Here is a 56,348-nt window from a genome sequence, read left to right on the forward strand (position 1 = left end):
AATCTGATCAATACATTTATTGATCATGTTTTAATGAATGGAGATACATCATGCTAAGAAAAAACACCCCTTCGAGCATCATGAATAAAGAGGCAGACTGGTTAACTATAAATGAAGCTATAAAACTAGCTAGTAAGTCGAAAGGTAGAAAAATCAAAGCCAGTGATATCTATCGTCATGCATTAAGCAAAAATATTTATCTTTCAATTTATTTTCAATCTCCCATTTTTATACGAAAGATAAAAACAATAAAAAACAAACTAAAGTTAACTCCTCTTAATAACCCCTCCATGGCTAGACTTTGTTTTCTTGAAGGTCATTGTTTTTTAAATAATCGGAAGTGTATTCTCAGTACTAAAGGAAAGTATATTTGCTCAAGGCAACGGATTATAGATACAAGTCTAGATGGTTACGAATACATTTTAGCACAAAAATACCTAGCTCTGTCATTAAATATTCCATTACCAATAACTGGAGCAAATGATGTTAATTATGGCATCACGGTAAGATTAGCTGGGGAAATATACCAAATCTTTGAAAGAACAACCTGGTCGGAGAGAGTGAAATATCAACTCAGTAGGTTTCCTAGTACTTTATCGCACGAAATAACAAATCAACTAGCTTACGAAAAAACGGACAGATTTTCTTCAAAAGGATATTTCCCCCTTCATGACTTGCCAAAGGATGCTTGCTTTGTCATAAGGTATACTGAATTTGAAAAACTTATCGACCTATGCAATAAGAATGTAAAAGAGCCGACTTCCACAACTCGCATATCTACTCCACTATCTCGATTATTCTGGCTTGCCTGCAAAAATAATGAAACCATTCGCCCTTTAATTAAACAGCCATATAAGTTGTTGTCTATATTTGAACAGTGGGCTTCTAATGATGGAATCACGGATCGACTAAGTGGTGATACGCTTAAATCAGCACTGGAACGTGGTTCCCCTTCCTCTACATCTTTACCCGGCTAATCACATCTGTATCCATGGTGAGAAATAACCCGTATTAAGTACCTTCGAGTCCGTAATACGGGTTCATCAACTTTCCTTACGCTGTTCATTGTGTTTTTTTATCATCACCTGGCATACCCAGGTTTTTCAACCACAGGAGAATACAATGACAGCACATCAGTTATTACGTCTGAAACGGGTTGAGGAAAAAACGGGATTAAAACGTTCTCAGATCTATTTGTATATGAAAAATAACACTTTTCCCCGCTCAATTAAAATCGGTCCTGCAAGTGTAGCATGGCTTGAATCAGAAATTGATGAATGGATCGATTTGAAATTAACCGGACGGGAAGTCAGTTGATAACGTTCGTTTATTTTACTTATTATTTTTAGTATAGTATGGGGAGATAACAGAATGATCCCATCTATTAATTATACCATCCTGACCGATGCATTGCATGCGCTGAAAGAAGGCAACCTTCGTCACTGCGAAGCACTGGGATTCACTTTCGACGAAATGAGCGCCCTTAATCAGTTGTCACTTGATGAGCTGTTTATTGTCAGCCAATCATCAGCACCGTTTGTCGCGGTCAGCGTCCGCCATGACGTTTTGTGCCACCTCCTTGCGCTGTCCCGTCAGGAGGTTCAGCGCCAACAGCAGATTAACCGGGCGATCCTGCTGGGTGGTTCGATCGCATTACTCAACCAGTATTTTGGCCTCACTTCTAATGAAGTCTGCCTTCGCCGCCGGTTACTTGGCGTCAGTGTCCCCTATGGCCGGACGCCTGAACCGGATGAAGAGACGGATGCGGCTATCTGGCAGCAATGGCAACAGTGCCGGGTGGATAAGCTTGAATCGCCTGAGGCACTGACCGCCATGATGCAGGTCACTGAAAATCTGTTGCCGGACGCCGGAGGTCTGTCACTCACCACCGTCAGAAAGCGTATCGTACTTTGCGAACAGGAAGCCGCTGACAGGAGGACGTCACATGCCGGATGAGATCGACCGCGATCAGGAATTTAATCAACAGCGGCTGGAAGAGATGATTGAACAGAACCGTTTCAGACCAGCTGCAACCCCCTCACTCTTCCACTGTCGTTTCTGTGGTAAGCCCATCCCGGAGATACGGCGTCAGACACTACCAGGTGTGACAACCTGTATAGAATGCCAGGCGATCCTTGAACACCGCAAACGAGGGAAATAATCAGAAAGGGGTGTGGAGAAATGATTTTCTCTGCACGCCTTTATCTTTTCGGGTTAATAAAAATATATCTCAATAATTACATTTATTTATTATCTCTCTCGCTACCATTTTGACTTTTCCATTTTAATTCCCTGTCTGAAATTGCACCCTGAACACACCATTATTCAATGGTGAACCTAATGGGCGTTAATTCGTCCGGGCTGGTTATTGTTCTTTAAAAATACGGGTCGGGCTGTCACGCAACCATAATTCGGGGTGCCGCAGAATGTTCTCGCTGACCCGTTAAAACCGGAATGCAGAATCGGAATGTGATCGAAAAATTTTATTTCCCATTATTTTTATTAAAAGGGGACATCATGAGAAAACCCATCTACCACGTATTTGTCACCCAGGAAGGCCCGTCCGATATGCAGGGTGAGAAAAATACGTACTGGACAAAAGTCGGCGTCGCCTTTGCTCACCACGGTAAAGCTGGTCTGAATATTGTCCTGACGCCCGGTATTGCCGTCTCCGGCAAACTGGTCCTGCTGGAACCCCGCGAGGAAAACAGTCCGTCGCAGAGTACGGATCCTATCGAAGCCGCGCAGTAAACCCCTTAATTCTGCTCCCACAGTATGCAGCGTCAGCAGACCCTGCATACTGTCTGCTCCCTGAGGCCATCATGCTTTCCACCACTGCCTTTCTGGCGGCGGCTATGCAGTGCGCCGCCAGCATTCATCCGTCCACCGCACTCGACGTGGCACGGGTGGAATCCGGTTTTAACCCGTATGCCATCGCCGAGATAGTCCCCAGAGCCAGAAGAACCTCCGGTGACAATCCTGTTATCTCCCATCTTCCCGCCAGCCGGACCGATGCTGAGCGCATTATCCGACGTCTTGCCATACAGGACCAGCGTTATTCCGTCGGGCTGATGCAAATCACCAGCACCAATTTCCGTCACTACAGAGTGACGGCCATCGATCTGCTTGATCCCTGCACCAATCTGTCTGTTTTTGAACGCATTCTCAGCGACTGCTACCGGCGTGGCGGCACCCTGAAAAGGGCGCTGAGCTGCTATTACTCCGGCAATTTCCGTACCGGACAACAGCCGGAAGCGGCTTTTTCCGGGACCAGCTATGTGCAGCGGATGGGTTACGCTTCGACGTCTCCCCGATATGCCGTACCGGGCACCCGCGAGGATAGTTCCACAACCCCGCCGCCCCTGGAAACCATCCCTACCGATCCCCCGTCCCGCCTCCGCGTGATCTGGCCGGGGACCGTCGTGCGTGGCGTCCCCGCGAAACTCCGTCAGGACAACACCGCCATAGCACCGATCTCCGCGCCGTCAGTGCGCCGGAGTCTCTCCCAGTTAACCCGTGAGGAGGAAGAATAATGACACGTTTCCGCAAGCTAAAGGCGGCGGCCAGCCTCGTTTCTGCCGGTGTGCTGACGGCTTTTTCTGCCATCCCGGCGTTTGCCGACGGTTTTGAACGGGCAAACACCGTGATGGAGAAAGTCTCCACCGGCCTGCATGGGCTGGCGGCCATCACCATCACCGTGGCCGTGATCTGGGTGGGTTACAAGACGCTCTGGAAAGGCGAAAGCCTGTCCCAGTGCGCCTACATCATCATCGGCGGGATCCTGATTGGCGGGGGCAGTGAGATCGGCGCGCTGCTGATGAGCTGAGAGGTCACCTATGGCAAAGCTGCTCAAGGCAATGAAACGCCCGGCGGCACTGTGGGGGGTGCCGATGGTGCCCCTGCTGGGTGTCACGGGGTTCACCATCATCGTCGCTGTCTGGACTTCCGTCGCTTTCCTTGCCCTGCTCCCGGTTGAATTTCTGGTGATGAAGTCGCTTACCCGGAATGAACCCATGCGGTTCAGCCTGATTGCCGTCTGGCTCAGGGCAAGAGGAAAACCGGCAGCAAACCGTCTGTTTGGCGCAACCGCCTTTATGCCCGTGGAGCATGAGGCCGTTGATATCACGGAGTTTCTCAACGCCATGAAACTGAATCAGTGTGCCACGCTCAGAAAGTACCTTCCGTATTCATCGCATATTCATCAGCATGTTGTCCGCTCACCAGACAGTGACCTCTACTGTACCTGGGAACTGACGGGCACCCCGTTTGACTGCGAGTCAGAAGACTCGCTCAGTACCGACCGCAACCAGCTGCACGGACTCATCCGCTCATTCGAGGGAATGCCGGTTACCTTTTATATCCACAACGTGCGGGAGCCGTTCACGGACTCGCTGCACAAGGTGTCCGGCAACCCTTACGCCGATGAAATCAGCCGTCTCTATTATGCCTCACTGGCGGCTGACCCGTTTCGCCGCAACCGCTTGTTCCTGACCGTCTGTTACCGCCCGTTTGTCAGTCTGGAAAAGGCCGGACGCAGGCGCATGAATGACGGCCAGAAACTGAAAGAACTTGACGGCGCGCTGCGGGAAATGCTGGAAATTAAAGGCTCGCTCGATACCGCACTGTCACGCTACGCTGCCCGTCCTCTTGGTACCTTCACCGAAGGCAACGCGGTATTCTCCTCGCAGTTAGCCTTCTATGAGTACCTGTTGACGCACCAGTGGCGCAGGGTGCGCATCACCCGTGCCGCCGCGTATTCGGTGATGGGGTCGGCGGCGCTGTTCTTTTCGGCGGAGTCCGGGCAGATAAATCACGCCAGCGGCACGCACTATTTCCGGGGGCTGGAAGTGAAGGAGTTCCCGGAGGAGACGGCAACGGGGATGATGGACTCGCTGCTGTACGCCCCCTGCGATTATGTGATCACGCAGTCTTACACCTGCATGTCACGCGAGGAAGCCCGGAAGGCCATCAAACGTACCCGCCGTCTGTTAATGAGTTCGGATGATGATGCGGTATCCCAGCGGCTGGATCTGGATGTGGCGCTTGACCTGCTGACATCGGGGAAAATCGCCTTTGGCAGACACCATTTCTCCATCATGGTGTTTTCCCGCTCGCTGGACAGCCTGGTGGCCGATACCAGTGAAATCAGCAATGCCCTGAACAATCTCGGCATCACCCCGGTTCCGGCAGCGCTTTCACTGTCAGCGGCGTATATGGCGCAACTGCCCGGCAACTATCATCTGCGGCCACGCCTGGGCGAACTGAGCAGCCTGAACTTTGTGGAGCTGGCCGCGCTGCATAATTTCTACCCCGGCAAGCGCGATAACGCCCCCTGGGGAGATGCGATGGCCCTGCTGCGTACCCCGTCAGGGGATGGCTACTACCTGAACCTGCATAACACACTCGCCGACAAGGACGAGTTCAACGAGAAGAACCCGGCCAGCACCTGCATTCTCGGCACCAACGGTTCGGGGAAAACCATGCTGATGACGTTTCTTGAAAACATGCAGCAGAAATATGGCCGCGCGGACAGTTTTTCGCCCGACGCGAAAACGAAACGGCTGACCACCGTTTATCTGGACAAGGACCGGGGCGCGGAAATGAATATCCGGGCGCTGGGCGGCCGTTACTTCCGTATCACGCATGGCGATCCCACGGGGTGGAACCCGTTTTCGCTGTCGCCCACGAAACGCAATATCAGTTTCATCAGTCAGTTGATGAAACTGCTGTGCACGCGTAACGGCGCGACCATCACGCCCCGTGATGAGCGTCGCCTGAACGACGCCGTTAACGCCGTGATGAGCAACGAGCCGCAATACCGTGTCTGTGGTATTACGCGCCTGCTGGAGAATCTTCCTGAACCTGCCACTAAAGAAGCCCAGGAGAACGGTCTGAGCATTCGCCTGTCGCAGTGGGCGCAGGGCGGCGAATTCGGCTGGGTATTTGATAACGCCTCAGACACCTTCGATATCAGCCAGTGCGATAACTTTGGCATTGACGGCACGGAGTTTCTGGATGATGCGAACGTCTGTGCGCCGATCTCCTTTTACCTGCTGTACCGCATTACCAGTCTGCTCGACGGGCGACGGCTGGTCATCTTTATGGACGAGTTCTGGAAGTGGCTGCGGGACCCGATCTTTAAGGATTTCGCCTATAACCGACTGAAAACCATCCGTAAACTGAACGGGATGCTGGTTGTGGGCACCCAGTCACCGGCGGAGATCATCAGGGATGAGATCGCGCCCGCCGTCATTGAGCAGTGCGGCACGCAGATCCTGGCAGCCAACCCCAGCGCCGACCGGGCGCACTATGTTGACGGGATGAAGTTTGAGCCGGAAGTGTTCGACGTGGTGAAAAGTCTGGATCCGCAGGCCCGCCAGTATGTGGTCGTCAAAAATCAGTTCAGGCGTGGCGACACTAAGCGCTTTGCCGCCCGCGTGACGCTCGACCTCTCCGGTATTGGCCGATACACCCGGGTCATGAGCGGCAGCGCCGACAACCTCGAAATCTTCGACTCAATTTACCAGGAAGGGATGCAGCCACATGAATGGCTGGATTCCTACCTGGCTCAGGCACTCTGACCCCACAGGAGAACCATGATGAAAAGGCGTTTTCATGCCCTGATTTTCGCGTGCGTGATGGCCAGCCCGCTGGCGCACGCCGGTATTCCCGTTCTGGTGGATGCCGATCCGCTGCGTGAGGCCGAATGGCTGAAAGAAGCGCAGCGCTGGATGCTGACCGCGCAACATTATCAGAGCCAGATCCAGGCGTATAAAGACCAGTTGGCGACGGCCACCGGCGTCCGTGATATTGCTGATTTTGTGGATCAGGCGAAGAGTCTGAAATCGGATCTGGAGCAACTTCGCAGACCAGGGCAGACACTCAATGACCTGCTGCGGTCCGGCGGCACCGCCGGACAGTTTGATGCGCTGTATGCGAAGTACCGGGTCTTCGATACCTGTAACGCGGAACAGTCGGGAAGCTATGCCGATACCTGTAAACAACTGGTCATCAATAAGGCGATTCAGTTTGAGCAGACTGATGAGATCCAGGAGCAGGTCAGCCAGACGCTGGGCGAGATTAACGACCTCTCGAACCGTATCGCACTATCCAAAGACTCAAAGGAGTCTCAGGATCTTGCCAACAGTATTCAGCTAAAATCAGTGATGCTGAACACGCTCACTGACCAGTGGGAAATGAGCGTGAAGGCGGCAGAAAAGCGCGAAAAAGTACTGGAAGACGAGCGTGTTAAACAGTGGAATCAGCAGCAATTAGATGCTCCCACATTGAAATTTCATGAATAAATAAGGAATGGAAAGCAAATGAATAAAATCATCGTTATCTTAACCCTTTCATTTATTGCAATGATTTCCGGATGCGACGAGGAAGCCAAAACGACACAATGGTATCGTGATCATCCTGATGAATTAAATACGGTTTATGAAAAATGCCAGAAGACCGGCGATGCCTCAGAAAACTGTAAAAATGCCAACGAAGCGCATTATCAGATCCAGCAACTCAATGCTCCCACACTTAAATTCCATGAGTAGAGAGGTTCCCTATGGCTGATCTCGGTACATTTGAATTTATAGAGAAGCAGCTAATTGGTGGAATAACACAAACCACCAGTGGCCTGATGATGGAACATTCTGCAATGGTTATGGGGCTGGCGGCGACGTCAGCCACCCTCTATATCCTGTGGCGTGGATACCAGACCCTGGCGGGTAAGCTGTCCACACCGATGGAGGACGTCATGTGGGACCTCATGAAGATGGCGATCATTCTGTCTTTTGTGGCCAACGTCAGCGGTTATCTTGATAGCGTTATCGACGCCATCAATGGCTTAAAGGAGGGATTTTCCGGCGGCGATAATATCTGGCAGATGTTAGATACGCTATGGGATAAAGCGAAGGTATTAGGAAAAACGTTACACGATATGGATAATTCAACCTACATAAAAGATGAAGGCATGACCGCTCAGTTTTATGTCTGGCTTGGTGTATTTGTTTTAATGCTGGTTACGGCCTTTGTCTCAATGATCGCGGAGGTGATGATTTTACTGCTGAGTATTACTGCCCCCATATTCATATTCTGTCTGATATATGGATTTTTAAGACCTATGTTTAATAACTGGCTGCAAAATATTTTTGCGGCCATATTAACGGTTCTGTTTTCAGCTTTATCATTAAGAATGGTTATAAATTTTATGACCAAAATATTAACGCAATCACTGGCCGGAGCAGCACACGCCAACATTGTGGAGTTAAGCGCACAGGTCTGCCTGGCAGGCATCTGCGCGGCAATACTGGTGTATCTCTCCGCAAAACTGGCCGCCTCCCTGGCCGGGGCCAGTGCAACCGTATCCATGCAGGGGCTGGCAGCAGTGGGTATTGGCGCGGCGGCGTATGGTACCGGAAAACTGGCAGCAGGAGCCGGGAAGCAGACAACCCGCGCCATTCAGGACAACATTCAGGGCTGGAGAGATGCCAGTGCGGATAAACCCGGCAGCGGTCCGGGATACAGCGCGGCGAAAGCGCGTCAATACGCGATTGAGCAGATGATCGCCCGCAACGAAGCCCGGCGACTGGCACAAGCCAGAGACTCGGCGGTTCAGAAATTCCATCGTTAAACCTGTCATCCCTGTTCGAAATCTCCCCGTTACACCCCTGGTGAAAACATAGCCCTGTTTTCATTCCACTGATCTCACTGAGGAAATACCCCATGAAACGCTTGATTGCGCTGGCTTTGCTGTGCGCGCTTTCCGGCTGCGCACAGTCTCCCCGTCCCCCTGCCTTTGGCGGTCAGGGCGTCCCCGTGAACACCCCTCAGATTATGGCGGAGTTAAACAGTCATGAGTGAACAGACCCTCATTGCGGATTCCCGCACCTTTGAGCAGCAGATGATTGAGCGGGACAAACGCGCCACAAAAGCCGGGTTTGTGGTGGGCGGCGCGGGCCTGCTCACCGCCGTACTGGCGCTCATCGCCGTGGTGCTGATGCTACCCCTGAAACAAACGGTCGTGGAACTGTACACCGTGGATAATCATACCGGGCGGGTGGAGCACGTCACCCGCGCATCAAAAACCCGTCTGACGGCGGAAGCCGCTTATCAGAAGGCGATGACCGCCAGCTACGTCAGACTGCGTGAACGGTATGTCTATCCCTCCCTGCAGGACGATTACGCCACGGTCCAGATTTACAACAGCCCGCAGGTCAACGATGACTATCTGGCGCTGTATGCCGGTAAAGACGCCCCGGACAAGGTCTGGCTGAACGGGGCGCACACCGTGCGGATCGACATCCTGTCAAACCAGCTCACTGATGGCACTGACCCCGATAACGTCGCCACTCTCCGTTACAAAAAGACCATCCGCCGCCTCGCGGACAACAGCACCCGCACCGAATACTGGGATGCCCGCCTGACTTTCCACTCCGACCCCGACAGGGAGATGAGCGATACCGAGCGGGAGGTGAACCCGTTCGGGTTTACCGTGACCAGCTGGCAGGCAGACCGTGAAATCCAGGGAGGTGAATAATGAAAAGTCTCATCCTTTTCGCGCTCGTGCTGATATGCGGCACGGCATGGAGTGCCGCCATCCCGCAGGCGAGCCACTACGATGCCCGCGTTCAGCAGGTTGTCTATAACCCGCTGAACGTTACTGTCGTCAATACCCGACCCGGCTTCATGACCACGCTGGTCTTTGACAGCGACGAGGCGGTTATCAGCGCCAGACCCGGTTTTGAGGAGGCGTGGGAAGCCACGCCGGACGCCAACCGGGTCAATATCCGCCCGGTAGCGCTGGTTCAGGGCGCGCCCGGCGCGGACGGCAACACCACTCAGGTGGTCATCCCGCCCAACAGCCGGGACTGGCACACCAATCTGCTGGTCGTCACCACCCGGCGGCTGTACAACGTCGAGCTGAACGTCATCGATGATAAATCACCGCAGCAGCCCGCTTTTCAGGTGAGTTACCGCTATCCGGGCGAAGACCGGGAGAAGGTCAGCCGTGAGACAGCGGTCAGAGCGCAGAAACGGGAGCAAAAACAGCAGCAGAGTGACATTCAGCAGGCCCTGAATGCCGCGCAGACGCCGCGCAACTGGGACTACCTCCGCTATTCAGGGCGCGACAGCGCCCGGATTGTGCCGGATTTCGCGTATGACGATGGCCGCTTTACATTCGTGGGTTTCTCCCCGGCAAAATCCATTCCCTCTGTGACGAAAGCGCTGAACGGCCAGGAGCATGTGGTTAACAGCAGTGTCCGCAGGAAAGGTAACTTCACCGTCCTGGTCATTCAGGAGGTCACGCCCCGTCTGGTCCTGCGTTCCGGTCACGCCGTGGTCGGCCTGGAAAATCGCGGTTTCGGCAGGGTCCGGGCGGCTGATGGTGCCACCGTCTCCCCGCAGGTCGAACGGGTGGAAAAAACCGAAGCCCACTGATAACTGAGGAGACATGCAGATGAACAACGAACACCCGCATCCTGAACCTGATGAATCCCGGTCCTCATCCCGGTCCTCCCTGGCGCAACCGGATGACGATATTGCCGCGCTGGAGCGCGAGGCCCGTACCAGGCGGGAAGCGGCGCTTCTCACCGCACAGGAGGATGATGAGAACGATCCGGTACAACCCGCCGTCAACAGACTGAAAAAGCGCAGGCGCGGGAAAGCCACCGCGTTTCTGGCGATCGCCGCCGTTGCGCTGATTGCGCTGGCATGGGCGGGCAACTGGGTATACCGCAATATCCTCTGGCAACCCGGTGAAGAAAAGCGGCAGGATGCCGCGCCACAGCCGAACCGCAGCGATTACCGGCAGCGAACCGATCTGGGGACGCACGATACCGGCCCCGCAGCGCCGGAACCGGCGGACAACAGCCCGCGCAGTACGACGGTCACCGGGCTGGAGACGCCGCCTGAACTCGATAAAGCCCGTTTTCTGGTTCGCCGGGACAGCTCTGCCGCTGCGACCCGAAACCCGGTACGGACCCGGCAGCAGGAAATGACACAGTCAGTCGCTGCCGGGCAGTCGTCAGGGACGCCATCCCCTGGCACCGGTCAGCAGCCAGACATCCCGTCGTCACAGCCGGAACACTCCCCGTCGGCGGTCCGGCGTATTCCTTACAACCCGGATCTGTATGTGCCGGAAAACACCGCCATTCCCTGTTCACTGGATTATCGTTTTGTCTCGGACCGGGCGGGGAAAATCCGTTGCACGATCGCCGAAGATATCTGGAGCGCCAGCGGTAACACGAGGCTGATTGAAAAAGGGACCACCGCCACGGGCATTTACCAGACGGGTACGGAAACGGGAATGACGCACGGACAGGGCCGCGCCTTCCTCATCATCACGAAACTGCGTACCCGCCAGCCCCCTTATCTTGATATTCCGCTGGTTGATACCCGCGCTGCCGGAGAACTGGGCGAGGCGGGTGTTGACGGCTGGATCGATTCGCATTTCAGCGAGCGATTCGGGGGCGCATTACTGGTCGGTATGATCCCCGATGTTGCGGCATGGGCTTCCAACAGCGCGGGTCAGAAAGATCGTAATACCGACTACACCGAAAACAGCCGTCAGGCCATGGCAGATATGGCACGCACCACACTGGAAAACAGCATCAATATCCCGCCGACCGTGCACAAAAATCAGGGTGAGATCATCAACCTGGTCACCGGACAGGATATTGATTTTTCCGGCATCTATACACTGAGGATGAAAAATGACCGCTAAGAATATCTCCCTGGACCGCTATAAGCAGCGATTTTTTGGCGATTTTCTGGCGCTTCCCGGACTGACGGAGATCGCCGTCAATCGTCCAGGTGAGCTTTTCACCAAAATTAACGGCGTCTGGGAACAGCACGCCGTTCCGCTGGATTACGAGGGCTGCTACAACTTTGCCAGATGCCTGGCGAAGCATCACGGTGACAATATCGAAGATATCAAGCCGGGGCTGTCCGCCACGCTGGAATCCGGTGAACGCTGCCAGGTCATCGTGCCCCCGGCCTGCGAGCGTGACACGGTGTCCATCACGCTGCGTAAACCTTCACAGGTACAAATCCCGCATCAGGACTATATTGCCGCCGGGTTTTATAACCGGGTGACGGGCACGGAAAAAACGCAGACGCACGATGAGGAATTACTGACCTTATATCACGCAAAAGACATTCCGCGCTTTATGGAGAAGTGCGTGGAGTACGGTAAAACCCTCGCGGTGGCCGGGGAAACCAGTACCGGAAAAACCACTTATATGAAGATGCTGATAGGTTATATTCCCCGCAGCCTGCGTATCACGACCATTGAAGATAACCCGGAAATCACCTTCTTTATTCATAAAAACTACGTCCACCTTTTTTATCCATCGGAATCGGCAGATGAAAAAGGGTCAATTGTGACGCCCGCCAGCCTGCTGCGCTGGAATTACCGCATGAATCCCGACCGCATACTATTAACCGAAGTGCGCGGCGGCGAAGCCTGGGATTTTCTCAAAATAACCGGCTCCGGGCATGAAGGCAGCATGACCTCTGTTCATGCCGGTTCGGCAAGGGAAGCGGTGGACGGGTTTATTACCCGCTGTTATGAAAATCCGCAATGCGCCCGACTCCCTTACACCTTTATGTTGCGCAAGGTACTGGACAGTCTGGACGTTATCGTCAGCATTGATTTAGACGGTAATGTGCGCCGGATGAATGATATTTATTTCCGGCCACTGCACCGTAGCGCCTTTTTTGAGGAGATGAAAGCATGATGAAGGGTATCACTATGCTGCTATTTTCGCTGGTACTTTCCGGCTGTTCTTCACCCCCACAACCGGTTCCTGTTGAATGGGAGAAAGCGGGTCAGTCCGTCAATACCGGTTTACCACAATGGCGTGACAATCAGGTTATTATTCCGTCTCCTGTGGTTAACGATAAATGGTTATTATCCATTCACGCACGGAATTATAACGAAACACGCTGGACACCTGCCGTATTTTACGCGGTCGCCCACTCAGCGCGTATTGTTGTTGCCGCGCCATCAGGCGCAGATTTCTTTACGGCAAAAAACTGGCTGCGCCGGTATGGCGCAAAAGGTGTTATTGCATATCAGCCTGTCTCTGGCTGCCTGACATGCAGCGACACCCGCATTTATTTTTCGCATTAAACCCTCCCCCTCACATCCTGAAATTCATCTTACAGTAAGGTATCCATCATGAAATATTCCGCTATTGCGGCGGCAGTGCTGTGCATTGCTGCCGGGACGCCTGTTTATTCTTTCGCTGCTGACCCGTGCGAAGTGGTGCTGTGTATGTACGGTAAAGCAACCGGAAACAGTGGAGGAAACGAATGCCATTCTTCTGAACGAGCTTTCTTTAATATCGTTAAAAAGAATAAACACGGATTTTTACCCAATCATACGCTCAATGCCAGAAAAGCTTTCCTAGGGGAATGCGCCAGCGCTGATCCGGAAGCGGTGAATAAAATCCTGTCCCGATTTGGCAGAGTCAGAGGGTAATAAAACCCCGGCCATTATTTTAATAAATCCCCTGCATGGAGAAATAAAAATGAATAAAGAAGACCTGTTTATTGCCAATATTCACTCAACGCATCAGGACAGAATATCGGTCATATGTATCTACGACTATCTGTCGAAAGAAGCCCATCAGGGATGTGGACTTTATTATGAGATATATGAAAGCCGGTTTATCGGTTTATTACGACATCATCTTTCACTGCTTAATGAGCCGGACGCAGAGAAGCTCAGGCGATATGCCGAAAGTCAGGGAACGAAGGTCGATGATGAAACGTACCGTGCGGCATTAAACGCTGAACGGGAATGCCGGGCTGAAATAGCCCGCGAACAGATGTGAATCACAGACACTGATAATATATCGAACGACGCCACAGACTGACAGACGACGGGGTTTCATGCGTGCTTATTTCTGGCTTCAATTTCGGAGAAATTGTTAAGCCGTAAAATAAGTACGTGGCGCGCGGACAGAAAATTCAATTTCGCAGAAATTGCTAATTTTCAGGCACCGCGCCCACCTGCGAACATTCGCCCCCAGGCGAATTGAGCAGGCCGGGGGGAGCCGAATAAATTTCGCCGCCCCAGCGAGCGAAAAGCTGTCGCCCACGACAGCGGTTTATTTGGGGGGCTTGCCCCGCACACCGTCAAGCCAGGTCATATTTCCCGCCCCAGCGGGGAATATGACCGATCAGGCGCGACCAACCCCTTTAAAGCAGCGTTCCCGTTTTTTGGAGCCTGCGAGAAAAAACAGGCGAAACGCGCGTCTTAAAGGGGTTGGTCGCGCGTAGCGTGCGACGGTGTGCCGCCGTTGACCCTGGGGGTTTTGGCGCGGCGTCCAGCCACGACATTACCCCCATGCGACAGACAATAAGGGCGTCCAGCCCGCATGTACTGGCGCACACCGTTTCGTACCGGGAAGCATGCTTTCCGGCACATGGCCGCACAGCGGCCACCTTCTTTACCCCATACGCTCGCCCCGACTTTTCGCCCGACACCGTGGGGCGAACTGACGGGGCGATGTCATGGGGCGAATCGCTGACGAAGGAGGCTCGATGATTTTAAATAAGCTTGCCGCTTCACTGTCGCCGATAGTGAACGGGATGCTGGTGCTGCTCGCTTTTGTGCAACAGCAACAACTAATACTGGCGTTATTAGCGGGGCTGACGATGCCGTTTTTTGCATCAATGAAAAGCGATGAACGGCAGAAAGCTCCGCTCTGGAAAAAGCTGATTATTGCTTTTTCCCTGCTGTGTTTTCTCTCCGGCACACTGGCTCCGATAGTTATCGGATCCTTTCAGTGGCTGTATAAAATCAGACTCACCAGTGATAATTCAGCACTGGCGTGGTCAGTACGGATTGCTTTCACTGTAACCGGGATTATTTTTCATATTATGCTTCGCCGGGTATTCACGCCGGAACTGGACAAAATAAAGAAACGCCTTGTTAAAAAGACCACCCTTGAACGGGAATTACGTACTGATGTCCGCACCGTAAAATCCCTGCTACCGGAAACACTGCATTATGACCCGCTGCATTATATCGACCTGAGTAAAGGGCTATTTATCGGCATGGACAGGGAGAACGACCCAATGTATCTCCCGTTAAAAGACTGGCAGAAACAGCACGCGGATATTATCGGCACCACCGGAGCCGGTAAAGGGGTTGCCACCGGCATATTACTTTATCAAAGTATTCTGGCCGGTGAAGGTGTGTTTGTGATGGACCCAAAGGATGATGAATGGGCACCGCATCTTTACCGCAAAGCCTGCGAGGATGCAGGCAAACCCTTTGCCTTAATTGACCTGCGAAAACAGCAATACCAGTTAAACCTGATTGAAAACATTACTGCCGATGAACTGGAAGAATTGTTTGTCGCCGGTTTCAGCCTGGCGGAAAAAGGACAGGAATCGGATTTTTATCGCATTGATGACCGAAAAGCCGCGCGTATGGCCGCACAATTTGTCAGCGAAAATCCATCGACAACAATCCGGGATGTTTATAACGGTGATTACGTTCAGGGTATTGCCGAAAAAATCAAAGCGTTTTTCGGCAAGATTGAGGAACTGGCCTTACTCAATGCCATTAATTCACCGAAAGGCTTTTCACTTAAAAAAATGTTTGATGAAGGCGGCTGTTGTTATGTTATCGGCTCCATGCGAAACAGCAAAATTATTACAGCCCAGCGCATGCTACTGGTTCGCCTGTACCAGTTAGCAGAAAGGCGCGACCGTGTAACAGACGTACCGCGCCCCATTGCTATTTATCTTTCGGAACTGAAATACCATTTATCCAGGTCAGCACTGGAGGGATTAGGTGCGGCGCGGGATAAAGGCGTACATATTATTATGGACCACCAGTCCATTGCCGATTTAAAAGACTGCCCGGCAGATTTGAAAGGTGACGCCGTTGTCGGTGCGGTCGTTGAAAATGCAAAATTCAAACTGGTTTACCGGGTTATGGATCCGGATACAGCGGAATGGGTGGCGAGAATGTCAGGCACGATTCTGGTGGATGACGAACTCCGTAAAGCTAAGACGGATAATATGCTGACGGAAACCATCGACAGTGAGCGCACAATCCGCCAGGCCGAACGTTTCTTTATTGACAGCAATATGATCCTGAACCTGCCCGATTTTGTCAGCTTTATCTTTACGACAAAAACGCTTCCTTCTGCTTCACTGATCTCGCCGATAAAGGTCAGAAAGCGTCAGCTAAAAATCTTCTCGGTTTCCCCTGATATTGCCGCAGCGGCGGCACCGGTGAAAATCGCACTGGATTTTGGCGAGGATGATAAACCAGCCATACCGGATGTAATGACAACGCACCCGGCTCTTTTCTTCGACGAAAGTGAAGTCAAACCGGCAAAGCTAAAACCTGATGATGAAAAAGACCTGTCCCCGCTGGATTTTTAAGGAGCGGTTATGCTGATTTCGACATATCAAGAGCGCCAGACGCGCAACAGCGAGAAAATAAAACAACTGCTGAACTTCCTGAAAGAAGAGACCTACAGCGATTTTAAAACGCTGATGCTGTTATTTGGTTTCCGGGACCACAAATCGCTTTATTCGCTGCTGGCAAAAACGGAGCGAATGGGATTAATCCAGAAGCATATACTCGAATCACGGACAAGGAAGATTTCATTATGGGGGATCACCAGCGACGGGCTGGCGGTGGTGTTAACCCCGGATGATAAAATCTTTCCTGCTCGGTTTGAACCATCAAAAATCACCGGCTGGACGCTGGAGCACCATCTTGATAATCAGGCCGCCAGACTTATTCTGGAGAAGAAAGGTGCTTCGGGATGGATTAACGGCGACCGGGCCACCTTTCTCAGCCAGTATCAGGTAAAACATCGCCCGGACGGATTACTGACGCTGCCCGACGGTAACGTTATTGCCATTGAAACCGAACGTCGCCTGAAAACCCGAGCCCGCTACCAGTCGATTATTGCCAGCCACCTGCTGGCCCGTACCAGCCGGCACTGGATTTACGTTTTTTATGTTGTGCCGGATCCACAGAAGAAGCGTGCGCTTGAACTGCTGTTTGACAGCATCAGGCATGTCATCATCAACCATCAGCACGTCCCGCTGGAAGAACGCCACCGTCGGGTGTTTCGCATTTATACCTTTGATGAACTGAAATACCTGTCATTAGGCAGCTATACCTAAGCTTTTACTCAGGCCATCGTGATAGCATCACCGGCCTGGCGGCGATACCGCCAGGCCGGAATTTTTTTATTCCACTGCAAGGCGCAGACTGTTCGGTACTCGCTGTGCTGCGTTCCGCCTCAGTTTGCGCCTTGCAGCGTTGCCGGTTAAAAACCATGTAACCGCATTCCCTTACGGTTGTCTGATTCCGGTTTCAAAGTTTATCCATCAGGTAACGATGTGCTTTAGAGGCTGCGCTGGCCGCTTTGAAAATATAACGCTTGTCGTTTTTCAGCGCTTTCAGCCAGGAAGCAATATAGCTTTCATGCTGTACCTCTCCCTCAATCCCCAGATCCGCCATCAGAAAGGCACTTCCCAGCTCCGCCACCAGTTCTTCCTCTGCATAATCCGTACTGCCAAACTTCCCTTTCATTTCACGGTTCAGGCGTTTTTTGCCCCCGCTCCAGTGAACCAGCTCATGCAGGCCGGTAGCGTAGAAGTTAGCCGCATCCGAAAACAGATGGCGCTCCGGTAACCAGACGTCATCAGTTGATGGGATGAAAAAGGCGTTTTGTCCTTTCTCTATGATGTTCGCGCCGCTCTTCCTGAACAGATTTTCAGCCTGCGGAACCGGGTCAAAGGTTGCTTCCGGGCTGACTGTGTCAGTTATCAGGGGCAAACCGTCGATTTGCTGAACGTTAAACACGGTGAAAGTTTTCAGCATCGGGATATGCTCAATGTCTCCGGCGGCGTTTTCCTTCTCCATGGTGGTGTAAAAAATAGCTGTTGTACCATGCTCCCCCTTGCGAACCTGTCCACCTGCTACCTGTGCCTGTTTGTAGGTCATCCAGCGTGAATCGCTGAAACCCTGCTTAGATGCACTGCTCCACAGCAACATGATATTCATACCGCTGTAGGCTACGCCGGTGGCGTAATTCGATGGCAGACCAGACATGCCGGATACGCGTTGCCACGGGCAGGACCACGGTTTTACACCGCCTTCAAGTGCTGCAATGATGTTGTCGGTAACGGTCTGATAAATGTCGGTTCTGGTTTTAGAAAATTTCGTTTTTGAGGAGCCTGACGGGTCCAGCGGGGATACGCTGGTCGCCGCTGCGGCGTTAGGGGCGCTTGTCAGGGAGGTATGCAGGGAATTCGTCATGGTTTTTTCTCCGCCAGTGTGTGATTTTCGTCTTCGTATCGCCTGACGGTTCGCTTTCCCGGCATCGTTCTGTCCTGCAAGGGCGCAGAATGCGTGCCATTTACCCTTGCGGGACGGGTTGTGTTGGGAAACGATTAACCGGAAGCGAATACGGGGAACGGAAAGCACACAGGAGAAAAAAATTGCCCCTGCATAGCCGGGCGTAGCACCCCTTACTCCGCAGTGGTGAAAAGCAGATTTGGTGATGTTGAGCCGGAGACTGGCACTGACAGGAACTTCATGTAGGTGTTAGCATGCTTTCCTGCCGGACGAGACGGTCCTGCTAACTGGGGGCGGTTTGTTGTTAAATTGTCTCGTTCCGGCATCAATCACTACCTGTTCTGGGCTGTCTACGTATTGAACGCGGCATAGAGTCTATCTAACACCTCCCGGACCCGGGGTTAGAGATTTCTTGAAACAGGCCACAGCGCCTTAACCGGGGCAGCCGGGCGTAACGAGCGGCCCCAGCTTGCTACGCAGCTGTGACTATGGTTTTGGTAGTAACCAACATCGTCAGTTGTGCTTCTAGTACATATAAGAGGCGGTCTTACTAGCTAGCGACTCGCCCCCCCCACTTAAGTAATAAGTCTAAAGTTTCGTAATTATCTGATTGCCAGATTGACCAAACCCATAACATGAGTAACATTTGTAAATATTCATACAAGTGCAGTGCCTAGGCAACTGAGGGCGGTAGCGTGGGTCGAGGTCTCACTTTCTACATTGGAAGCCAATTGGCTATCACGTTCGAGCCTGTTCTTAGCAGCAAGAGATTGATACGTGCTATCCGGTTAGTCCAGACTATGGCTGGACCAAATTCTGGATTAGGTCCAATAAACTATATCAACTAGAAAAATATTTTTAATAGCATGAGGTTTTGTTTATGCACGTCATTTACGGAGAAACTATTAACGATGTAATAATGAAACTCTTGGAAAAAGTGCTTAATGAAGGAGTTCGTGTTTCGACAAGGAATGGGGATGCTATAACTATTTATGATGTTAGTATGATCTTGCGAAACCCTAGATCAAGACATTTAAGTTTAGCGGGTCGAAAAAACAACATATTCTCCACATTTGCTGAAGCCATATGGGTATTTGCAGGCGATAACCGAATTAAACCATATCTAACTTTTTTTTTACCAAGAGCGCCTAAATACTCAGATGATGGTGTCACTTGGCGAGCAGCTTATGGAGAAAGACTATACGCTCACGGGCAACTTGAAAATGTCGTGCAACAATTCAAAAACGAAGGAATATTTACAAGAAGAGCGGTCATTAGCCTATACATGCCTGACAGAGATACAAATGAAAGCCTCATAAAATTATACAACATAGAACATAGTGTCGATATACCTTGTAATAACTTAATTCATTTTTTTATCACTCCTGACAAAAATTTAAATATTAAAATAGTCCAAAGAAGTGGCGATCTAATATTTGGAGTAAGCAATATAAACATTTTCGAGTTTAGTTTACTTCAAGAAATAGTACTTTCAATGTTACAGAGGGAAGTTGATAGCGAGATTAAACTAGGATACTTACATCATTCAGTAACTAATCTTCATATATATGATGATAGAATAGAACAAGCCAATGAAATACACAAAAGAAAAGAAGAACAAATGACAGATTTGATAAACGATGATGAAATATCATTTCCTCCATCACTACCAAATATAAAATCATTATTCTGTGATATAGTCTCATTCCTTGAAAGAATAATAACAGAAAATGCATATAAAATAGACACAATAGAGAAGGAAACTGAAAAACTAAAAAAAATATTTATTGAACATTTTGTAGAAACTGAAAGAAATTTACTCTGGGGATATGCAGAAGCAGCTTTATCATATATTTTTCAGGAAAGGTTTAAACAACCAATAGTGTTAACAGCTAAGTTAAGCGATGATTTCAATCTAAGCGTAACTTCCAATCACTTCAATAATTCTAATAAGGAGCGCCTATGAAAATTGCATTCATGGGAATATCGGGTAGTGGAAAAGATTTCCTTGCTAATTATCTAATATCCAACTATGAATTTGTTAGATTATCATTTAGCGATCAACTCAAAAAATTGGCCAATCATATTTACCCTTGGATGGAAAAGGATTATAGCCCTGAAAAGAAAACGTTATCACTCAATATAACCTTACCTACAGGCGACTTTATCAACCATTCACCAAGAGATATATGGCTGAGCTTAGACAAACTAAGGGAAATTGAAGAAAAAATATTTATTAGAATGCTATCAGAAGAGTTGAAAGTTTTAGAGGAAAATGAAGGGACGAATAAAAACATAATAATTACTGACATAAGATCAAATGAAGAATTCGCATGGTGTAAGAACAATCAATTCACAATAGTTCATATAGAACGGGAAAATAATAATTATAAAAGATACGAAATTGACAAGTATGTAAATGAGAACAAAACAAAATCAGACTATCATTTTAACAATAGTGTGAACGGAATTGATAGTTTTAAAAACTTTTTCGAAAGGGTATTATTTAGTGAACAGTAAAAACGATCAACTTTTTTGTAATGTCAGAGAAATGAAAATTAAAACCGCTAAACCCATCTTAAATGAAGCTGTTATCAGGGAATGGTTTTATCATCAACGAGAGAGAACCTCTATATATTACAAGAAAGAGATACTTAACCTTCCGCCATATTGGACAGAAGACAAGATATTGAGAAACTATAAATTTGTAAATACTAAAAGAACATGGGACAAAGAAACCAAGTGGTTATTAACAAATATAACAAACAATGATAAATTGAGTTATGATAATAAAATACTCAATTCATTTCTATTTAGAGTGGTAAATAAAAGCGATACATTCAATGAAATTGATGCGCCCTTTGACTTCACAAATATGACGATTCGTGATATTAATGAAAAAATCAGGGAGAAGACTCTCAATATATCCATAAAAAAACCAGGCTATGTATTTTTTAGTGCAGCCTATATTTTAGGAGGTCCGAAGTTTAATTTCGGGAAATACTTAGAAAATATAGAGGGCACAACGGAAAATGACATGGTAATTAGAATGATCAAATTTGTTTATTATAACCAAGATAAAATCGTTAATGGTGTAAAATCATCAAGAAATCAGCTTGAAGTTTTTGAACATTTAAAATCATTTTCAGGGATTGGGAATTTTCTAGCATATCAAATTTTCATAGATCTGACATACTTAGCCAGTTTTCCGTTTACAGAGTTGAATTTTGTTATTTCAGGTCCTGGTTGTGAAAGAGGAATTAATTGGATTTTTTCTAATAGAGATGGAATGAATAGCGAAGAGTGTTTGTTCTGGTTCACTATTAACCAAAAAAACATCGCAGAAAAATATAATGAACACTGGAACATGGATGAAATATTCCATTTCCTGCCTAAAGAAGAAAGAGTTTACACCTTAATGGATATGGAAAATAGTGGTGCATGCGAGATAGATAAAAGATGCCGAACTAAATTTAACAATAAAAGACCGAAACAAAAGTATCATTATCAAAGTAATAATATAGAATTATTTTATAATTAGCAAATTACAAAGGATTTTAAAATGGTTAAAGAAATTAAGAAAAATGTTTTTGTTAGCCATCATCATAAAGATGACGCTAGTGTTGATGGGATTTCTCGTTTAGCTGCAGCAAAAGGTTATCATTTACGTAATAGTTCTATCAGAATGAAACCTGAAAACCAGCAACGAGTTGAGGAAAAAAAACTTAGTGATAGAACGATTGCACGTTTACTTAGAATGAAAATGAGGTGGGCTAGTCAAGTTATAGTTGTTATCGGGAAAGAAACGCATACCAGACCTTGGGTAAACTGGGAAATTCAAGTAGCTCATCAACTTGGAAAACCAATCATAGGTGTATATGAAAATGGTTTAAAAGGCGAAGTAAAACTACCAGAGAATCTCGAAAAGTATGCAACCTCTATAGTGGCCTGGAGAAGTGACGCCATTATCAACGCACTAGAAGGTAAAACTTCATTTGAAAAACCTGATGGTACGGATCGTGATAAAGTTCAAGGTGGGAATGTCGTATGCTAATTGAGCCTAACTCTCACCTTTATGTCTATGCAATAACGAGAGACTTTGGTTTTGCACCCAATCCATTTCATGGAAGTTGTACCTTGGCAACATGCAAACCTGGAATTAGAAAGTCTGCTAAAGTGGGTGATTGGATACTCGGAGTTGGTGGAGCTAATTTAAAATCAGCTAAAAAAAAATGTATCCTATTAATGAAAGTTTCAGAAAAAATTAGTTTCAATGCTTATTGGGAGGATACCAGGTTTTCTATCAAAAAGCCTGCTAGAAATGGTAGTCATGTACAAATTCTGGGCGATAATATCTACCATCAAAATGAAAAAAATGAATGGATACAAGAAGATTCTCATCATAGCAATCCTGATGGTTCATTTAACATGACAAATCTTGAACGAGATACTAGTTCTAATAACGTGTTGATTTCTGATCATTTTTATTATTTCGGTAATAAAGCGATTGAAGTAGACTTAGACTCTCTTGAATATCATAGAATTAGAAACTATAAAAAAATTCCTTTAAATTCTACAATACCAGCCATTAACCTTATAAAAAGAATTGAATTTGATTTTAGAAGTGATAAAAATTCAGTTATATCTGACCCATGCAATTTTTCTGATTTCTATAAACGTGTAGATCAGCGAACTGGAGAACTTTATTGATAGGTGCACATATTTTGTGTTCCATATATTTTTAGTCTATCATTTTTTCAACCATCGCTGTTACTCTCCCGGAGGGAGTCTAGACAAAAACTCATGAAATAGCTTGCTGTTATATTCTTTAGATAGGCGTTAAATAGTACCTCAGACATCATTAAATATTCTAAAAAAAATAAAGCCCAAAGCTTCCACCGTTATGCCCAGTAAAAAGACATTCGATTGAGTGTGGTGTATAAATCAGTAAGAGAAACGGTTTATTTATGTAAGTGATACCTGCCTGATTTAACAAATTGTTACATATAAAATTTATTAGCTCAAAATTGAACTGACTCTTTTCTCTGGCAGGTACAATCAAATCTGATCGTCAGTTTTAAGCTGTGAGTTCAACGTATCGATGCAATGCCATCCTTAATCAAGGGGGGTGTTACCATGAAACGAAGAACGTCTATTAACTACAAGCCAGAACAGAAAGCGATTATCTGGGACAGATATAAGCATGATGATTCCTTGTATGACATCGCCAGAATATTCGACAGATATCATTCTTCTATCATGCCCACTATGCACCAGACATTAAGAGGAAGTTTAAATGAGCAACCATAAGAAAAATATCGATACAGATTGGTATAATTTCCAAGAAGAGATTTGTGAACATTTTAAAAATTTAGGTGCCAACGCTAAGACGAATGTTACAGTAGAAGGTGTAAGAGGAATTTCGAATATAGATGTGGTAGTGGAATCCAAATATCTTGGGACTGATTTCAAATGGTTCGTAGAGGCTAAGTATTGGAATAGTAATGTCACAAAAGAAATTGTTCATGCTTTTTTTACAGTGCTTCAAAATACCGGTGCCGATAGAGGTTTCATTATTTCAAAAAAAGGTTTTCAATCAGGTGCAATAGAAGCCACGAAGCATACAAATATAAGTTTGTATACACTTGACGAATTTAAGAAAAAAACAAACCATCTTGTACAATCTAATATATTAAAATCTTTTTTGAATCGTGCTATTTTAACTAGCACTAGATACTGGGGGCATACAAAGAAAACAAGGATAAAATATGAACTTAGATATGAAATGTTTGATGATAGAGAAATCCTTTCATGCGCTGTAATTCTCATTATTGTTACCGACTTAATTATCGATGAAGAGATTACCTATCCATTTGATGTTTCTCACTACACAGGGAAACAAATAGATCCAATTAACAGTTTTCATGAGTTAATGCATTGGTTGAATTTAAGTTTGAATGAGTTAGATCGTAGAATACTAGATGCTGAAATAATGATGAAGGTCAACGGAGATTTCGATCCTATATATGAATATTACACACCTGACATCATTAGAATTTGCACTAAAGAAAGAATTGATAACTTTTTAGATTATAGTTTCTTTCCTGAAAAGGAAAGGAAAATCTTGATTGCACAAAAAAAAATGGCAGAAGACTACAGAAAAAGTCGGAAGATTAATTGAGGGTTTGATATATCCGAACAATAGTGCAAGCCGTTCTGATAGACACGTCCGCTCTCGGCACAGAACTGTCTGTAAGATTAGATTTAGCTCTGCGCCATTAGAGTTCCAAATTAAGTCTAAGCTGATACATAAAATGGACGATAGATTTTTTTCAGCCACGTTTTACTAATCGAAAAAGCCCTCTCAAAATCATAGCGATAGCCTGATCTACATGAGGAGTCTGTGCTAGCACAACATTTTCCAACTCAGTAAGTCCATTGTTCAGATCCTTGTAAGAAAAACCGGCAAATTCTTCCCGCCCTCTCCAGTTGCGTTGCTGCATTCCGTCAGATGCCACAATATTCAGAGACTCCGTGATATCTTTTGCACATCCACCAAAGCCTCCCATAATAAAAAGGGGTTGTTTAGCACGAAGTGATAATACAGCCTCTTCTGCTATACCGGGCATTGCCCCCTTATACTTATCAACCTGCCCGCCAAGAATAATACGGGCATGTGTGTCTTGTAACATAGCATGTCGCATTGCTGTCAAACCTATTGCCCAATCTTCATCAGAAGGAATAGTTGCTATGTGATGGGCTCGTTCTGCCATTGGCAACGGCTCGCCATCGCGATTGAACAAAACAAGTCTTGCCATTCCTTTCAGGTCCGCACTGAGCCTTTCCAAGTCACTGGCATCTTTTTGCATATGCACCGGCCATGCAAGATAGTTCAATATACTGGAACGTTCATCCCCCTCATCGGCATCTCTTCTATGGCGTGCTACTAACTCAAATAACAGTTCAGTAAAACCATTAGCACGTAGATCTCCGCCATAAACAATCCGGGCTCCCAAGGCTAATAAATGACGCGCAATTTCTGTCATCGCGTCATATAAATGCTGTTTACTTAACCCCAATACAGGCATATCTGGGCTATCTGATGTAGATATTGCAATAATATGCTGACTAAGCATTTCACGATAAGTCATGATGTTCCCTCTGCCAGCCATTCGGTAAAACTTCTAAGCCTGATACCGGGTTTAACTTCTTCAAATAATCGCTCTTCTTCTGAACTTAAGGGTGGGTCAGGATATACAATTGTAGGTTGCCCAATACCGGGGAACTTTAAACCAGCAAGTGAAATTAACTCCGGCGCACGTGGAACAAACTGCACTGCACTTTGTTTAGTATTAACCAATTGTATACGACAACGCCACAGAAAATCTTTCAGAACCTCATCAAGCAGGCGTGCAATAATGATATTAATTCGTTCAGCCTGCTGGGGATCCATTCTCACTATGGGGACATTTCCCATATAAGGAAATCCCCTTTCATCCAATTCGCTAATACAGTTGGCAACAACTAAAGGTACACTATTACGTTTAGCTTCTATAATCTCTCTGCGACACCATTCACGCGAGGAATAAGAGTCGGTATGTATGGCAACAACTGCGCTTTGCGCCAGCTGTTTCAATAGCACCTGATGAAACCGAAGCCCAGCAGGGATATCATGGACATCAAAGAATGAACTTAACCCATGTCCACTATGTAATTGCTCACGTATCAAACGAGCAATCCTCTCTCCATCTTCATCATGTTTAGAATGGCTAAGAAATATCTGAACTTTCTTGAGATAATTAAGCAAATCATCTTCATCTTTTTCTGGTTGTTTCAGATGTTCCAGGTAATGGCGCAGCATCCTGCAAAATTCGTATGTAAGCTCACTAATCAATCGTATATGAAGATTTGCAGTATTGTTACTCCCATCCTGTATCCACTGGTCCCAGCGCAATGCCTGCTCTTCCAGTCCAAGATTTAATCCTTCTACTTCAATAGCAATGGGGAAAAGATGTGTACCCAGTCCAGCTATTTCCGACTGCGTGGATAGCTCCCGAAGGTAAGTCCCCCATTCAGGATCATTTGCCATACATGATTCTGCAAGTATAAGGACTGCGGTGGTCTCTGATTCTGAAAAATTGATCGGCAACGGCTTCCCCGTTTCAGGTAGAGGCTCAGAACGAAAAATAACACTTAAACCGGTTCCTCCAGCAACGTTCTGATAGAGTTCCCGACGAAAGTGTCCCCGCAATATTTCAGCCAGTCCAGCACCAGCGGCGAAATCCGGGTGCCAAATGATATAAACAACAAGAAATGGTTTTGCTAAATTCGTCTCAAGCATATTATGCATTCCTTAAGCGGCGTTCACGAGTATTTCTTATCAGAGTATTACTACGACAATTGGCTTGTTCGATATATCCCCTACACGACGAAATGTTAGCTGTAAAATTAGCCCAACTTACCCACAGTGCATATCCAGAATCAATATTATCACTGAGTCGAGCGGGCACATTCACTCGTCCAGAAGAATTTGATAACAATGTTGGTAACTGGACACCAATAAGTCCATGTTGTTTATCAAGCGTCGCTTTAATTTCCCAGTCAATATATTTCCTCCCCCATGATTCATTACCGACCAAGACAATAGAACATGAAGTCCCTGTGATATAATACTCACGAATACGTCGCATGACATAGTCAATATCCTCACTATCAACTCGATGATCAAGGGAATTATCCGTTACGGCCTCATATTCGTCATGAAATTTTTTTGAGAATTCATTATAGTAATATTGGTCACCATCATGGTGGTAACTTAAAAAAACCTTTCTTTTAATTATTCCGCTATTATACATATCTGACCCCTTAAATTTATCTTAGCGTAAAAACAATCTAATCACCATAGTAAATTAGTTCTTATAGCAGGAACATCCGCGGGATTTTTCTTTGCTGCTGGTTCCATAACATTTCTTTTATCAAATGCCTGGTTAATATAAAATTCACTATTCCCTATAAAATCTGAATACTTAACTAGTGAGCAATAAACATCCATATCCTCATAGTGAGGGACGACTTTTGAAAAGCTATGATTTTTTTTAATTAACCAAGGGAGATAATGTTCATAACCCCAATGAATGGTTCTAATTCCAATGCCGCAATTGCAAAAAACATCACTACATACACCAGAGCTAAATACGCTCGAATATATTTCATCTCTAATTACACCGATTAATCCAGCAGGATTCGCCCCCCATAAAGATGCTTGAATTTCTGAGTTAATGAAAGGTCTGTTGGCAGTTTCTGTACCTATGAGTACTACTGTTACGGTAGAGTCACCAAGATAGTCCTCCCGAATTTTCCGCATAATGTAATCTTCACTGACATTACTGCTGATATCCCCGTCACTTACGGACTTGTCAATAAATGACGCACCACCAAATGCTTCAATGATTCCGTCCTTCAAATCTTGTTCGTTTGCATGATGATAACTCAGAAAAGTTTTATGCATTACTCCTCCCACTTAGCAATATCGATGTTAAAAATACCACTAACTTCCTCACAGAAAAATTTATTAATGCATTCAAAATCAGCCATCAATTGGCTGAAATGATAGTAATGAGTCTGGATTATTCCAATTGGTGTTAAATGATAAGTTAAAGAAACATTTTCACCGTTAGAATCCTTATCCCTCGTCAATACAATATCGTTTGTTGAGATGTACTTATGCCAACGCCTGTAATTATTCTGATGTTTGGTAAGCAATTGATTCAGTTTTTTTAGCATTTTATTAGATATACGATACAACTCCATATCTCTTTTCCGCTTAACATCCAGCACTCTTATTTCAACACGAATGAAATTATAGATATCATATAAAGAGTTAAAAACCTCCTCAAATGAGTCAGAATGTGGATCAATTTTGAACACACTTCTTTTAGTATCAAGAAAATTGCGAACAGATCTTTTATATAGCAAGTCAGAACTATCAAATAAAATATTTAACCCACCGAAAGTTAATTTTTCTAACTTTAATGAATACTTTCTCTCTAAAATACCGAAAAACAAAAATATAGTAATCAATGATAATATAAGAATTGAAAGGAGCGCTTTTACAAAATCAAAATTTGATATGATATTTTTTATAAACCACCATTGTGAGGCCGGTAAAAAAGAGAAGCACCCCATTAAAATAATTGCTATTAAAATAATTCCAACTAGTAACAATCCCCTAACCATAAGCGAATCCTTATGAAAAATTTCAATCAAGTTGCATTTTTATCAACATACTGAAAAAATATTATTCACTATTATCAATGAGTTAAAGCCACATAACACAATTACTAATTAATGCTCAGAGATTACTATACCCTGATTCGGATTTCTCCGAAATCCTTCAGGATATCAATTTCACTTTTCGCAGCCTGATTAAAAATTTGCGTATATCTGATGGACTGCATTGGAGTTTTCTCTAGACAAGCAGTGGATATCTTCATCAGCTAGCTGTCTGTGGCAATGCAGGACGGTCACAGATCACTAAAACATAATGCACCGGCAGAGTACCGATTGTACCTTATCCCCCCAATGGGCATTGTTTCTTCTTACAAGTGCATACATTTCTTAGAGGGGGTCATTCTGGTGGTCTTGACAGAAAAGGAATTCAGGTTTAGCTTACTTATTAGCCAGTTATTGGCAAAGGCGATCCCAGTCAGAGGAGCCAAATTTAGAAAAGCCCGCTTTTTAGCGGGCTTTTTGCTTTAGATCTGATAATCAATCATCACTTCATCTGGCTCCATAGCCTGTCGTTTGATCTCATCCACCGATAAGCCCGCATTACATAACTCAATGAATCGCCAGACGTAATTACGCTGTAATTGACCTCGTTTCAGGCCAAGCCAGACGGTATTCGCATCAAATAAATGCCGGGTATCCAGACGGTTCAACGTGCCCTCTTCCTGCTCACCGCTAGATTGCTCCGCCACCAGTCCAATCCCCAGTCCCAATGCCACATAGGTTTTAATCACATCCGAGTCCTGAGCGCTAAGGATAATATCGGGCACCAGTCCTTTACGCGCAAATGCCTCATCAATGCGGGAACGTCCCGTAATACCTTGTCGATATGTAATTAGTGGCCAGTGAGCAATAGACTCTAACGTCAATGGAGAAGCCTGAACTAACGGATGATCATGAGGAACAAGCAGGCTGTGATGCCAACGGAACCAGGGAAAGGCCACCAGCAGTGGATCGCTACTTAACCGTTCGCTGGCAATCCCGATATCTGCCCCGCCATTTTGCAATAGCACGTCAATTTCTTGCGGCGTCCCCTGTACTAACTCAAGACGGACTTCAGGAAAGAGTTCGCGAAATGCCTTAATCACCGCCGGCAGGCTGTAGCGAGCCTGTGTGTGCGTGGTAGCAATCGTCAGAACACCGGACGTGTCATTTGTAAACAAATCCGCCAGTCGGCGAACATTACTGGCTTCATTAAGAATACGTTCGGCGATAACCAGCAATGCTTTGCCCGGCTCAGTCATGCCCAGCAGGCGTTTACCGCGCCGGATAAATATTTCAATACCGAGTTCATCTTCAAGCTCGCGAATATGCCGGCTTACGCCAGACTGCGAGGTATAAAGAATGTTCGCGACTTCCGTCAGGTTGTAATCCTGACGGGCCGCCTCGCGGATAATTTTAAGTTGCTGGAAATTCACGCTTCGCTCCGGGTACATCAGACATTACGCTATTGTTAAAGTCTGACGCCCGGCATAACAAATAATAAAAACCTGCATCTTATTCCTGTCGGGAATAAGGTTTAACTGACCAGCTGCAATTCGCGGTTTTCCAGCGCCGGACGGCTGACCAGTGATAACAGAATTTCTTTTACCGCTTGTGCCTGCGGCGACAAACTCCCTCTGGCCGATACATTCAGCGATAATGGCAAGCTCATCGACGGAGTTGTAATCCGGGCCATCCAGCCATTTGCGGCATTACATAATGAACGAGCGGCCGACTCAGGCAAAACAGTCACCCCCATACCGCTGGCAATAGCTGCAGTTAATGTGGAAATGGACTCAATTTCCCCGATTACTTTGGCCGTTAAGCGACGTAGCGAAAAGGCTTCGTCCACACGTAAACGTACCGCACTATAATCTCGCGGAAGAAACAGATTCATTTGAGCTACTGCGATTAAATCAACACTTTGGCCCGGACAGTCACGCGTGCCAACAAGGAAAAGATCTTCTTTTAGCAATGGTTGACTGGAAATCCCAGCCACCGGCGAACGCTCATAGAGCACAGCCATATCAAGTTGACCACTGAGCAGTTTGTCGTTGAGCACTGCGCCACTGTTTTCATGCAGGTAAACCAAAACATCCGGCAGCTCGGCACGTACAGTTTGTAATAACGGCATCGTTATTGAGGATGCGGCAGTTCCAGGTGCGAGCCCAATAGACACCTGCCCGCTCAACGTCTGCCCGACATTATTGACCGCGAGCTGCGCCTGTTCACACTGACGCAAGATAGTCCGGGCGTGAGTATAAAGAACCTTTCCGGCCTCAGTTGGCGTCACGCCGCGCTTGGTACGAATCAACAATTGCTGATCCAGTTCACCTTCCAGCGTAGCAACCTGCTGACTCAGCGCAGGTTGCGCAATGTGCAACACCTCCGCGGCCTGGGTCAGGCTACCAATATCGACGATTTTTACGAAGTATTTCAGTCGTCTGAAGTTCATTTTGCCTCCTGTCGGAATACCAGAACCCGTGCTGGCAGTCATATTTATCAGGTTGCAAGATGCTTGCCAGTTTCGCCTGGCTGCAGTTAATCGCGCTAACCACCCGAAAAATAAGGGCCGATGGTGAATAATAACTATTCTCGATGCTTTGCGCAGTTTTCTGCCTGCCCCAACACGGGTAGGCGCGCACCAGAATGGAGCAAAAACATAAAAAGATTGAAAGATCGTCGCTTTGTTGATTTTGTCAGCAAACAAACACACATTTGCATTTACCCCTTTGACAACCCCTACGACCCTCGCTAATATGCGCCTCGTTCACACGATTCCTCTGTAGTTCAGTCGGTAGAACGGCGGACTGTTAATCCGTATGTCACTGGTTCGAGTCCAGTCAGAGGAGCCAAATTTAAGAAGCCTGCTCAGGAAACTAAGCAGGCTTTTTACTTTTTTACTGCCATTAAAAACCTCATTCCTTAAGCACTCTTCCCAACAGTTTTTCACCTGCCGGATGCCACATCACACCAATGATTAAAGTTGTGTAAATGTAAATCGTTTCAACTTTGCAATTATTGTAAGTGCTAGTGATTATCATTTATTGTACGACTGCCGAAAGGACGAGCGCTCGCTCGTTCACTGAACGTTCCAATTACTCTGGGATATAAACGATGAATGCTCTGCCTCGCACTGGACTGCGCCGTATCACGCTTGCATCAGCCCTGGTACTCTCCGTTAGCCTGCCGGCTTTCGCCCAGGATACGTTAACACTCTATACCACCCGCGAACCGGGTCTGATTCAGCCCCTGCTTGATAGCTGGACGCAATCCAGCGGTATAAAAGTAAGCACCGTTTATATCAAGGATGGCATGCTTGAGCGTGTAAAAGCGGAAGGTAAAAACTCCCCTGCAGATCTGCTGATGACCGTCGATGCCGGAAATCTCATCGATTTAGTTGAAGCTGGCGTGACACAACCGGTGCAATCCGAAACGTTGAAGACTGCAATCCCGGCCAATCTGCGAGGTGAAGATAACCAGTGGTTTGCGCTTTCTATGCGAGCACGCGTACTTTACGCTGAGAAGTCTCTGCCAATTGATAACTGGCATTACGAACAACTCGCAAGCCCTGAATACAAAGGTAAAGTGTGTATCCGTTCCGGACAGCACCCGTATAACACGGCGCTGATTGCCGCCATGATTGCACATCACGGTGAAGCCAAAACAGAAGAGTGGCTACGCGGTGTGAAAGCTAACCTGGCACGTAAAGCCACCGGCGGCGACCGTGACGTAGCTCGCGATATCCTCGGTGGTATTTGTGATATTGGCCTGGCTAACTCCTATTACGTCGGCCATATGAAAAATGCCAAACAAGGCAGCGATGCCCGTCAGTGGGGCGATGCGATTAAAGTCGTTAAGCCAACCTTTGAAAATGGTGGCACGCACGTCAATATCAGCGGTGCAGCCGTAGCCCGCTATGCACCTAATAAAGCAGATGCTATTAAACTGATGGAATACCTGGTTTCCGCACCCGCTCAGCAGCAATATGCGAAAGCAAACTTTGAGTATCCGGTACTGAAAGGCGTTACGCTCGATCCGGTTATTAGTGCCACTATCGGTGAAATCGACGTAGATAAAATTCCGTTAACCGAAATCGTGAAGTACCGTAAGCAAGCTAGCCTCCTGGTAGATAAAGTTGGATTCGATCAATAAATCGCTACAGTTTCCGACGTTACGCGGCCTGGTTTCCGGGCCGCAGTCATTATTAACACCATTACATCTTAGCGCGTTATGCATTGCGCTAGGTGTCCTGACACCCATTGTTGCGCTTATCTGGCAGGCTACACAGGCTGATTTATCTCACTGGGATAATCTCATCGCGTTTGTATTGCCCTCAGCGTTAAAAAACACAGTACTTCTGCTGGCGGGAGTCGCTGTGATGGTGGGCGTGATTGGCGTTGGTAGCGCGTGGGCCGTAACGGCGTGGGACTTCCCAGGCCGCAAAATTCTCAGTTGGGCACTGCTGTTGCCACTGGCGATGCCGACTTATATCGTCGCCTTCGCCTGGCTCGATTTACTGCATCCAATCGGCCCACTGCAGACATTCATCCGTTTTTTACTGGGCTTTGACAGCCCACGACAGTTCCGCCTGCCAGATCTACGTTCACTTTCCGGTGCCATTATTTTGCTCGGTTTAGTACTTTACCCTTACGTTTATCTGACGACCCGGGCCATGTTCATCAGCCAGCCCGCCCATTTACTGGAAGCTGCCCGTACGCTTGGGTGCAGCGCAACCGGGACTTTCTTTCGCGTAGCCCTGCCAATGGCACGTCCGGCGCTGGCAGTCGGTGTCAGTCTGGCACTTCTGGAAACGCTTAACGATATTGGCGCGTCGGAGTTTCTCGGGGTACAAACATTAACGGTCACTGTGTACACCACATGGATCTCCCGTTCTGATTTATCCGCTGCTGCACAAATCGCCTGCATGATGCTGATGTTTATCTTCTTCATTCTGACGCTGGAGTTTTATGGTCGCAGAAAGCAAGGATTCAGCAGCCGCAGCCTGCGAGAAATTCAACCCACACGCGTGCACGGCTGGCGGGGATGGCTCCTCGGCTCAGTGATTGCGCTGCCAGTTATTTTGGGATTCCTTGCCCCGGTACTGTTTTTAATGTGGGAGAGCGTCAAACGTTTAGGTGAAAAGAACCCGCTTTCCGCCTCGTTGCTCTCCGCATTGCAAAATACACTATTGCTGGCGGCGGGAACCACGCTGGTAGTGGTTTGCGTCAGTTTACTGGTGGCCTGGAGCGCGCGTCATAGTGCCGCAGACAACGCCATGCCAGGCTTTCGTCGCGGCGTGATGCGTCTGGCCTCTTTGGGCTATGCGGTGCCCGGCACTATTCTGGCAATTGGTTTTCTGCCGCCGGCTATGGCGGTAGACCGCTGGCTGGCCGATATACTGGATATTCGTGGTTTGCCGCTCATGTCTGCCGGTATCCTGCTGATTATTTGCTGTGCGATGCGCTTTCAGGCGATCGCCATCGGAGCGCTGGATTCCGGACTGGGTCGTATCCCCCCTTCCCTTGAACAGGCTTCGCGTTTGCTGGGTGAAAATGGCGCAGGTACATTTGCACGAGTCCATTTACCGCTACTACGACCAGCAATAGTAAGCAGTGCATTGCTGGTCTTTGCCGATGCGATGAAAGAGCTGCCCACGACTCTACTTTTACGCCCTGTCAATTTCGAAACGCTGGCAACGCTACTGTATGCAGAAGCCGCTCGCGGAACCTATGAAGAAGGGGCAATTGCCGCGCTGATGATTGTTTTAGCAGGCACGTTACCGGTTATTTTACTGGTGCGTCACCAGATGACACGCCGTGGTTAAGAGAGTACCAATGTCAGAAATTGCATTACGACTCCAGGATGTGCATGTTGCATATGGCAACAGTCAGCAACCGGTGCTGAGCGGATTTTCTATGTCTGTGCGCAAAGGCGAAATCGCCTGTCTGCTGGGCGCTTCAGGCTGTGGGAAAACCACGGTACTTCGTGCTGTTGCCGGGTTTGAACGCCTGCAACGCGGAGATATTTATGTTTCTCAGAGGCACGTTGCCGGCCCTGGCGTACATCTGCCGCCGGAAAAACGGCATGTCGGCATGGTTTTTCAGGAATATGCATTATTCCCTCATTTGACGGCACAACAAAACGTGGCATTTGGCTTACGACGTATGCCGCGTGAAGAACAGCAGGCCAGAGTGGCAGATCTGTTAAACATGGTGGAATTGCATAGCCATGCCAGCCGTTATCCCCATGAGCTTTCAGGTGGGCAGCAACAGCGTATTGCATTGGCTCGCGCACTGGCGCCACATCCTGAAATCCTGCTGCTGGATGAACCCTTTTCCAGTCTTGATAAGCGAACCCGTGAACGTCTGGGGGGTGAGGTTCGGGATATTTTGCGTGCAGCCGGACAAACAGCGCTGCTGGTTACGCACAGTGAACATGAAGCCCGGTTGATGGCAGACCATATCGGTTTCGTAAAAATGGGGCAGTATCACATTAAACAAGCGGCCAGTCTTACTTGATCACGAAAAACAGGCCGCCTGTTACTCATTAATATTTATGAATCAGGCCGATATTCACCGGCATCCCGGAGCGTCGTTCAAGTGTTGCATTCGCGCGATTAACATCCACATCACTGCCTGTGATAAAACTACGCAATGCAGGCGTTACCGGTAGTGGGATCTTTTTATCTGACTCATATTCAGCGCGATTTCGGGACAATGGCTCATGAACCTCAACCCAGCGGCTACCGTCTGGCTCTGCGCTATATTTCACCGGTCTGTCGATAAGTTGAACGCGCGTTCCAACCGGTACGGTATCAAAAAGGTATTTGATATCGTCATTACGCAGACGAATACAGCCCTGGCTCACCCGCAGCCCAATACCAAAATTGGCATTTGTTCCATGAATGGCATATAGCCTGCCGATATAAATGGCATACAACCCCATCGGATTATCTGGCCCGGCCGGAACAAAAGCAGGTAAGCTCTCCCCACGAGCGGCATATTCTCGCCGGGTATTCGCCGTTGGCGTCCAGCCCGGTGCTTCCTGCTTCCGCTCTACCGCTGTCACCCAGTTACGTGGCGTTTCTCTCCCCGCCTGACCGATGCCGATCGGCAAAACCTCAACTGTATTTGTGCCCTGAGGGTAATAGTAAAGGCGCATTTCTGCGACATTGATGACAATTCCCTCACGTACGGTATCTGGCAAAATAATCTGCTGCGGTACAACCAGCGTTGAACCCGACTTCGGCAAATAGACATCCACGCCCGGGTTGGCCTCAAGCATATTGCTTAGCCCCTGCCCGTACTGCGCAGCAAATGCCTCCAGCGGCTGAGTATTTCCTTGCGGAACCGTAATTGTCAAAGGACTTCCCACCAGACGACTTCCCTCGGGTGGCAGCGGATAGCTTACAGCCTGTGTTCCCTGACTCGCGAACAGCATGATAAGCGAACATAGCAGTTTTACACGACGCATCATTGTCCTTTCCTTCGTCGCAACAGATATCCGTTAATTATAGCTTTTTTATCTGTTTTTCGGATTTACGACGTACACCATAAGAAAGAAACCCCGCCATTCAGCGGGGCACGGAGGACTACGCTTCCTTGCCGTCTGGTAGCACAATATTGCTGGCAGCTAAATGCCCCATATTGCTGTACATCGCACAGGCGGCTTCGACAATCGGCATCGCCAGCGCGGCACCACTTCCTTCACCTAAACGCATCCCCATGTTGAGATACGGCTCCAGTTCCAGATGTGCCAACGCGGTCCTGGCTCCCTTCTCGGCAGAGAAGTGTGAAGGGATCAAATATGGCTTAATCTCAGGCGCTATCCGGCAGGCGGCAAGTGCAGCTGAATAAGAGAGGAACCCATCCAGCAGCACCGGCAGACCGCAGGAGGCAGCACCTAACATCACGCCTGCCATACCGACAAGATCAAAGCCGCCGACTTTTGCCAGCACATCGATACCATCACTGGGGTCAGGTTGGTTGACGGCAATTGCCCGGCGGACAACCGCCACCTTATTACCAACGCGGGAAAGTGGAAGGTTAGCGCCAATACCAACCACATCCTCAGCATCGCTACCGGTCAACACGCTGACAATCGCTGCTGCGGGCGTAGTGTTTGCCATACCAAGCTCACCAACGCCAAACAGTGTCACGCCCTCATCCGCCAGTTCACGGATATAGCGGATGACTTCCAGCAGCAGTTCTTCAGCCTGAGAGCGGCTCATAGCCGGACCTTCAGCAATATTGCCGCAACCACGCGCCACACGCATATTGACTACGCCGGGGATAAGATCAGCATCAATCCCCACATCAATCACATGAACCTTTGCACCCGCCTGAGTCGCCAGCACGCAGACCCCGGTTGTCCCGCGCGTCATATTTGCCGCCTGAATAGCCGTGACCACTTTGGGTGAAACAGCAACGCCCTCATCCCATACGCCGTGATCGGCACACATCACCAGCATCGCTTTTCCCCCGACATGCGGCACACCCTTAAGGCCCGGCATACCAGCCAGTTGCACGGCAAGAGATTCAAGTCGACCAAGACTACCCGGTGGTTTGAGTAATCCGTCAATATGCTTCTGCGCACTCAACATCGCAGCACTATCGGGTGAAGGGATCGCCTGGAGTAAAGAGGATAAAGTCTGCATAAGGGTTCTCAATGTGTAGGCTGACTCAAAGCAGAGCCAGCAAGAAGATCAGCTCGCCAAGTTCGATGGCCGCACCCAGCGTATCGCCGGTTTGTCCACCCAACGTGCGTTTCAGTAATTGCCCAAGAATGAAAATTGCCACCATCGTGACGACCAGAGCCGCCACGCCACGCATGCCAGGAAGCAGTACTGCGGCAAGGATTGCCGCAAACCCCAACGTTACGCAGGTTTGTCGTCCGGTTACTTTGCCAATAAAGACGTTTCCCAGCCCCTCTTCTCGGGCATAACGATGCCGGTACATCAGCAGAACAGCGGTTCCCCGCCCCGCCACACAGGCCGCCGCCAGTGCCGCGAGCATCGGTGTTCCGCGCAAAGCCAGTTCGCTCACCACCAGCACTTTAGCCAGCAGAACGAAAATCAGCGCCAGCCCACCGTGCGTCCCCAGGCGACTGTCACGCATGATTTCCAGCATGCGTTCGCGCCGACGAGCAGAAAAAATGCCGTCACAGGTGTCCGCCAGGCCATCAAGATGAAAACCACCGGTCAGCAGCGCCAAAGCCAACACGCTAAACAGTGCGGCCAGTGGAATACCGCACCAGGGTTGCAACGCCATAAACACCAGACCAGAGAGTCCCCCTAGCACCACGCCGATAAGGGGAAACATGACGATTCCGCGCGAATACTGTTCGAAATCGAGTCCTTGCGACCACCGTGTCGGAACAGGCAAGCGACTGATAAAAGAGAGCATTGCCCAGAACAACTTACTCATTTAATTTTGACTCCAATTCCAGATACCACCAGCCAGACCTCATCCGCTGCCGCTGCCAGGCGCTGGTTAACTCGTCCGGCAATATCACGAAAATGCCGCGCCAGACGATTCTCCGGAACAATCCCCATCCCCACTTCGTTGGTAACCAGAACGATTTTTGCCGGACAACGCTGACAAGCTTCGATCAGCATATGCATCTCTGCCTCAATGGATTTCTCCATTGCCGCGTAATCCCAGTTGTCGGGATCGCTATCACCGCCCAGTGAAAAGAGCAGATTGGTCACCATCGTGGTGATGCACTCCAGTAAAATCGCCTCTTGTGGATCGTTCGTCGCCGTTATCAGCTCATCAAGATGTTGCCAACGCTCAGCGGTACGCCAGTGCGCAGGACGACCATCGCGATGATGCTGAATTCGTGCAGCCATCTCGTCATCAAAAATCTGTGAAGTCGCGATGTACAGCACGTTCGGAGAATCAGCAATTAGCGCCTCAGCATGCCGACTTTTGCCGCTGCGTGCTCCGCCGGTAACCAGAATCATCATACTGGCTCCCGATGTTGCTGCATGATGGTATAAATTTTCTCAATATCGATGTGTTGCCGCATCGCATCCGCCAGCAGATCAAACTGCTGCGATTTATATTGCGCGTAATGGAAGGTGGAATCCAGCGGCGCTAACCCTTTCCGTACACGCAGACCATTAACCAGCGCACGAGTGAATTCATCGCTGTCGAACAGACCATGAAGATAGGTGCCAAACGCCAGACCATCGGGGGTTACCGCGCCATCAGCCACATTACCGCCGTCTTTGTGCAACGTCATCACCGACTGGCATTGCGTGGTTAATTCCGTTTCACCCATATGAATTTCATAACCGCGAACGGATAAGCCCGCCGCGTCCGCCAGCCAGTCAGGCAAAGAGGAGGACATCTGCCCCTCAACCAGGGTCGTTGTTTTGTTCTGGGCAAAATGGGTTACGGTATTGAGCAACCCCAGCCCCGGCAGCGTACCGAGTCCTGACTCCACCTCATCAATGATGGTATCGCCGAGCATCTGGTAACCACCGCAAATGCCCACCACCGGAACGTGCTGGCGATGTAGTTGCAACACGCCGTGCGCCGTACCACTTTCACGCAGCCAGACCAGATCGCCCAACGTATTTTTACTGCCGGGCAGGATCACCAGGTCAACACCCGCCAGTTCCTCCGGGTGACGCACATAGCGAACGCGAACGTCCGGTTGTGCCGCCAGTGCGTTGAAATCAGTAAAGTTGGAAATATGTGGTAGTTGAACGACAGCAATCTCTATATCTCGTTTATCGGTGCGCAAATATTTGCCTTTTTGCAACGCGACACCATCCTCATCTTCCAGATCAACATCCAGCCACGGCATCACGCCGAGCACTGGAACGCCGGTCAGCGCTTCAATTTGTTCAATACCGGAATAGAGCAACGCCACATCACCACGAAATTTATTGATGATTACGCCTTTTACTCTGGCGCGTTCGTGATCGTGCAGCAGCGCCAACGTACCGTAAATTGAGGCAAACACCCCACCACGATCGATATCGGCAACCAGAACAACCGGACACTGCGCCATTTCCGCCATGCCCATATTGACGATATCGCGATCGCGTAGGTTAATCTCAGCCGGGCTTCCCGCCCCTTCCAGCACCAGCACATCAAACTCCTGAGCCAGGCTGTTATAAACCGAAATAATCTGTTCCCGCAGGCGCGGTTTGTATTCGTGGTAACTCACCGCATCCATATCGGTGGCGACTTTGCCCATTAACACGACCTGGGCTTTACGGTCACTGGTCGGTTTAAGCAGCACCGGATTCATACGCACATCCGGTGTGATCCCTGCGGCTTCCGCCTGAAAAATTTGCGCGCGCCCCATCTCTTTACCCTCTGGGGTTATTCCAGAGTTAAGCGCCATGTTCTGCGATTTAAACGGTGCAGTCCGCAATCCATCCTGGTGAAAAATACGACACAGTCCGGCAACCAGTACGCTTTTGCCCACATCAGATGCCGTTCCCTGCAACATTATTGCCTGCGTCATGACGCCTCCTTCAGTGCGTTCTCTCGCATACAGCTAAAAAATTCAGCCTCTGTTTTACACAGCGGGAAACCTAACTGTGTATGCAGCTTCACCAGCCAGGGCTGAGTTAATCCTGCTTGTTCAATAAGATCCGTGCGGGCAAATACCTCACCCGGTGTGCCGTGCGTCAGCACTTCCCCTCGGCGTAAAACGTAAACTGCATCGCTAACTTCATAAATAAGATCGATATCATGACTGGAAATGACCACATGATTTCCTTGCGCCACAATGCGTTTAATAATCTCAATCATCTGCGCACGACCCGATGGATCAAGGCCCGCAGTGGGTTCATCCAGTAACAGATACTGCGCCTGCAACACCAGCGCCCCTGCAATCGCAACACGTTTCTTTTGCCCGTGGCTTAAGCATTGAATGGGCTGATGGCGGAAATGTTGCGCATCAACCAGCGTCAATGCATCGTCAACCCGTCGGGCAATTTCAGCCTCATCCACACCCAGATTGCGCAAACTGAATGCGATGTCACTGTCAATGTCGGTATAAAAGATTTGCTGATCGGGATCCTGAAATACGGTTGCCACCTGCTGGCGCAGCGCCAGCAGACCACGCTTGCTGTAATCCAGCGGTTTTCCTTGCCACATCACCGCCCCCTGCTGCGGGCGTAGTAAACCACTCAGATTCATAAACAGCGTAGATTTCCCGCAGCCGTTCGCTCCCACCAGTCCGGTGACAGCATGCGGAGAAAAGTCCAGCGTTAGCCCTTTAAGGATGGGGTCATCCTGATAGCGAAACCAAAGCGCTGAGGTGGCAAGCATACTTTTCCTTACAGGTGAAAATCACCCTGATACAGTTTGATATCCAGTGTGGTGGTCATTTGTTGATAGCGGATCAACACGCGCGTAAACAACAATCCCACCAGCATCGCCAGCGAACGATAGCTCAACGGCAAACTACGATAACCAAAACGCAGCGTTTGTGCGCGATGAATGGCGAGCGCTTCGTCTAACAGAATAAAAATAAAGCGCCAGGTCAGCAGGATCTGTTCAGTGAGCAGTCGTGGAACATGCGCACGTTTGAGCAGAATGATTAACTGCGGAAATGGCAAGTTAAGCACCAGCCAGAATGTTGCCGCCAGTGCCGCCAGACTACGCCAGAACGTCTCATTGGCGGTATGTAAGCCCGAGGAGGTGATCCCCAGCCAGTAGCTCCCCACCGGAAGGCTGGCCAGTAAGGTCTGCGGATCGCGACTGACGCTAAATAAAATCGTCACAACACCAACTACCAGAAACCCAAAGGGCAATGCCATCCAGCGGCACCAGCGCCAGAAAGAAATGCGCAGCAACCAGCAACTCAGAGCGGCAATAAGTAACAGCTCAATACCCTGCCCCATCGGGGGCAGAGTAAAGGCCAGGATCATCATCAGCAGCCAGAGCAGGAATTTCCGCTGTGGTGAGACATGAAACCAGCGGCTCTGGTAGCTAAGCCTGTCAAGCCCGGTCATCACGACGTTGTCTGCCCTTGGTGTAACCCAGAATGTAGAAAATGACCGCTGCACCAAGAGATCCCTGAAGCGTAAACAGCAGGCTTTCAATCTCTCCGCTGGCGGGTTCATACAACGGCTGGAACCATGGCTCATAATGAGGGGCGATAGCCTGAATCTGGCTTTCTGCTTCGCCATCCGAGCCACCGTATTCTCCGCCGTGGTTAATAAAGAACGGCAGGATCACCAGCGCCACCACCATCCCTAACAGAATCAGCGTCTTTTTCATCGTTAATGTCCTTGTGCCGTAATCAACTGACGTTTGGTTAACTGGTCGTAGATCATCACGGTCAGCAAGCCTTCCGCGATAGCAATTGGGATCTGCGTCAGACAGAAAATCCCCATAAATTTGATAATTGACCCCATCGCGCCTGCCCCCGGATCCGGGAAGGCGACACCCAACTGGACCGAGGTAACAAAATAGGTCACAAGATCCGCCAGCATAGCGCACAGGAAGACGCAGACATCACGACGGAACCCCGCGCGACAGGCCATCTTCCACACCATGTAACCCACTACCGGGCCAATAACCGCCATCGACATGCCGTTCGCGCCCAGCGTTGTCAAACCGCCATGAGCCAGCAGCAACGCCTGGAATAACAAGACGATCGCGCCAAGAATCGCCACGACTCCCGGCCCAAACAGAATAACGGCCAGACCGACCCCAGTCGGATGCGAGCAACTGCCTGTCACAGAAGGAATTTTTAGCGCCGACAGAACGAAAATAAACGCCCCACACAGTGCCAACAGAACTTTCTGGTGGTTATCTTCCTGCACGATTTGACGCAGGCGTACCAGTCCATACCACAGACAAGGTAAAAACAGCAGCCACCAGGCCAGCGCCCACATCGGCGGTAAAAAACCCTCCATAATGTGCATCGCGAACGCTTTTTCAGGGACAATCATCAGTAATAGCGCCGCGGCCAACCCGCTGAAAGACAGCTGTTTTAGCTGTTGTTCAAGCTTCATTGTGCATACTCCCACTGTTTGTTGACCAGAATGGTCGAGAAATAAGGCAGCGGCTGATCGTCACTCACTTCATTGAGATGACGCCAGCACTGCTCACCCGGCAGCGTGGCTTCTGACATCATTAACGCGCAGTCCAGCAGACCCTCTTGTTGTAGCAATGCCTTGATGCGCGCAAAACGACCATACACTTTCATCAGTACCAGACTGTCATGTTGCTTTAACGCCTGCTGGATTTCTGTTTCCGGTGCGGTACAGGAGACAACTGCCAGCGACTGCTGCTCCATAGCAAGCGGTGTTTTTGAGCGAGCGGCAATAGCGGCAAAAGAAGTCACACCAGGGACGATCTCTAACCAGTCAGGGCAGCCAATCCGCTGGAGTAAAAAGACCCAGGTACTAAACAGCATGGCGTCGCCGAGGGTGATAAAACCTACCTGCTTACCGGCATTCACTTCCTGTACCAACGCGGCAGCGACCTCGTCCCAGACGGCTTCTTTTTCCGCGCTGTCAGCACTCATAGGAAAATGGCAGCAGCGCACTTCAGTCTGTTCACCAATGTATTCACGCACGATCGACAGCGCCAGGCTATCCCCACCTTTACGCCCGGCTGGCGCATAGAGAATATCCAGTGCGCCAAGAGTGCGCGCTGCACGCACGGTGATCAGATCGGAAGCACCTGGTCCGGTGCTTAGTGCATACAATTTACCGCTCATGCTGCTTCCTCCAGCGCCACGTTCAGCGCCTGCTGTAAATGTGCCACGAACATGGCACGTACCGCCGGGTTCTCACCCAAACCACTTAACCACGGCGTGGCCGGAATTCCCGCAGCGTTGAATAACGTCTTCCACGAGTCATCTTCATCGGAAGCCATATCATTGATGGCGTGGTCGCCAGCAACTAGCATCAGCGGCATCAGATGCACCGCCGTTACGCCTTCCTGACGCAAACTTTCAATAATCACTTCCACTTCCGGATAGCTCTCCACTGCCCCTACACGGGCCGGAAAACGCTGCGCCGTCATCATGTGATCGAGACAGGCGTAGGCGGCAAACGCATGGTGACTAGCTCCGTGTCCCATAAACACCACTTTTTCACTCTCTTTAAGCGGCGGCATCTGTTGTTGCAGCGCCAGCATCAACTGCGCGTAATCATCGTGGCTACTCAGTAGCGGTACACCCAGCGTCAGGCGCGAAAACAGCGGGCGCATGCTCTGAACTTCACGGACAATTTTTTCGTATTCGTCACCGTTGATGATGTGCAGCGACTGAATAGCCACATCCTGATAGCCCTGCTCCGCCAGCTTTTGCAGTGCCTGCAGCGGCGTGTCGATATCGATGCCATCACGCTGTTTGAGCTTGCGGATGATCATCCCGGAGGTAAACGCCCGAAACAGATCGCGGTCAGGGCAACTGGCTGCAAGATCACGCTCACAGGCCACAATATTTTTCTCACAGGTGTCGTGGTAGCTGGTGCCAAAGCTGACCACCAGAAGCGCTTTCTTCATCTCTTACTCCTTAAGCAGCGGCCAGCCAGCGCGCTAAACGCGCCCCAAATGCGGCCTGACTTTCCAGTAACTCTTCTCCCGTCACCAAAGGTGCCGGACGTGTAATCACGATGCAGGGGATACCGGCATCCAGACAAGGTTGTACTTTTTCCTGATAACCGCCTTCCGCACCCGATGCTTTAGTGATAACCACATCAGCCAGACACTGGCGGTAGAACGCAGCATTAAACTCGGCGCTAAAAGGACCGCACAGTGCGAAAATTTCACCCACGCCAAAGCCCAAATCCGCACATTGCTGGATAACCTCAGGTACCGGCAGTACGCGAGCCAGCAGCGTTTTATCCGGCAATCCCGTACGCCAGATAGCCAGATCTTTACTACCGGTCGTCAGCAGTACGCGCTCACCGAAGCGTCGCGCTACATCGCAGGCTTGTTGAATACTCTGCACGGTGTACAAATGCGGGTGCGTTAAATCACTCAGTTGCTCAGGGCGCTGATAGCGGCTTAGCAGTACGCCTGCCGCTTCACATGCGCTCATGATGTTACGGCTCACCACTTCGGCATAAGGATGTGAAGCATCGATCACCCAGCGCGTACCATTTTCTTGCAGCCAGGCAATCATCTGCTCCCGCTCCAGGCGTCCACAGCGCACCTGACCTTTGATGTCGCCCGCCAGCTGTTTCCCTGTCGGTGTTGCAACCGACAGGGTATAGGCCACGTTTGCTGCATCCAGTTGCTGGCACAGCATGCGCGCATCGCTGGTGCCACCCATGACCAGTACATCTCCGTAATTCACAGCACATAACCCCGTGGCGTGATCATCAGGCCATCCTGAACATAGGTCGTTTTATTACCAACAATCACCAGACTGGTCATATCAACCGGTTCAAAGTCCATTTCACCCAGCGTGGTCAGCCATTTCTCCTGTTTTTTACGCCCCGCCGACTTCACGATCCCCACCGGTGTTTGCGCGCTTTTACTGGTCGAAAGCAGTTCAAAAGCACGCGCCAGGTGCCCTTCACGACCGCGGCTGCGCGGGTTGTAGAAACAGATAACGAAGTCAGCTTCACCTGCGGCAACAATGCGTTTTTCAATCACCGGCCATGGTGTTAACAGATCGCTGAGACTGATATGACAAAAGTCGTGCATCAACGGTGCGCCCAGCAAAGACGCCGCAGCAATACTGGCCGTCATCCCTGGAACCAGCTTGACCTCAACATCCAGCTTCTGCTTGCTGACCAGTTCGAGTACCAACCCGGCCATGCCATAAATCCCGGCGTCGCCACTGCTGATCAACGCCACGTTGTGCCCAGCCTGCGCCAGTTCAATTGCCGCCTGGCAGCGTTCAATCTCTTTGCACATACCGGTTTTGATCACCTGCTTATCACCAGTGAAGGCTTTTACCAGATGGGTGTATGTTTTATAGCCAACAATAATTTCTGCCGCCTGCAGTGCTTCAACGGCTTCCATGGTCATCATTGCCTGCGAGCCAGGGCCAATTCCAATTACGGTTAACATCAGTGTGAAACTCCCAAAGTAATAGTGACGCCCTGTTCACGCAGGGTCTCGCCTAACAGTTGTCCATGACTCAGTAGCCAGGCTGCAGGACCGGAAACACTTCCCGTGCCGACCGTTTTGCGTACAAACGACGAAGCAGGAAAACGGTGTTCATGCTCACGCAGCGCGTCAGCAGTAAAGGTTTCGAAAGGTACGCGACAGCAGGAGGCCAGTTGGATAAGTCCCTGTTCATCTTTTTTCAGCGTGATGCTGCCAATCGCTTTTAACGCCAGCGGATCGAGCCGCTGGGCTTCAAGTTGACGAGCAAGCAACTCGGCTAACAACGGAAATGGCGTATCACGGCGACAACCAATTCCAGCCACCACCCGCTGTGGCACCAGCTTCCAGTGCGGGATGGGCATTTCTGGTAAATCGGTGCGCAGAGTGATGCAAATTAACGCATCCAGTTCCGGTAATTGCGTGAGATCGGTTACGGTGATAAAACCACGGCGATCACAATGGCTGACGTCCTGTGCCAGTTCATCATCCCACCACAGCCCCACCCGTTTGTTGCTAACCAGCATCTGGTTGACAATTTTTACCACTGAGCGGAAATCGGTCATTCGCGCATTCAACTGGAACGCAAGCGTGTCCAGAGCCGCCATATCATTCACATCCGTCGCGGTCGTAATCACCGGATCAGCCCCCAGCATTCCCGCCAGATAACGCGCAAGGGCATTAGCGCCCCCCGCATGACCTGAGAGCAGGCTGATAACATGCTGGGCACGCTCATCAATCACCACGACCGCCGGATCGCAGAACTTGTCGTTTACCAGCGGGGCCAGTACGCGTACCGCAATACCGGTCGCGCCAATAAAAATCAGCGCTGAGTAGTTCGCAAAAGCGTCGCGCGCAGCATTGGCAAAACCGTTTTCGAACGGAAGAAATCCCTCCTCCAGCAACTTTTCACTGGTGAAACAGGTTACCGGCAGCATCGCCGCCAGACGCTTCGCAAGCGTCACGCCGCCCGGTGTCAGGCAAAACAGTGCAATAGATTCAGGCTTTACGGTATTCATGGCTAAAGTCCGCCGCATAGAGTTTGGAGTAGTGGTACTCCGAGCCCAGGAAATTACCGACCAGAATGAGCGCCGTTTTGCGGATCCCTGCATCGCGTACTTTGTCGCCGATATCAGCCAGGGTGCCGCGCACGGTCTGGCTTTCTGGCCAGGTCGCTTTGTAGATGACTGCCACTGGTGTGGTCGCCGGGTAACCGCCTTCAACCAGACGTTCAGCAACCCGGTGAATACGCTGGACAGAAAGATAAATCGCCATGGACGTCTGGTGGCTGGCAAACGACTCCAGCTGTTCACGTTCTGGTACCGGCGTGCGGCCCTCCAGGCGGGTAATAATCAGACTCTGTGAAACTTCAGGTACGGTGTACTCGACACCAAGTTCGGCCGCTGCACCGAGGAATGCGCTGACACCCGGTACAACCTGCCAGTCAATCCCACGTTTGGTCAGCTCTTCGCCCTGCTCACGCACAGAGCCATACAACGAGACATCACCAGTTTGCAGGCGTACTACGGTTTTTCCTGCCTTCACTCCGGCTTCCATCAGGTCGAGGATCTGCTCCAGATGCAGTTCCGCGCTGTCATGGCACTCAGCACCTGCCGGGCAATAATCCAGCAGTTCAGTGTTAATCAGCGACCCGGCGTAGATAACCACCTGCGCCTGTTGCAGCAAGCGGTAACCTTTAAGGGTGATCAGCTCACGATCGCCAGGACCAGCGCCAACAAACCACACACTACGGGGATCAAAAATCTCAGACATGGTTTCCTTCCTTCTGACAGGCGATAACAAAAACGGGATTATTCGGTTTGAAATAGTGACCACTACCGAGCACAGTCAGAGATGAAACCTGCATTTGCAGGCAATCCACCCTCTGTACGCCGAGATGGTCCAGATGAGCCAGGGCGGTATTCAGGTTTTCCTGAAGGATGAATGTCATCACCAACCGTCCTGCCGGATGCAGTTGACGCATCGACCAGTCAATCAGATCGGTCAGATGACCACCGCTGCCGCCCATAAAGATGGCATCGGCTTTTTCGGTGATGGTCATCGGCGCGATACCGGGAAAAATGTCGATATTCCCGCAGGCAAAATGCTGGCGATTTTCGTCCAGAAGCCTTAACGCATCAGGGTTACGCTCGATAGCCGTGACGCGCAGCGACGGATATTGCAACGCCGCTTCGATTGATACACTGCCGGTTCCTGCACCAATATCAATCAGGTGACTGGCACGGTGTAATTCAAGTTTTGAGAGGGCAAGTGCGCGTACCGCTTCTTTGGTCATCGGCACTTTCCCTCCACGCAGAAAAAGCTCATCTTTCATCGAGGATCACCACTGCATTCATGTCATAGTCGGCATTAATTTCACTGAGAGGCAGGCAGTGGATACGCTCATTTTCCATCGCCAGGTTTTCGCCAATCACCATCCAGCGATGTCCCTTACCCCGTGCAATCAGTTGATGGGCGATTTCACGCGGGCCGCACAGGGCATCCGTGACCATGGCCACTTTGTTATGTCGAGCCAGCTCATCGAAACAAACGTTGCGACCGTGGCTACTGGTGAGCCACATGTCGTTCATATCAATGCCGGACTGCGCACAAAGGTACTGCACCGCACTAATACCGGGAATAATGCGCACATTTTCGATGCCAAAGTGCGCCACCATCCGGGTACCGATGCCGTAAAACAGAGGGTCACCAGACGCCAGCACCACCACGTGTCGGTCCTGATGAGCGCTAATCCAGCCCAATAACTCCGGGATGTTGGCCCCGAGGACAAACTGTTCACCGGTAAAATTCGGGAACTGCTGCAGATGCCGCTTGCCACCGACAAGAACATCCGCTGTTGCGACCGCATCGCGCGCCGCCGGCGTCATCAGATGCAACCCCGCGGGCCCCATCCCTACAACAGTTAACATTGCATCTCCTCCGCAATCTCGGCGACAGGACGGTTGCTACCAAGGATCTGGTTATCAAAAGAGAACATAATGGCGTCGCAGGTCGGGGGATTTTTCGTAAAGCGCAAAGTTTGCAGAACGCGCATGCAGATACGCTTAGCCAGATGGTTATAGATATGCTGAAAGCCGTATGCGTCGATGTGCTCCATCGCGGCTTCAGTAGTATCGCAGTCACTGACCAGCGTCAGTAACTCCAGCGGGGCACCAAGCAATGCCAGATGGGCAACAAGTGTCTCCATACGGGCATCGGCAATATGGCTATGGGTATGGAAAATTCCTGCTGCTATTTTAATGAGCTTACCAGGATGGCCAACCAGGACGATTTGTCGGAACCCAAGGCGTACCGCCTCTTCAATCATGTAACCCACGAAGTTACTCATGGTGACGACAACCTGCGTATCGATCCCCATCTGTTCGCGGACGAAACGTTCACCGTGGTTGCCCGGCACCAGCACGACGCGATCCAGCCCGGCGGCACGTTTGATTTCGAGTTCCAGCGACAGTGAACGCTTCCAGCTTTCTTCCGACATCGGTGTAACGATACCGGTGGTACCAATGATGGAAATACCGCCCAGAATACCAAGACGCGAGTTGTAGGTTTTTTGCGCCCGTTCTTCACCTTCTGGAGCGAAGATTTCAATTTGCGCTCCGCGATTTGGTCCGATAGCCTCACGTACGGCAGATTCAATCGTCTGGCGAGGCGTTCGGTTAATCGCCGAACTCCCCACCGGCAGGCCAATACCTTTGCGAGTCACCGTACCGACGCCTTCACCACCCTGTAAGCGGATTTCTCCGCTATCGTCTAACGTTACACGGGCGAAAATCAGCATGCCATGCGTGGCGTCCACGTCATCGCCACCATCTTTGCGGATGGAGGCAATAGCCTGCTGTCCTTCAATGTGCGGCGACTCAACATTCAGACATAGCGTCACACCGGAAGGCGTCACAATTGAAACCTGATGGATCAAATGCTGACGCAATACCATCAGCGCAGCCACTTTCGCTGCCGCCGTCGCACAAGATCCTGTGGTGTATCCTTTGCGCAGTGCTTTTCCGTTATGCCATACCGGAGCATCGAAGGGTTGGTCGCTCATCGCTCCCCCTGCATGTGGTAGAGCATAGCGTTGACGATAGCGGCGGCGACATTGCTCCCCCCTTTGCGGCCTAAGGCGGCAATAGCTGGCAAGTTACTTTGCGTCAGTGCATCTTTCGACTCTTCCGCGCCGACAAAACCTACCGGTACGCCGACCACGCCACTGACGGCAACATCGTGCTCAAGCAGGCGGAACAGCGCCGTCGGTGCGTTACCGAAGACAAACAGCTTTTCGCCTTCTTCCTTCACTGCAATATCGACGGCCGCCATTGAACGGGTGATCCCCTGTTCTTTTGCCGCACGCACCACGCGCGGGTCGCTGATATAGCAGCGGCACTCACCGCCAAATTTTGCCAGCAGTGTTTTATTGATCCCGGAAAGCGCCATCGTGGTATCAGTGTAAATCACGCTCGGACGACGTAGCGCGGCGCAAAAATACTCCAGCACATCACTGGAAAACCAGAGAATGTCCAGCCAGTCAAAGTCTGCCGTGGTGTGGATAACCCGCTTAATGATGGCCTCATGTAACGGACTAGCAAACTGATAGTCCGGACGGGTTTCACTGATGATCTCACCAATAATGTCGAAACTTTTGGCCTCAATCGCCTGGGGTTGCTGGATATATTGCATAGTATTGTCCTCAGGCTACACCGACCAGCAGCCACCGCAGCGCGATAAATAGCGCCAGTGCCAGCGTCGATGCTACCCACATCAATCGAATCGTTTGGGAAATGTCGTCTACCGAAATATCTCGTTGTGCATCACCAATCCACGGTTTCTCAACACGCTCGCCAAAGTAGTCATTAGGACCACCCAGACGAATACCTAATGCTCCGGCAACAGTTGCTTCCGACCATGCACAGTTTGGGCTGCTGTGGTTGTAGCGATCGCGCCAGCCAATATGCAATGCGCGTGAGCCGTCTTTACGGCATAAGAATGCCGCCACACCCAGCAGCAGCCAGCTTAGTCTTGCAGGAATAAAGTTTGCGACATCGTCCAGACGCGCGCTGACCATACCGATTGCACGGTATTTTTCATGCTTGTAACCGACCATAGAGTCCAGGGTATTCACCGCCTTGTAGGCCATCGCCAGCGGGGCGCCACCAAGAAAAAGGAAGAACAGCGGTGCGATGATGCCGTCAACAGTGTTTTCAGCAACGGTTTCCACCACTGCGCGATTGATCTGTTGCGGTTGTAATTGCGAGGTGTCACGGCCCACAATCCATGAGAGTTTCTCACGGCTTTCAGCAAGATTATTGGCACGCAGTGGACGCTCAACATCCCGTGCGGCGTCAGCGAGGCAACGCCCCGCCAGCACGGTAAAGATCATCCAAATTTCAATACCCCAGCCAAGCCAGGGGTGAATTGACTGAGCCAGTGTCAGTACGCCCCAGCACACGCCCCAGGTCAGCCCAACAACGACTATCCACATTACTGCGCCACCAATACGCAGCATCATGTCGCTATGACAGTAACGTCGAATCATTCGCTGAACGGCTGAAATAAGATTACCAATCCAGCGTACCGGGTGCGGCCAGTTCGGCGGGTCACCAATGAAAAAATCAAGAAGCCAGGCAATACACCATGCGAGCAGTGTCATAGCACACTCCTTGCCGCCGCCAGCCAGTGATTAAGCATTTCAGGACGCTGAGCAAAATGAACGTGCAGATAGCTGGCGAAAGTATTGCCCATTTGCCAGCCACCAGACCATGATTGCAATGTTTTACCATCACGAACCTTACGGCAGGCCATCACAGCTGGAGTTTCAGGGGTAAAGTCGGAATAATGGAATTCATGTCCGCGCAGCACTTCGCCTGGTGCCGCCAGCAATGTTTGCTCAACAGCCCGCGCTTCACAGTAGCCAAAGCGGGTCAGACGCTTACCCATTTTGCTGTGACCTGGAATAATATCCGCCATCGGCCAGATATCGCCGTTGCTATCCTCCAGCGAGCTTCCAAGATACATAAGACCGCCGCACTCTGCGTAAATCGCAACGCCGCGCTGATGCGCTGAACGCAGTTGCACCAGCATGTTGGTATTGCCGGAAAGTGTCGCAGCGTGCAATTCAGGATATCCGCCGCCCAACCAGATCATCTGGCAATCAGGTAGATGGCTGTCGTGTAACGGACTAAAACGCACGATGTTGATACCCGCACGTTCCAGTAGCGTAATGTTGTCCGGGTAGTAGAAGTTGAATGCTTCATCATCTGCGATGGCAAGCGTTAACCCGGCGCCTGCATCAGCGGCAGGAAGCGCGGGCCACTCGCCAACAGGTTGGGTATCTATTTGGCTTAGCGTCAGGAGGGCGTCGATATCCAGCGTTTGCTCAAGCGTTGCGGCAAATTCCTGCCATGGCTGCTGATTAACAACCGACTCACGCGCGGTGACTAATCCAAGATGACGTTCCGGGAGAGCCACGCCTTCCACTCGGGGAACATACCCTAAAACAGGCACTGAACAGTAGCGCTCAATCGCCACTTTAAGTAACTGGTAATGGGTTTCGCTGTTAACCCGATTAACGATTACACCGGCAATATTTAAGGAGGGGTCAAAATGCTGAAAACCCATCACCGTCGCGGCGATAGAGGTTGAAACGGCTTTACCATCAACCAACAAGATGACCGGACAACCCAACTGTTTTGCCATTGCGGCGGTACTACAGTAGTCAGGATCTGTTCCATAGCCGTCATACAATCCCATAACGCCTTCGATAACCGCGATATCCGCATGCTGCATCTGATCGCAAAATAAGGCGTTGAGTGTAGGAATGGGGAGCATAAAGCTATCAAGATTACGGGAAGCCGTACCGCATACAGCGGTATGCCAGGCGGTATCAAGGTAGTCAGGACCAACTTTGCAAGGCTGAACACGCAAACCACGTTTTTTCATCAGGCTTAGCAAACCCAGCGTCACCGTAGTTTTACCACAGCCGCTTCCGGTACCTGCAAGAACAAACGCGTGAAAATTGGCCGCCATACCCTGATCCTGTTCAGGGTGGTAGGGGTGTATAGATACCCAGTCTCTCGACTGTATGCATCTGCGCAACCCACTTCCCACCGAAGTTGTTGGTAGTCACTGACAGGCAGGTCTTCTGGCTTAGCGTCAATCTCACCCGTCCTTCCCAATCTTGCGATCAGTGGTCTATACGGGGTCGTCAGCATCACAGCAGCGGGGGCTGCGGGGGATTCTCACCCCCTTCCCTACCACAAACGTGGCAAACCTGTCAGCTCAGGAGCCTGTTCTAATTAAGCTCCGGACCATGAGATGAATTATCACACCTCATGACAAAATTTCATTTTAAATATTTTCTTGCGTTTACTTAGCCAATGTTATCTCTTCATTAAGCTTATTCTTATGCTTACATTCCAAATGAAAGCATCAATAAATAATAAAGAAAGTCATTCACCCAGACACTGTATCTCATCACAAAAATAAAAACTGGTGCAGTTTATCCTTCCAACGCTATTACTTTGTTGCGCTATGACAATTTATTGACTGCTATCTCTAATTTTCATTTTATAATGACGGACATACAATACGATATCAAAAATCGGCAATAGCAAATTATTGCTATTTATGCCGACTCGCCAGATGAAGCAACATTAATTTGTTGACGAAAAGCCTGTGGCGTAACCTGATAGGTCTGGCGGAATACTTTGCAAAAATAACTGGTTTGTGAAAAACCTAAATTACGCGCAATGCTGGCGATGCTCCAGTCACTATGGCATAGCAACTCTTTAGCACTGGCCATTCGCTGTTGGTTTACCCAGGCATTAAATCCAATACCCTGATATTTTTTGAACAGCTTACTGAAATAGTACGGGCTCAGGTAAACATGAGAAGCCACATCCTCAAGGCGCAGCTCATCCGATAAATGAGCATCAATGTAGCGCAGCGCCTTTTTCATTTTGCTGTCATGAGGCGTCGGGCTACGACTCGTTTTTGCCGGCTCTGATTGCTGTGGGTTGTCCTTGATAACAACAAAATTCAGTTGTTTCTTAAGACAATTTTCGACGATAAGCTTCAGAAGATCCGCAGAAGCGATGACTCTTGAGTAATCCATTTCAGGAACATTGCGAAATTCACTGACCAGTTCCGGATCGGCTTGCCAGCGATCGTCGACGTTCAAAATATCAACTAATCCAACATCATTGCTTAGACGAACCTGCCCGCACAAAACAAACCCAACCAGGTGGCCCGCGATCACTAAAGGAATCGAGAAATCGGTGAGTCCGGCATGGCAGCGGTAAATACAGGGTTGATCGGATTTTGATGCTTCGAGTCCTCCACAGCGATCGCTCATTCGGCAACGTGTGCTGTGCTGAGGATGCTGGCGCATCAACTGGCAAAATGGGGTGAAATTAAATAACTCAGAAATTTCATCACCGTGAATATTGACAACCACAACAGCCAGACTGGTGGCTTGTGCAAAATCCTGTGCGATTTTATTAATGAGTTCTGAGTTCAGGGCGCTCGCAGAAATCATGATAAAACCTCTCAGTTAATTTATTGTTATAAATAAAACATATTATTTACATCCACTTTTCATCTTGCTACCCGGAGCAAGATGAAAAAAGGTGTAATGGACCATAACAAAAGTCTCCCATTCTTGGGAGACTTTTTAACCGGTTCAGGAAACCGGATCACGAAATCAGTTTTTACATTTCATAAATAGGCATTTTCCGTGAAGCTAACCCTCATTATCCTCCAGCTTGCACGTATTACAGGGTAAATTTTTGCCAATGAAATAACGATAAATTGCTGCCCCGGCGCAGGCACCGATAATGGGAGCTACAATCGGTACGATGAAGTAGGGAATGTCACGTCCCCCCGTCATCGCAATATCGCCCCATCCGGCAAACCATGCGAAAAGTTTAGGGCCGAAATCACGAGCAGGGTTCATTGCGAATCCAGTGAGCGGACCGGTAGATGCGCCGATAACGGCAACCAGAATACCAATTAGCAGAGGTGCCAGTGGCCCTTTGGGAACACCGTTGCCATCATCGGTAAGCGCCATGATCATGCCCATCAGAATAGACGTAATCACCACCTCTACCAGTGCGGCCTGCCAGACACTCAGTGCAGCAGCGGGATACGTACTAAAAATACTGGCAAGCTGCAGGCTTTCCAGGCTGCCACGAACCATATGATTAGCCGTTTCAAACTCTACAAATAAACTTCCATACAACAAATAGGCCAGTAATGCACCACCAAAGGCACCTGCCACCTGCGCTATGCTGTAGGGCAAAACTTTACGTCCTGGGAAACAGGCAAACAGCCATAAAGCAATAGTAATGGCAGGATTGAGATGCGCACCAGAAATCCCGGCGGTCAGGTAGACAGCAAGCGAGATCCCCAGACCCCATATGATGCATATCTCCCATAACCCCAAACTTGCACCGGCGACTTTCAGGGCGCTAAGACATCCAATACCAAAAAACAAAAACAGTCCGGTACCCAAAAACTCGGCAATGCATTGCGCTTTTAGAGAATCGTTCATTATGACACCTTCTAAGCAGAGTGCGTGTCTGTACCAGCAAACTCCTTGCTGGCAGTAGAATACATCGAGGCTTACTATAAAAAGCGTTGCCTACAAATTGTTGGCAACATCAGAACGATATGCTCTTAAAAATCGTGTTGCGATAACAAATTATTGCAATCACGTTTATTAAAACAAGCACGAAAGCGGGTTGAAATCCTAATAAAGTGAAATTTTAAGAATGACAAAATATTGTTCAGGGCAGATTTCCGTTTTCAAACAAACATCACAATTCCATTTTTAGCGCATAGCAAAGGATATTTAATCTGTCACCACTAAAAATGTAAATCTGGAATTGACATAACCAAATTATCACATTAACAAAATCATTAATATTCAATAAAAACAAGATCATATAATAAAAAATAGCAATTTTATATCACCCGAACATCACTATTTTTTCACTCTCACTTTCAAGTCAGCCATTCTTTTTCCTCGCTTCTTTTTATAGTCATGAAAATCGGGACAACCCAGGCGAGGTCTTTATGCAACAAGAAGCGTTAGGAATGGTAGAAACCAAAGGCTTGACTGCGGCCATAGAGGCTGCAGACGCAATGGTGAAGTCAGCCAATGTGATGCTGGTCGGCTACGAAAAAATTGGTTCAGGGCTGGTAACCGTTATTGTTCGCGGCGATGTAGGCGCTGTAAAAGCTGCAACAGATGCTGGTGCAGCAGCCGCACGTAACGTGGGTGAAGTGAAAGCCGTACACGTGATCCCACGCCCTCATACCGATGTAGAAAAAATCTTACCGAAGGGAATTAGCTAATGAGCAGCAATGAACTGGTTGAACAGATCATGGCGCAGGTGATTGCTCGTGTGGCAACACCGGAGCAAAAGGCTACCCCTGAAAATAATCATCCAACACGAGAAACGGCTATGGCAGAAAAGAGCTGCAGTTTAACGGAATTTGTCGGCACGGCGATTGGCGATACCGTCGGTCTGGTGATCGCAAACGTAGACAGCGCCTTACTGGACGCGATGAAGCTTGAAAAACGCTATCGCTCCATTGGCATCCTTGGCGCACGAACAGGTGCTGGTCCACACATCATGGCCGCAGATGAAGCGGTAAAAGCAACAAATACT

Annotated in this window: 63 protein-coding genes, 1 tRNA gene, 1 pseudogene and 1 riboswitch (1 of these 66 running past the window's edge); of the genes and pseudogenes, 34 read left to right on the plus strand and 31 right to left on the minus strand. The window is 49.3% G+C overall.

The features are described from left to right. Positions 1–50: 50 nt before the first annotated feature. From OH663_RS20720 to mobC, 21 genes are all read left to right on the plus strand, one after another. Entirely contained in the window at positions 51–977 is a 927-nt protein-coding gene (locus OH663_RS20720; protein ID WP_263525830.1) for a hypothetical protein, read from the plus strand. Positions 978–1,122: 145 nt separating this feature from the next. Continuing rightward, complete coding sequence (locus OH663_RS20725) at positions 1,123–1,317, plus strand: AlpA family transcriptional regulator (protein ID WP_263525831.1); 195 nt, start codon at positions 1,123–1,125, stop codon at positions 1,315–1,317. 54 nt (positions 1,318–1,371) lie between these two features. Then, on the plus strand, positions 1,372–1,956 hold the full coding sequence (locus OH663_RS20730; RefSeq protein WP_263525832.1) for a DUF2857 domain-containing protein: 585 nt from the start codon (positions 1,372–1,374) through the stop codon (positions 1,954–1,956). Beyond that, the gene (locus tag OH663_RS20735; RefSeq protein WP_263525833.1) at positions 1,946–2,161 is read left to right on the plus strand and encodes a TraR/DksA family transcriptional regulator; all 216 of its coding nucleotides are present in this window, start codon (positions 1,946–1,948) and stop codon (positions 2,159–2,161) included. The genes OH663_RS20730 and OH663_RS20735 overlap by 11 nt, the downstream gene beginning before the upstream one ends. A 356-nt stretch (positions 2,162–2,517) precedes the next feature. Continuing rightward, positions 2,518–2,751, plus strand: coding sequence for a hypothetical protein (locus OH663_RS20740; protein WP_263525834.1), 234 nt, complete (start codon positions 2,518–2,520; stop codon positions 2,749–2,751). A gap of 71 nt (positions 2,752–2,822) precedes the next feature. Beyond that, the gene (locus tag OH663_RS20745) at positions 2,823–3,533 is read left to right on the plus strand and encodes a lytic transglycosylase domain-containing protein (protein ID WP_263525835.1); all 711 of its coding nucleotides are present in this window, start codon (positions 2,823–2,825) and stop codon (positions 3,531–3,533) included. Beyond that, positions 3,533–3,826, plus strand: a complete 294-nt coding sequence (locus OH663_RS20750) for a TrbC/VirB2 family protein (RefSeq protein ID WP_263525836.1) — start codon at positions 3,533–3,535, stop codon at positions 3,824–3,826. The genes OH663_RS20745 and OH663_RS20750 overlap by 1 nt, the downstream gene beginning before the upstream one ends. A gap of 10 nt (positions 3,827–3,836) precedes the next feature. Continuing rightward, positions 3,837–6,581, plus strand: coding sequence for a VirB4 family type IV secretion/conjugal transfer ATPase (locus OH663_RS20755; RefSeq protein WP_263525837.1), 2,745 nt, complete (start codon positions 3,837–3,839; stop codon positions 6,579–6,581). A gap of 18 nt (positions 6,582–6,599) precedes the next feature. Then, positions 6,600–7,304: a TrbJ/VirB5 family protein gene (locus OH663_RS20760; RefSeq protein WP_263525857.1), complete on the plus strand. Its 705-nt coding sequence runs from the start codon at positions 6,600–6,602 to the stop codon at positions 7,302–7,304. Positions 7,305–7,322: 18 nt separating this feature from the next. Beyond that, the gene (locus tag OH663_RS20765; RefSeq protein ID WP_263525838.1) at positions 7,323–7,550 is read left to right on the plus strand and encodes an EexN family lipoprotein; all 228 of its coding nucleotides are present in this window, start codon (positions 7,323–7,325) and stop codon (positions 7,548–7,550) included. 11 nt (positions 7,551–7,561) lie between these two features. After that, entirely contained in the window at positions 7,562–8,629 is a 1,068-nt protein-coding gene (locus OH663_RS20770; protein WP_263525839.1) for a TrbL/VirB6 family protein, read from the plus strand. A gap of 92 nt (positions 8,630–8,721) precedes the next feature. Next, positions 8,722–8,859 (plus strand): hypothetical protein, encoded by a 138-nt coding sequence (locus tag OH663_RS20775; RefSeq protein WP_016157224.1) that lies wholly within the window; start codon positions 8,722–8,724, stop codon positions 8,857–8,859. Further along, on the plus strand, positions 8,852–9,535 hold the full coding sequence (locus OH663_RS20780) for a VirB8 family type IV secretion system protein (RefSeq protein WP_263525840.1): 684 nt from the start codon (positions 8,852–8,854) through the stop codon (positions 9,533–9,535). Before OH663_RS20775 ends, OH663_RS20780 begins: the two co-directional genes overlap by 8 nt. Further along, positions 9,532–10,437 carry a P-type conjugative transfer protein VirB9 gene (virB9, locus tag OH663_RS20785; protein ID WP_263525858.1) on the plus strand — a complete coding sequence of 302 codons (906 nt, stop codon included), beginning with the start codon at positions 9,532–9,534 and terminating at the stop codon, positions 10,435–10,437. Before OH663_RS20780 ends, virB9 begins: the two co-directional genes overlap by 4 nt. Positions 10,438–10,456: 19 nt before the next feature. Beyond that, the gene (virB10, locus tag OH663_RS20790; RefSeq protein ID WP_263525841.1) at positions 10,457–11,722 is read left to right on the plus strand and encodes a VirB10/TraB/TrbI family type IV secretion system protein; all 1,266 of its coding nucleotides are present in this window, start codon (positions 10,457–10,459) and stop codon (positions 11,720–11,722) included. Then, positions 11,712–12,737, plus strand: a complete 1,026-nt coding sequence (virB11, locus tag OH663_RS20795) for a P-type DNA transfer ATPase VirB11 (RefSeq protein WP_263525842.1) — start codon at positions 11,712–11,714, stop codon at positions 12,735–12,737. The genes virB10 and virB11 overlap by 11 nt, the downstream gene beginning before the upstream one ends. Further along, a complete protein-coding gene (locus OH663_RS20800) occupies positions 12,734–13,132 on the plus strand; it encodes a cag pathogenicity island Cag12 family protein (RefSeq protein ID WP_263525843.1) in 399 nt (132 codons plus the stop codon). Before virB11 ends, OH663_RS20800 begins: the two co-directional genes overlap by 4 nt. A gap of 48 nt (positions 13,133–13,180) precedes the next feature. Further along, entirely contained in the window at positions 13,181–13,483 is a 303-nt protein-coding gene (locus OH663_RS20805; RefSeq protein ID WP_263525844.1) for a TrbM/KikA/MpfK family conjugal transfer protein, read from the plus strand. A 49-nt stretch (positions 13,484–13,532) separates the two neighbouring features. Beyond that, on the plus strand, positions 13,533–13,838 hold the full coding sequence (locus OH663_RS20810) for a dpoa decarboxylase (protein ID WP_263525845.1): 306 nt from the start codon (positions 13,533–13,535) through the stop codon (positions 13,836–13,838). 712 nt (positions 13,839–14,550) lie between these two features. Continuing rightward, positions 14,551–16,410 carry a type IV secretory system conjugative DNA transfer family protein gene (locus tag OH663_RS20815; protein WP_263525846.1) on the plus strand — a complete coding sequence of 620 codons (1,860 nt, stop codon included), beginning with the start codon at positions 14,551–14,553 and terminating at the stop codon, positions 16,408–16,410. A gap of 9 nt (positions 16,411–16,419) precedes the next feature. Beyond that, the gene (mobC, locus tag OH663_RS20820; RefSeq protein WP_263525847.1) at positions 16,420–17,166 is read left to right on the plus strand and encodes a MobC family replication-relaxation protein; all 747 of its coding nucleotides are present in this window, start codon (positions 16,420–16,422) and stop codon (positions 17,164–17,166) included. Between the two features lie 193 nt (positions 17,167–17,359). Here mobC and OH663_RS20825 read toward each other — a convergent pair whose 3' ends face one another. Then, positions 17,360–18,307, minus strand: coding sequence for an ArdC family protein (locus tag OH663_RS20825; protein ID WP_263525848.1), 948 nt, complete (start codon positions 18,305–18,307; stop codon positions 17,360–17,362). Positions 18,308–19,226: 919 nt separating this feature from the next. Here OH663_RS20825 and OH663_RS20830 point away from each other — a divergent pair. The 7 genes and pseudogenes from OH663_RS20830 to OH663_RS20860 all read left to right on the plus strand — a co-directional run bounded on the left by OH663_RS20830 (position 19,227) and on the right by OH663_RS20860 (position 24,527). Then, on the plus strand, positions 19,227–20,312 hold the full coding sequence (locus OH663_RS20830) for a thymidylate synthase (RefSeq protein ID WP_263525849.1): 1,086 nt from the start codon (positions 19,227–19,229) through the stop codon (positions 20,310–20,312). Next, a complete protein-coding gene (locus tag OH663_RS20835; protein WP_032454842.1) occupies positions 20,309–20,866 on the plus strand; it encodes a P-loop NTPase family protein in 558 nt (185 codons plus the stop codon). Before OH663_RS20830 ends, OH663_RS20835 begins: the two co-directional genes overlap by 4 nt. Then, positions 20,856–21,887, plus strand: coding sequence for a nucleotide kinase domain-containing protein (locus OH663_RS20840; RefSeq protein WP_032454841.1), 1,032 nt, complete (start codon positions 20,856–20,858; stop codon positions 21,885–21,887). The genes OH663_RS20835 and OH663_RS20840 overlap by 11 nt, the downstream gene beginning before the upstream one ends. Positions 21,888–21,908: 21 nt before the next feature. Continuing rightward, positions 21,909–22,400, plus strand: coding sequence for a TIR domain-containing protein (locus OH663_RS20845; RefSeq protein ID WP_263525850.1), 492 nt, complete (start codon positions 21,909–21,911; stop codon positions 22,398–22,400). Next, positions 22,394–23,056 carry an Nmad2 family putative nucleotide modification protein gene (locus tag OH663_RS20850; protein WP_022065024.1) on the plus strand — a complete coding sequence of 221 codons (663 nt, stop codon included), beginning with the start codon at positions 22,394–22,396 and terminating at the stop codon, positions 23,054–23,056. Before OH663_RS20845 ends, OH663_RS20850 begins: the two co-directional genes overlap by 7 nt. Positions 23,057–23,482: 426 nt before the next feature. Beyond that, positions 23,483–23,626, plus strand: a pseudogene (locus OH663_RS20855) (IS30 family transposase); the annotation flags it as partial. Between the two features lie 16 nt (positions 23,627–23,642). Beyond that, positions 23,643–24,527 carry a restriction endonuclease gene (locus OH663_RS20860; RefSeq protein WP_022065025.1) on the plus strand — a complete coding sequence of 295 codons (885 nt, stop codon included), beginning with the start codon at positions 23,643–23,645 and terminating at the stop codon, positions 24,525–24,527. Positions 24,528–24,678: 151 nt separating this feature from the next. Here OH663_RS20860 and OH663_RS20865 read toward each other — a convergent pair whose 3' ends face one another. The 7 genes from OH663_RS20865 to nac form a co-directional block, all read right to left on the minus strand. Beyond that, positions 24,679–25,497: a hypothetical protein gene (locus OH663_RS20865; RefSeq protein WP_263525851.1), complete on the minus strand. Its 819-nt coding sequence runs from the start codon at positions 25,495–25,497 to the stop codon at positions 24,679–24,681. Further along, a complete protein-coding gene (locus OH663_RS20870; RefSeq protein WP_115333134.1) occupies positions 25,494–26,687 on the minus strand; it encodes a toll/interleukin-1 receptor domain-containing protein in 1,194 nt (397 codons plus the stop codon). Before OH663_RS20870 ends, OH663_RS20865 begins: the two co-directional genes overlap by 4 nt. Position 26,688: 1 nt before the next feature. Further along, the gene (locus OH663_RS20875; protein WP_263525852.1) at positions 26,689–27,201 is read right to left on the minus strand and encodes a TIR domain-containing protein; all 513 of its coding nucleotides are present in this window, start codon (positions 27,199–27,201) and stop codon (positions 26,689–26,691) included. 41 nt (positions 27,202–27,242) lie between these two features. After that, entirely contained in the window at positions 27,243–27,854 is a 612-nt protein-coding gene (locus OH663_RS20880; RefSeq protein ID WP_263525853.1) for a TIR domain-containing protein, read from the minus strand. Next, positions 27,854–28,582 carry a hypothetical protein gene (locus OH663_RS20885; RefSeq protein ID WP_263525854.1) on the minus strand — a complete coding sequence of 243 codons (729 nt, stop codon included), beginning with the start codon at positions 28,580–28,582 and terminating at the stop codon, positions 27,854–27,856. The genes OH663_RS20880 and OH663_RS20885 overlap by 1 nt, the downstream gene beginning before the upstream one ends. Positions 28,583–29,100: 518 nt before the next feature. After that, positions 29,101–30,051, minus strand: a complete 951-nt coding sequence (gene cbl, locus OH663_RS20895; RefSeq protein WP_200013242.1) for an HTH-type transcriptional regulator Cbl — start codon at positions 30,049–30,051, stop codon at positions 29,101–29,103. 101 nt (positions 30,052–30,152) lie between these two features. Beyond that, positions 30,153–31,070, minus strand: a complete 918-nt coding sequence (gene nac, locus OH663_RS20900; RefSeq protein ID WP_045444396.1) for a nitrogen assimilation transcriptional regulator NAC — start codon at positions 31,068–31,070, stop codon at positions 30,153–30,155. A 324-nt stretch (positions 31,071–31,394) separates the two neighbouring features. Here nac and OH663_RS20905 point away from each other — a divergent pair. The 4 genes from OH663_RS20905 to OH663_RS20920 all read left to right on the plus strand — a co-directional run bounded on the left by OH663_RS20905 (position 31,395) and on the right by OH663_RS20920 (position 35,136). Beyond that, positions 31,395–31,470, plus strand: a tRNA-Asn gene (locus OH663_RS20905). 262 nt (positions 31,471–31,732) lie between these two features. Then, entirely contained in the window at positions 31,733–32,770 is a 1,038-nt protein-coding gene (locus tag OH663_RS20910; RefSeq protein WP_048221163.1) for an extracellular solute-binding protein, read from the plus strand. Then, the gene (locus tag OH663_RS20915; RefSeq protein ID WP_045444400.1) at positions 32,754–34,442 is read left to right on the plus strand and encodes an ABC transporter permease; all 1,689 of its coding nucleotides are present in this window, start codon (positions 32,754–32,756) and stop codon (positions 34,440–34,442) included. The genes OH663_RS20910 and OH663_RS20915 overlap by 17 nt, the downstream gene beginning before the upstream one ends. A gap of 10 nt (positions 34,443–34,452) precedes the next feature. Next, positions 34,453–35,136 carry an ABC transporter ATP-binding protein gene (locus tag OH663_RS20920; protein ID WP_045444403.1) on the plus strand — a complete coding sequence of 228 codons (684 nt, stop codon included), beginning with the start codon at positions 34,453–34,455 and terminating at the stop codon, positions 35,134–35,136. 28 nt (positions 35,137–35,164) lie between these two features. Here the strand turns inward: OH663_RS20920 and ldtA are convergent, their stop codons facing one another. The 23 genes from ldtA to pduF form a co-directional block, all read right to left on the minus strand. Beyond that, a complete protein-coding gene (gene ldtA / locus OH663_RS20925; RefSeq protein ID WP_200013267.1) occupies positions 35,165–36,091 on the minus strand; it encodes a L,D-transpeptidase in 927 nt (308 codons plus the stop codon). A gap of 118 nt (positions 36,092–36,209) precedes the next feature. Then, on the minus strand, positions 36,210–37,274 hold the full coding sequence (gene cobT, locus OH663_RS20930) for a nicotinate-nucleotide--dimethylbenzimidazole phosphoribosyltransferase (RefSeq protein ID WP_200013243.1): 1,065 nt from the start codon (positions 37,272–37,274) through the stop codon (positions 36,210–36,212). Positions 37,275–37,299: 25 nt separating this feature from the next. Next, positions 37,300–38,043, minus strand: coding sequence for an adenosylcobinamide-GDP ribazoletransferase (gene cobS, locus OH663_RS20935; protein WP_045444409.1), 744 nt, complete (start codon positions 38,041–38,043; stop codon positions 37,300–37,302). Then, on the minus strand, positions 38,040–38,585 hold the full coding sequence (gene cobU, locus OH663_RS20940) for a bifunctional adenosylcobinamide kinase/adenosylcobinamide-phosphate guanylyltransferase (RefSeq protein WP_200013244.1): 546 nt from the start codon (positions 38,583–38,585) through the stop codon (positions 38,040–38,042). The genes cobS and cobU overlap by 4 nt, the downstream gene beginning before the upstream one ends. Further along, positions 38,582–40,102: a cobyric acid synthase gene (locus OH663_RS20945; RefSeq protein WP_200013245.1), complete on the minus strand. Its 1,521-nt coding sequence runs from the start codon at positions 40,100–40,102 to the stop codon at positions 38,582–38,584. The genes cobU and OH663_RS20945 overlap by 4 nt, the downstream gene beginning before the upstream one ends. Next, complete coding sequence (locus OH663_RS20950) at positions 40,099–40,914, minus strand: energy-coupling factor ABC transporter ATP-binding protein (RefSeq protein ID WP_048221159.1); 816 nt, start codon at positions 40,912–40,914, stop codon at positions 40,099–40,101. Before OH663_RS20950 ends, OH663_RS20945 begins: the two co-directional genes overlap by 4 nt. Positions 40,915–40,922: 8 nt before the next feature. Then, positions 40,923–41,600 carry an energy-coupling factor ABC transporter transmembrane protein gene (locus tag OH663_RS20955; protein WP_045444423.1) on the minus strand — a complete coding sequence of 226 codons (678 nt, stop codon included), beginning with the start codon at positions 41,598–41,600 and terminating at the stop codon, positions 40,923–40,925. Then, on the minus strand, positions 41,587–41,868 hold the full coding sequence (locus OH663_RS20960) for an energy-coupling factor ABC transporter substrate-binding protein (RefSeq protein WP_006683999.1): 282 nt from the start codon (positions 41,866–41,868) through the stop codon (positions 41,587–41,589). The genes OH663_RS20955 and OH663_RS20960 overlap by 14 nt, the downstream gene beginning before the upstream one ends. A 2-nt stretch (positions 41,869–41,870) precedes the next feature. Next, complete coding sequence (gene cbiM / locus OH663_RS20965) at positions 41,871–42,608, minus strand: cobalt ECF transporter S component CbiM (protein ID WP_045444427.1); 738 nt, start codon at positions 42,606–42,608, stop codon at positions 41,871–41,873. Then, positions 42,605–43,318 (minus strand): cobalt-factor II C(20)-methyltransferase, encoded by a 714-nt coding sequence (locus OH663_RS20970; RefSeq protein ID WP_048221158.1) that lies wholly within the window; start codon positions 43,316–43,318, stop codon positions 42,605–42,607. Before OH663_RS20970 ends, cbiM begins: the two co-directional genes overlap by 4 nt. Next, positions 43,315–44,109 (minus strand): sirohydrochlorin cobaltochelatase, encoded by a 795-nt coding sequence (cbiK, locus tag OH663_RS20975; protein ID WP_045444434.1) that lies wholly within the window; start codon positions 44,107–44,109, stop codon positions 43,315–43,317. The genes OH663_RS20970 and cbiK overlap by 4 nt, the downstream gene beginning before the upstream one ends. A gap of 10 nt (positions 44,110–44,119) precedes the next feature. After that, on the minus strand, positions 44,120–44,905 hold the full coding sequence (locus tag OH663_RS20980) for a cobalt-precorrin-6A reductase (protein WP_045444437.1): 786 nt from the start codon (positions 44,903–44,905) through the stop codon (positions 44,120–44,122). Further along, entirely contained in the window at positions 44,902–45,627 is a 726-nt protein-coding gene (locus OH663_RS20985) for a precorrin-3B C(17)-methyltransferase (protein WP_045444439.1), read from the minus strand. The genes OH663_RS20980 and OH663_RS20985 overlap by 4 nt, the downstream gene beginning before the upstream one ends. Beyond that, positions 45,627–46,682 carry a cobalt-precorrin 5A hydrolase gene (cbiG, locus tag OH663_RS20990; RefSeq protein ID WP_045444441.1) on the minus strand — a complete coding sequence of 352 codons (1,056 nt, stop codon included), beginning with the start codon at positions 46,680–46,682 and terminating at the stop codon, positions 45,627–45,629. The genes OH663_RS20985 and cbiG overlap by 1 nt, the downstream gene beginning before the upstream one ends. Then, on the minus strand, positions 46,663–47,436 hold the full coding sequence (locus OH663_RS20995) for a cobalt-precorrin-4 methyltransferase (protein WP_045444449.1): 774 nt from the start codon (positions 47,434–47,436) through the stop codon (positions 46,663–46,665). Before OH663_RS20995 ends, cbiG begins: the two co-directional genes overlap by 20 nt. Continuing rightward, positions 47,429–47,998, minus strand: coding sequence for a decarboxylating cobalt-precorrin-6B (C(15))-methyltransferase (locus tag OH663_RS21000; RefSeq protein WP_045444452.1), 570 nt, complete (start codon positions 47,996–47,998; stop codon positions 47,429–47,431). Before OH663_RS21000 ends, OH663_RS20995 begins: the two co-directional genes overlap by 8 nt. After that, positions 47,988–48,593 (minus strand): cobalt-precorrin-7 (C(5))-methyltransferase, encoded by a 606-nt coding sequence (locus tag OH663_RS21005; RefSeq protein WP_045444455.1) that lies wholly within the window; start codon positions 48,591–48,593, stop codon positions 47,988–47,990. The genes OH663_RS21000 and OH663_RS21005 overlap by 11 nt, the downstream gene beginning before the upstream one ends. Beyond that, positions 48,587–49,726: a cobalt-precorrin-5B (C(1))-methyltransferase CbiD gene (gene cbiD / locus OH663_RS21010; RefSeq protein ID WP_200013247.1), complete on the minus strand. Its 1,140-nt coding sequence runs from the start codon at positions 49,724–49,726 to the stop codon at positions 48,587–48,589. Before cbiD ends, OH663_RS21005 begins: the two co-directional genes overlap by 7 nt. Then, positions 49,723–50,355 carry a cobalt-precorrin-8 methylmutase gene (locus OH663_RS21015; RefSeq protein ID WP_200013248.1) on the minus strand — a complete coding sequence of 211 codons (633 nt, stop codon included), beginning with the start codon at positions 50,353–50,355 and terminating at the stop codon, positions 49,723–49,725. The genes cbiD and OH663_RS21015 overlap by 4 nt, the downstream gene beginning before the upstream one ends. A 10-nt stretch (positions 50,356–50,365) precedes the next feature. Next, a complete protein-coding gene (cbiB, locus tag OH663_RS21020) occupies positions 50,366–51,325 on the minus strand; it encodes an adenosylcobinamide-phosphate synthase CbiB (protein ID WP_045444473.1) in 960 nt (319 codons plus the stop codon). Further along, positions 51,322–52,701, minus strand: a complete 1,380-nt coding sequence (locus tag OH663_RS21025; RefSeq protein WP_200013249.1) for a cobyrinic acid a,c-diamide synthase CobB — start codon at positions 52,699–52,701, stop codon at positions 51,322–51,324. The genes cbiB and OH663_RS21025 overlap by 4 nt, the downstream gene beginning before the upstream one ends. Before the next feature lie 88 nt (positions 52,702–52,789). Then, positions 52,790–52,964: riboswitch (cobalamin riboswitch) on the minus strand. A gap of 335 nt (positions 52,965–53,299) precedes the next feature. Beyond that, the gene (gene pocR / locus OH663_RS21030) at positions 53,300–54,211 is read right to left on the minus strand and encodes a transcriptional regulator PocR (protein WP_045444480.1); all 912 of its coding nucleotides are present in this window, start codon (positions 54,209–54,211) and stop codon (positions 53,300–53,302) included. A 204-nt stretch (positions 54,212–54,415) separates the two neighbouring features. Then, a complete protein-coding gene (pduF, locus tag OH663_RS21035; protein WP_045444483.1) occupies positions 54,416–55,225 on the minus strand; it encodes a propanediol diffusion facilitator PduF in 810 nt (269 codons plus the stop codon). Between the two features lie 524 nt (positions 55,226–55,749). On the opposite strand from pduF, the gene pduA reads away from it, so the two are divergent. Continuing rightward, complete coding sequence (pduA, locus tag OH663_RS21040) at positions 55,750–56,031, plus strand: propanediol utilization microcompartment protein PduA (protein WP_003030255.1); 282 nt, start codon at positions 55,750–55,752, stop codon at positions 56,029–56,031. Next, positions 56,031–56,348, plus strand: partial view of a propanediol utilization microcompartment protein PduB gene (pduB, locus tag OH663_RS21045; RefSeq protein ID WP_045444488.1) — the 5' portion only. 495 nt of this gene lie beyond the right edge of the window; only the first 318 of its 813 coding nucleotides appear in the window; its start codon is at positions 56,031–56,033; its stop codon lies beyond the right edge, outside the window. The genes pduA and pduB overlap by 1 nt, the downstream gene beginning before the upstream one ends.

Source organism: Citrobacter sp. Marseille-Q5395 (assembly GCF_947057495.1).
GTDB classification, from domain to species: Bacteria; Pseudomonadota; Gammaproteobacteria; order Enterobacterales; family Enterobacteriaceae; genus Citrobacter; species Citrobacter murliniae.

What these genes read in the sequence shown, in the direction of transcription:
- OH663_RS20720 (WP_263525830.1), top strand. Translation starts at nt 51, where the DNA reads ATGCTAAGAAAAAACACCCCTTCGAGCATCATGAATAAAGAGGCAGAC.
- OH663_RS20725 (WP_263525831.1), top strand. Translation starts at nt 1,123, where the DNA reads ATGACAGCACATCAGTTATTACGTCTGAAACGGGTTGAGGAAAAAACG.
- OH663_RS20730 (WP_263525832.1), top strand. Translation starts at nt 1,372, where the DNA reads ATGATCCCATCTATTAATTATACCATCCTGACCGATGCATTGCATGCG.
- OH663_RS20735 (WP_263525833.1), top strand. Translation starts at nt 1,946, where the DNA reads ATGCCGGATGAGATCGACCGCGATCAGGAATTTAATCAACAGCGGCTG.
- OH663_RS20740 (WP_263525834.1), top strand. Translation starts at nt 2,518, where the DNA reads ATGAGAAAACCCATCTACCACGTATTTGTCACCCAGGAAGGCCCGTCC.
- OH663_RS20745 (WP_263525835.1), top strand. Translation starts at nt 2,823, where the DNA reads ATGCTTTCCACCACTGCCTTTCTGGCGGCGGCTATGCAGTGCGCCGCC.
- OH663_RS20750 (WP_263525836.1), top strand. Translation starts at nt 3,533, where the DNA reads ATGACACGTTTCCGCAAGCTAAAGGCGGCGGCCAGCCTCGTTTCTGCC.
- OH663_RS20755 (WP_263525837.1), top strand. Translation starts at nt 3,837, where the DNA reads ATGGCAAAGCTGCTCAAGGCAATGAAACGCCCGGCGGCACTGTGGGGG.
- OH663_RS20760 (WP_263525857.1), top strand. Translation starts at nt 6,600, where the DNA reads ATGAAAAGGCGTTTTCATGCCCTGATTTTCGCGTGCGTGATGGCCAGC.
- OH663_RS20765 (WP_263525838.1), top strand. Translation starts at nt 7,323, where the DNA reads ATGAATAAAATCATCGTTATCTTAACCCTTTCATTTATTGCAATGATT.
- OH663_RS20770 (WP_263525839.1), top strand. Translation starts at nt 7,562, where the DNA reads ATGGCTGATCTCGGTACATTTGAATTTATAGAGAAGCAGCTAATTGGT.
- OH663_RS20775 (WP_016157224.1), top strand. Translation starts at nt 8,722, where the DNA reads ATGAAACGCTTGATTGCGCTGGCTTTGCTGTGCGCGCTTTCCGGCTGC.
- OH663_RS20780 (WP_263525840.1), top strand. Translation starts at nt 8,852, where the DNA reads ATGAGTGAACAGACCCTCATTGCGGATTCCCGCACCTTTGAGCAGCAG.
- virB10 (WP_263525841.1), top strand. Translation starts at nt 10,457, where the DNA reads ATGAACAACGAACACCCGCATCCTGAACCTGATGAATCCCGGTCCTCA.
- virB11 (WP_263525842.1), top strand. Translation starts at nt 11,712, where the DNA reads ATGACCGCTAAGAATATCTCCCTGGACCGCTATAAGCAGCGATTTTTT.
- OH663_RS20800 (WP_263525843.1), top strand. Translation starts at nt 12,734, where the DNA reads ATGATGAAGGGTATCACTATGCTGCTATTTTCGCTGGTACTTTCCGGC.
- OH663_RS20805 (WP_263525844.1), top strand. Translation starts at nt 13,181, where the DNA reads ATGAAATATTCCGCTATTGCGGCGGCAGTGCTGTGCATTGCTGCCGGG.
- OH663_RS20810 (WP_263525845.1), top strand. Translation starts at nt 13,533, where the DNA reads ATGAATAAAGAAGACCTGTTTATTGCCAATATTCACTCAACGCATCAG.
- OH663_RS20815 (WP_263525846.1), top strand. Translation starts at nt 14,551, where the DNA reads ATGATTTTAAATAAGCTTGCCGCTTCACTGTCGCCGATAGTGAACGGG.
- mobC (WP_263525847.1), top strand. Translation starts at nt 16,420, where the DNA reads ATGCTGATTTCGACATATCAAGAGCGCCAGACGCGCAACAGCGAGAAA.
- OH663_RS20825 (WP_263525848.1), bottom strand. Translation starts at nt 18,307, where the DNA reads ATGACGAATTCCCTGCATACCTCCCTGACAAGCGCCCCTAACGCCGCA.
- OH663_RS20830 (WP_263525849.1), top strand. Translation starts at nt 19,227, where the DNA reads ATGCACGTCATTTACGGAGAAACTATTAACGATGTAATAATGAAACTC.
- OH663_RS20835 (WP_032454842.1), top strand. Translation starts at nt 20,309, where the DNA reads ATGAAAATTGCATTCATGGGAATATCGGGTAGTGGAAAAGATTTCCTT.
- OH663_RS20845 (WP_263525850.1), top strand. Translation starts at nt 21,909, where the DNA reads ATGGTTAAAGAAATTAAGAAAAATGTTTTTGTTAGCCATCATCATAAA.
- OH663_RS20850 (WP_022065024.1), top strand. Translation starts at nt 22,394, where the DNA reads ATGCTAATTGAGCCTAACTCTCACCTTTATGTCTATGCAATAACGAGA.
- OH663_RS20860 (WP_022065025.1), top strand. Translation starts at nt 23,643, where the DNA reads ATGAGCAACCATAAGAAAAATATCGATACAGATTGGTATAATTTCCAA.
- OH663_RS20865 (WP_263525851.1), bottom strand. Translation starts at nt 25,497, where the DNA reads ATGACTTATCGTGAAATGCTTAGTCAGCATATTATTGCAATATCTACA.
- OH663_RS20870 (WP_115333134.1), bottom strand. Translation starts at nt 26,687, where the DNA reads ATGCTTGAGACGAATTTAGCAAAACCATTTCTTGTTGTTTATATCATT.
- OH663_RS20875 (WP_263525852.1), bottom strand. Translation starts at nt 27,201, where the DNA reads ATGTATAATAGCGGAATAATTAAAAGAAAGGTTTTTTTAAGTTACCAC.
- OH663_RS20880 (WP_263525853.1), bottom strand. Translation starts at nt 27,854, where the DNA reads ATGCATAAAACTTTTCTGAGTTATCATCATGCAAACGAACAAGATTTG.
- OH663_RS20885 (WP_263525854.1), bottom strand. Translation starts at nt 28,582, where the DNA reads ATGGTTAGGGGATTGTTACTAGTTGGAATTATTTTAATAGCAATTATT.
- nac (WP_045444396.1), bottom strand. Translation starts at nt 31,070, where the DNA reads ATGAACTTCAGACGACTGAAATACTTCGTAAAAATCGTCGATATTGGT.
- OH663_RS20910 (WP_048221163.1), top strand. Translation starts at nt 31,733, where the DNA reads ATGAATGCTCTGCCTCGCACTGGACTGCGCCGTATCACGCTTGCATCA.
- OH663_RS20920 (WP_045444403.1), top strand. Translation starts at nt 34,453, where the DNA reads ATGTCAGAAATTGCATTACGACTCCAGGATGTGCATGTTGCATATGGC.
- ldtA (WP_200013267.1), bottom strand. Translation starts at nt 36,091, where the DNA reads ATGCGTCGTGTAAAACTGCTATGTTCGCTTATCATGCTGTTCGCGAGT.
- cobT (WP_200013243.1), bottom strand. Translation starts at nt 37,274, where the DNA reads ATGCAGACTTTATCCTCTTTACTCCAGGCGATCCCTTCACCCGATAGT.
- cobS (WP_045444409.1), bottom strand. Translation starts at nt 38,043, where the DNA reads ATGAGTAAGTTGTTCTGGGCAATGCTCTCTTTTATCAGTCGCTTGCCT.
- cobU (WP_200013244.1), bottom strand. Translation starts at nt 38,585, where the DNA reads ATGATGATTCTGGTTACCGGCGGAGCACGCAGCGGCAAAAGTCGGCAT.
- OH663_RS20945 (WP_200013245.1), bottom strand. Translation starts at nt 40,102, where the DNA reads ATGACGCAGGCAATAATGTTGCAGGGAACGGCATCTGATGTGGGCAAA.
- OH663_RS20950 (WP_048221159.1), bottom strand. Translation starts at nt 40,914, where the DNA reads ATGCTTGCCACCTCAGCGCTTTGGTTTCGCTATCAGGATGACCCCATC.
- OH663_RS20955 (WP_045444423.1), bottom strand. Translation starts at nt 41,600, where the DNA reads ATGACCGGGCTTGACAGGCTTAGCTACCAGAGCCGCTGGTTTCATGTC.
- OH663_RS20960 (WP_006683999.1), bottom strand. Translation starts at nt 41,868, where the DNA reads ATGAAAAAGACGCTGATTCTGTTAGGGATGGTGGTGGCGCTGGTGATC.
- cbiM (WP_045444427.1), bottom strand. Translation starts at nt 42,608, where the DNA reads ATGAAGCTTGAACAACAGCTAAAACAGCTGTCTTTCAGCGGGTTGGCC.
- OH663_RS20970 (WP_048221158.1), bottom strand. Translation starts at nt 43,318, where the DNA reads ATGAGCGGTAAATTGTATGCACTAAGCACCGGACCAGGTGCTTCCGAT.
- cbiK (WP_045444434.1), bottom strand. Translation starts at nt 44,109, where the DNA reads ATGAAGAAAGCGCTTCTGGTGGTCAGCTTTGGCACCAGCTACCACGAC.
- OH663_RS20985 (WP_045444439.1), bottom strand. Translation starts at nt 45,627, where the DNA reads ATGTTAACCGTAATTGGAATTGGCCCTGGCTCGCAGGCAATGATGACC.
- cbiG (WP_045444441.1), bottom strand. Translation starts at nt 46,682, where the DNA reads ATGAATACCGTAAAGCCTGAATCTATTGCACTGTTTTGCCTGACACCG.
- OH663_RS20995 (WP_045444449.1), bottom strand. Translation starts at nt 47,436, where the DNA reads ATGTCTGAGATTTTTGATCCCCGTAGTGTGTGGTTTGTTGGCGCTGGT.
- OH663_RS21000 (WP_045444452.1), bottom strand. Translation starts at nt 47,998, where the DNA reads ATGAAAGATGAGCTTTTTCTGCGTGGAGGGAAAGTGCCGATGACCAAA.
- OH663_RS21005 (WP_045444455.1), bottom strand. Translation starts at nt 48,593, where the DNA reads ATGTTAACTGTTGTAGGGATGGGGCCCGCGGGGTTGCATCTGATGACG.
- cbiD (WP_200013247.1), bottom strand. Translation starts at nt 49,726, where the DNA reads ATGAGCGACCAACCCTTCGATGCTCCGGTATGGCATAACGGAAAAGCA.
- OH663_RS21015 (WP_200013248.1), bottom strand. Translation starts at nt 50,355, where the DNA reads ATGCAATATATCCAGCAACCCCAGGCGATTGAGGCCAAAAGTTTCGAC.
- cbiB (WP_045444473.1), bottom strand. Translation starts at nt 51,325, where the DNA reads ATGACACTGCTCGCATGGTGTATTGCCTGGCTTCTTGATTTTTTCATT.
- OH663_RS21025 (WP_200013249.1), bottom strand. Translation starts at nt 52,701, where the DNA reads ATGGCGGCCAATTTTCACGCGTTTGTTCTTGCAGGTACCGGAAGCGGC.
- pocR (WP_045444480.1), bottom strand. Translation starts at nt 54,211, where the DNA reads ATGATTTCTGCGAGCGCCCTGAACTCAGAACTCATTAATAAAATCGCA.
- pduF (WP_045444483.1), bottom strand. Translation starts at nt 55,225, where the DNA reads ATGAACGATTCTCTAAAAGCGCAATGCATTGCCGAGTTTTTGGGTACC.
- pduA (WP_003030255.1), top strand. Translation starts at nt 55,750, where the DNA reads ATGCAACAAGAAGCGTTAGGAATGGTAGAAACCAAAGGCTTGACTGCG.